The organism is Kitasatospora sp. NPDC058046 (assembly GCF_042885595.1).
Taxonomy (GTDB): Bacteria; Actinomycetota; Actinomycetes; order Streptomycetales; family Streptomycetaceae; genus Kitasatospora.
Map to the genome: position 1 here is coordinate 638,987 of NZ_JBHVRS010000002.1, position 56,342 is coordinate 695,328.

Sequence of the window (56,342 nt, forward strand, 5' to 3'; positions counted from 1 at the left end):
GCGGTTCCGGCCGCGCGCCCCGCGGGCGGTGCAGTCCTTCGTCCCCCCGCGCTACCGCCGGCAGCAGAGCGGTCCGATGGCTGAACTGTCGGCCAAGGACAAGGAACTCCTGGGTGAAGCCGGGCGGGAGTCCGGTGTGGGCTCCACCGCGGTCGGCTCCCACCCCAAGGCCACCGGCCGCCACTGACAAGGGAGTTGATGCCACGACAGGTGGCCGTCACCCGAACGGCGGAATCGTTGCGCCGTTGGTGTGACAGGTGCCACACATTCATGGTAAAGCTCTCATCAAATAGTTTGTGATACCGTTCACGAGTATCGAGAACACGCCGAAAGACCTGACAGGTGGATGACTTCCGTCCCTGTCGGTCTCCCTCACCGGGCCCGTCGCTCACATGGCGGCCCGCGGCGATGCCTCGGTCCGGTGTCACCCGCCACCGCAGTGCCCGTCCCCCGCCACATCGACATGCCGCCGGAGCTGCCGACATGCCGTCCACCGACGCCCGGATCCTCCGAGGCGCCGCGATTCCCACTGCGGTCGCCGGAATCATCGCCATGGTGATCTCCTTTGCCGTTGCCGGTGGGAAGGGGCTGCTCGGCGCCCTCTTCGGCGCGCTCCTCGTGATGGCCTTCTTCAGCTTCGGCCAGGTCGCGCTCGACCGGCTGACCAGGTCGAACCCGCAGATCATGATGGCCGCGGCGCTGCTGGTGTACACCACGCAGATCCTGCTGGTCGGCATCGTGCTCGCGGTCTTCAAGGACACCGAGCTGTTCAACCGGCAGGCCTTCGCGTTCACCCTGCTCGGCTGCGCCCTGATCTGGACGGGCTTCCAGGTGCGCGGTGCGCTCAAGGCCAAAACCTTCTACGTCGACCCCGACGCCTCCGAAAAGAAGGGCGACAAGCCCTCCGACAAGGGGCGTCAACAGTGACGAGGCCCAACTGTCCCCCCAACGAGGGGGGCGGTGTTTATGCCGCACTGACGGGCTGCTATCGTCCGTCGCAACAACGGAGTACGGGAAGAGGCCTGGTCTGTCCGGAGAGCGGACGGATCGCCCCCCTGATCCGCGCAGTCTTCGATGATCCCGCTGTGGTGCCGTGCACCGGCGCGCGGGGTCGGCGAGAAACCCATCAAGTTCCAGTGCCGCTCCGTGGTCGCAGGCCACGCCGACACACCGAGGTTGCCGTAACCATGCGTCACGACGAAGGAGTCCGCGGTGAGTGCTGAACTCACGTCCCTCGCCTCAGGCAGTTGCCACTTCGGGGACGCTGGCTGTGGCTTCCCGGCCCCGGGTCTGAACGAGTTCCAGTTCAAGCCGATCTTCTCGATCGGCAGCATCGAGTTCAACAAGCCGATGCTGCTGTCGATCATCGTCGCGCTCCTGGTCGTCGTGTTCTTCTGGGCCGCCTTCGCCAAGCCGCGCCTCGTCCCCGGCAAGCTGCAGCTGGTCGGTGAGATCGGCTACGACTTCGTCAAGCGCTCCATCGTGCTGGAGACGATCGGCAAGAAGGGCGAGAAGTACGTCCCGATGCTGGTCTCGATGTTCTTCTTCATCTGGTTGATGAACATCATGTCGATCATCCCGTTCGCACAGTTCCCGGTGTCGGCGGCGATCGCGTTCCCGGCCGGCCTCGCTGCGGTCGTGTGGATCACCTACATGACGCTGACCTTCAAGAAGCACGGCTTCGTCGGCGGTCTCAAGAACCTCTGCTGGCCGTCGGGCATCCCCGGCTGGGTCATGTTCATCCTGGTGCCGATCGAGTTCTTCTCGAACATCTTCGTGCGCCCCTTCACGCTCGCGGTCCGAGCCTTCGCGAACATGTTCGCCGGCCACCTGCTGATCGTGATGTTCTCCATCGCCTCCTGGTACCTGCTCAGCCCGTCCCTGGGCGCGCTGTACGGCTCGGCCTCGTTCATCGTGGCCGTCGGCCTGACCGCCTTCGAGCTGCTGGTCCAGTTCCTGCAGGCCTACATCTTCGTGATGCTGGCCAGCAGCTACATCGCCGGTGCCCTGGAAGAGGCGCACTGAGCCCCGGGGCCCCGGCCCCGCCGAGAACCACTTCCCGTCCCGGATCGCCCGGTGGCCAATCACCACCGGTTCACCACCCTGCAAAGGACAACGTCAATGAGCATCCTCGCTGAGGGCACTGTCTACGGTTCCGTCGCCTCCCTGGGCTACGGCCTCGCCGCCATCGGCCCCGGCATCGGCGTCGGTCTGATCTTCGGTAACGGTGTCCAGGCCATGGCCCGCCAGCCCGAGGCTGCCGGTCTCATCCGTTCCAACATGTTCATCGGCTTCGCGCTGACCGAGGCGCTCGCCCTCATCGGCATCGTCATGCCGTTCGTCTTCGGCAACAAGTAATCCCGCCGTAGACCCTTTCTGAGGAAGGTCCAGATATGAGCATGGCGATCGTCCAGCTCGCGGCCGAGGAGAAGATGAACCCTCTCCTCCCCGCGTGGCCCGAGATCATCATCGGCCTGCTCTGCTTCTTCATCGTCTTCGGTCTGCTCGGCAAGAAGCTCCTCCCCAGCATCGAGAAGGTGCTGTCGGAGCGCCGGGACGCGATCGAGGGCGGGATGGAGCGCGCCGAGGCCGCCCAGGTGGAGGCCCAGGCCCTGCTTGAGCAGTACCGCGCCGAGCTCGCCGAGGCGCGCCACGAGGCTGCCCGCATCGTCGAGCAGGCTCGCGAGCAGGGTGCCGCCCAGCTCGCCGAGATGCGCGAGGAGGGCCAGCGCCAGCGCGAGGCCATCGTCGCCGCCGGTCACGCCCAGATCGAGGCGGACAAGAAGCAGGCCACTGCCGCCCTGCGTCAGGACGTGGGCTCGCTGGCCACCCAGCTGGCGTCCCGCATCGTGGGTGAGTCCCTCGAGGACCACACCCGGCAGAGCGGCGTCATCGACCGCTTCCTGGACGAGCTGGAGGCCAAGGCCGCCGTTGCTCAGGGTGCGGCCAAGTGATCGGCGCCAGCCGTGAGGCCCTCGTCGCCGGCCGGCAGAACCTGGAGAGCCTGACCGACTCCACCTCGGTGGACGCGGCCAAGCTCGCCGAGGAGCTCACCGCCGTCACGGCCGTGCTGGACCGCGAGGTGTCGCTGCGCCGCGTCCTGACCGACCCCTCGCGGTCGGGCCAGGACAAGGCCCAGCTGGTCACCTCGCTGCTGACCGGCCAGGTCTCCGGCGAGGCCGTCGACCTGGTCTCCGGCCTGGTCCGCTCCCGCTGGTCGGGCTCGCGCGACCTGGTGGACGCGACCGAGGAGCTCGCCGCCTACGCGGAGATCATCGCCGCGGACAAGGCCGGCGCCCTGGACGACGTCGAGGACGAGCTCTTCCGCTTCGGCCGGGTGGTGAGCGGCTCGCACGAGCTGCGCGCCGCGCTGACCGAGCCGAAGGCCGGTGCCGTCGCGAAGGCCGGGCTGATCGGCAAGCTGCTCGGCGGCCGCGCCAACGCCGGTACCGTCCGGCTGGTCACCGCCCTCGTCAACGTGCCGCGTGGCCGTAGCCTGGAGCAGGGCCTGGAGTCCTACTCGAAGCTCGCCGCCGCGCGCCGCGGCCGCGTGGTGGCCCTGGTCACCACCGCGGTGCCGCTGTCGGACACCCAGAAGGAGCGCCTGTCCGGTGCTCTGGCCCGGATGTACGGCCGCCAGGTCCACCTGAACATCGACGTCGACCCCGAGGTCGTCGGCGGCGTCCGGGTGCAGATCGGCGACGAGATCATCAACGGCACCGTGTCGAGCCGCCTCGAGGGCGCTCGCCAGTCGCTCGAAGGCTGAGCACCCAAGCAGCACATCCGACCCTCGGTCGGGAAACCGGCTCCCCAAGGAGCCGGCACATCGTACGGCCGGTTCGGAAGACCCGGCCGAGAGTCGAATACTTGCGGCCCTCAATGGCGGGCCGAGGATCGCAAACTAGGAGAGCAGGGAAGCCTGATGGCGGAGCTTACGATCCGTCCGGAGGAGATCCGGGACGCGCTGGCCGACTTTGTCCAGTCGTACCAGCCGGACGCCGCTTCTGTGGAAGAGGTCGGCAAGGTCACTGACGCGGCGGACGGCATCGCGCATGTCGAGGGCCTGCCCTCGGTCATGGCGAACGAGCTGCTGAAGTTCGAGGACGGCACGCTCGGCCTCGCGCTGAACCTCGACACCCGCGAGATCGGTGTCGTCGTCCTCGGTGAGTTCGGCGGCATCGAAGAGGGCCAGACCGTGCGCCGCACCGGCGAGGTCCTCTCGGTTCCGGTCGGCGACGGCTACCTCGGCCGCGTCGTGGACCCGCTGGGCAACCCGATCGACGGCCTGGGCGACATCGCCGCCACCGGTCGCCGTGCCCTGGAGCTGCAGGCCCCCGGCGTCATGGCCCGCAAGTCGGTCAAGCAGCCGCTGCAGACCGGTATCAAGGCCATCGACGCGATGACCCCGATCGGCCGCGGCCAGCGCCAGCTGATCATCGGCGACCGCCAGACCGGCAAGACCGCGGTGGCCGTCGACACGATCATCAACCAGCGTGACAACTGGCGCTCGGGCGACCCGGAGAAGCAGGTCCGCTGCATCTACGTCGCCGTGGGCCAGAAGGGCTCCACCATCGCGTCCGTCCGCGGCGCCCTGGAGGAGGCCGGCGCGCTGGAGTACACCACCATCGTGGCCGCTCCCGCCTCCGACCCGGCCGGCTTCAAGTACCTCGCCCCGTACACCGGTTCGGCCATCGGCCAGGAGTGGATGTACGACGGCAAGCACGTCCTGATCATCTTCGACGACCTGTCGAAGCAGGCCGAGGCCTACCGTTCCGTCTCCCTGCTGCTGCGCCGCCCGCCGGGCCGCGAGGCCTACCCGGGTGACGTCTTCTACCTGCACTCCCGCCTGCTGGAGCGCTGCGCGAAGCTGAACGACGCCCTGGGCGGCGGCTCGATGACCGGTCTGCCGATCATCGAGACCAAGGCCAACGACGTCTCGGCGTACATCCCGACCAACGTCATCTCCATCACCGACGGCCAGTGCTTCCTGGAGTCCGACCTGTTCAACGCCGGCATCCGCCCGGCCGTGAACGTCGGTATCTCGGTCTCCCGCGTCGGTGGCTCCGCCCAGATCAAGGCCATGCGCTCGGTCGCCGGCCGCCTGCGTCTGGACCTCGCCCAGTACCGTGAGCTGGAGGCCTTCGCCGCCTTCGGTTCCGACCTGGACGCGGCCTCCAAGGCCCAGCTGGAGCGCGGTGCGCGCATGGTCGAGCTGCTGAAGCAGGGCCAGTACCAGCCGTTCCCGGTCGAGGAGCAGGTCGTCTCCATCTGGGCCGGCACCACCGGCAAGCTGGACGACGTCCCGGTCGCCGAGATCCGCCGCTTCGAGCGCGAGTTCCTGGACCACGTCCGCCTCCAGCACAAGGACCTGCTGGCCGGCATCGTGGAGACCGGCCTGCTGGCCGACGGCACCGTCGACGCGCTGACCAGCGCCGTCGAGGCCTTCAAGCAGGGGTACCAGACCGCTGACGGCAAGCTGCTCTCCGAGCAGGCCTGAGTCCGGTAGCGAGGGAAAGGACGTAACGACCCATGGGAGCACAGCTTCGGGTCTACAAGCGCCGGATCCGCTCTGTCACCGCGACGAAGAAGATCACCAAGGCGATGGAGATGATCTCCGCGTCGCGCATCGTCAAGGCGCAGCGCGCGGTGGCCGCCTCCACTCCGTACGCCGATGAGCTCACCCGGGCGGTGACGGCGGTGGCCACCCGGTCCAACGCCAAGCACCCGCTCACCACCGAGAACCCGGCCGCCAAGCGCGCCGCGGTCCTGCTGATCACGGCGGACCGCGGCCTGGCGGGCGGCTACTCGACCAACGCCATCAAGGCCGCCCAGGTGCTCAGCGAGCGCCTGCGGTCCGAGGGCAAGGACGTGGTGACGTACATCATCGGCCGCAAGGGCGTCTCGTACTACACGTTCCGCGGCCTGACGGTCGCGGACTCGTGGACGGGGTTCTCGGACAAGCCGACCTACGGTGACGCGAAGACCGTGGCGGCCGACCTGATCGAGGCCTTCACGGCCGAGACCGGCGGCGTGGACGAGCTGCACCTGGTCTCCACCGAGTTCGTGTCGATGCTGACGCAGAACGCGGTCGAGGCGCGGCTGCTGCCGCTGAAGCTGGACGAGGTCCAGCTCAGCGACCAGTCGCCGGCCAAGTCGGAGATCTTCCCGCTGTACGACTTCGAGCCGTCGGCGGAGGGCGTCCTGGACGCGCTCCTGCCGCGGTACGTCGAGAGCCGGATCTACAACGCGCTGCTGCAGTCGGCCGCTTCCGAGCACGCCGCCCGCCGCCGCGCGATGAAGAGCGCGACGGACAACGCCGGCGAGCTCATCAAGTCGCTCACGCGGCTTGCCAACTCGGCCCGTCAGGCCGAGATCACCCAGGAAATCAGCGAGATCGTCGGCGGCGCCAACGCCCTCGCCGACGCTAGCCGCGGGAGCGAATGAGTATGACCACCACTGTTGAGCCGACCACGGCGACGGGCCGCGTCGCGCGGGTCATCGGCCCGGTCGTCGACGTGGAGTTCCCCGTCGACGCGATTCCGGACATGTACAACGCCCTGCACGTCGAGGTGGACAACCCCGACGGCACGGGCAAGAAGATCCTGACCCTCGAGGTCGCCCAGCACCTCGGCGACGGCATGGTCCGCGGCATCTCGATGCAGCCGACCGACGGCCTGGTCCGCGGTTCGCAGGTCTCCGACACCGGTGCGGCGATCTCCGTCCCGGTCGGCCAGATCACCAAGGGCAAGGTGTTCAACGCCCTCGGTGACGTGCTGAACGTCGACAAGGCGGAGTTCGACAAGCAGGTCGAGGTCCGCTGGCCGATCCACCGCAAGGCTCCCGAGTTCAAGGACCTCGAGTCCAAGACCGAGATGTTCGAGACCGGTATCAAGGTCATCGACCTGCTCACCCCGTACGTCACGGGTGGCAAGATCGGTCTGTTCGGTGGTGCCGGTGTCGGCAAGACCGTTCTGATCCAGGAGATGATCTACCGCGTCGCCGAGAACTTCGGTGGTGTGTCGGTGTTCGCCGGTGTCGGCGAGCGCACCCGTGAGGGCAACGACCTCATCGACGAGATGGTCGACTCGGGCGTTCTGGACAAGACCGCGCTGGTCTTCGGCCAGATGGACGAGCCGCCGGGCACCCGTCTGCGGGTCGCGCTGTCCGCGCTGACCATGGCGGAGTACTTCCGTGACGTCGAGAAGCAGGACGTGCTCCTCTTCATCGACAACATCTTCCGGTTCACCCAGGCCGGTTCCGAGGTGTCGACCCTGCTCGGCCGCATGCCCTCCGCGGTGGGCTACCAGCCGAACCTGGCCGACGAGATGGGCCTCCTCCAGGAGCGCATCACCTCGACCCGCGGTCACTCGATCACCTCGATGCAGGCGATCTACGTCCCCGCGGACGACCTGACCGACCCGGCGCCGGCCACCACCTTCGCCCACCTGGACGCGACGACCGTTCTGTCGCGCCCGATCTCGGAGAAGGGCATCTACCCGGCCGTCGACCCGCTGGACTCCACGTCCCGCATCCTCGACCCGCGGTACATCGCGCAGACCCACTACGACACGGCCATCCGTATCAAGGGGATCCTGCAGAAGTACAAGGACCTCCAGGACATCATCGCGATCCTCGGTATCGACGAGCTGTCCGAAGAGGACAAGATCACGGTGCACCGTGCCCGTCGCATCGAGCGCTTCCTCTCGCAGAACACCTACGTGGCGAAGCAGTTCACCGGTGTCGAGGGTTCGACCGTGCCGCTGTCGGAGACCATCGAGGCCTTCAACGCGATCGCGGACGGCAAGTACGACTCCGTCCCGGAGCAGGCCTTCTTCATGTGCGGTGGCATCGAGGACCTCGAGAAGAACGCCGCCGAGCTGGCGAAGAAGTAATCGCGGCCGGTAGCAGCTGAGCGTGACCGTGAGGGGTGGGCCCCAGCCCTGGGACCCACCCCTCGCGTCGCATCGGCTGTGATTCCGGTCAAATCCGTGCCGCCGGTTTCATGCCGGAGGCGCGGGGCCGTTATTCTTACCGAAACTCCCGAGTAATCGGGCGTTGCATGAGCCTAGGAGCCCACGTTGGCTGAGCTGCACGTCGAGCTGGTCGCAGCCGACCGCAAGGTGTGGTCCGGTGCGGCCACCATCGTCGTCGCCCGTACGGCCTCCGGTGACACCGGCATCATGCCGGGCCACACCCCGGTGCTGAGCGTGCTGGAGACCGGTCCCGTCACCATCCGCACGGTGGACGGCGGCACCGTGATCGCCGCGGTGCACGGCGGCTTCATCTCCTTCGCCGACAACAAGCTGTCTCTGCTCGCGGAGATCGCCGAGCTGGCGGACGAGATCGACGTCGCGCGTGCCGAGCGCGCACTGGAGAAGGCCAAGTCGGGCCTGGACGAGCACGCCGAGCGGCGCGCCGAGGTCCGTCTGTTCGCGGCGCGCGGCCTCAAGGCCCACGCCTGAGTGCGCCGGACCCCGGTTTAGCGGGGTCGACCGACGGTCCCGGGGACGCGCGAGCGTGACCCCGGGACTGTCGTCGTAGTTGGTAGGTCAGCGCGGTCGCTTGATACGACCGTTACGGGGAACGCGGGTAGCGAGGAGGTAGGTGAGCATGGTCCTCGCGCTTGTGGTGTGTGCGGCGGTCGTGGCCCTGGGAGTGATCGGGCTGATGGCCTTCGCCGTCCGACGCCGCCTGATCCAGCGGGTCGGCGGCACCTTCGACTGCAGTTACCGGCTCAAAATGCCCGCCGACGCCTCGACGCAGCCCGACCTCGACGAGAACGGCAAACCCACCTCAGCCCCGGTCCCCCCGACCGACGGCAAGGGGTGGGTTTTTGGTATCGGCCGCTACAGCGGTGACTCGATCGAGTGGTTCCGGGTCTTCTCGTACGCCCCGCGCCCGCGCAAGATGCTTCCGCGCCGGGAGATCGAGGTGCTCGGCCGGCGCTACCCGGAGGGCCAGGAGGAGCTGGCGCTGCTGTCCGGCTCGGTGGTGCTGCGCTGTCTGCACAACGGGGCGCCGCTGGAACTGGCGATGAGCGAGGACGCGCTGACCGGCTTCCTGGCCTGGCTGGAGGCGGCCCCGCCGGGGCAGAGGGTGAATGTCGCGTAGCGGCCGCTCCAGGCGGGGTTAACGCCGCCTAACCCGGCGGCTACGCTGGCCGCATGGTCAATCTGACGCGCATCTACACCCGTACCGGCGATGACGGCACCACCGCGCTCGGCGACATGAGCCGGACCAGCAAGACCGATCCGAGACTGATCGCGTACGCGGACGCCAACGAGGCGAACGCGGCGATCGGGGTGGCCCTCGCCGTGGGGGAGCTGCCCGAGGACATGACGGCGGTGCTCGTCCGGGTCCAGAACGACCTGTTCGACGTCGGCGCCGACCTGTCCACCCCGGTGGTGGAGGACCCGAAGTACCCGCCGCTGCGGGTGCTGCAGTCCTACATCGACCGGCTGGAGGCGGACTGCGACGACTACCTGGCGCGGGTGGAGAAGCTGCGCAGCTTCATCCTGCCCGGCGGTACGGCCGGGGCGGCCCACCTGCACCTGGCCTGCACGGTGGTCCGGCGGGCCGAGCGCTCCACCTGGTCGGCGATCGCGGAGCACGGCGACAGCGTCAACCCGCTGACCGCGAAGTACCTCAACCGGCTGTCCGACCTGCTGTTCATCCTGGCCCGGGTGGCCAACAAGGAGCGCGGCGACGTGCTCTGGGTCCCGGGCGAGAACCGCTAGAACGCGACGAGGGCCCGTCCCCGGACTCCTCCCCCGTGGGGGTCCGGGGACGGGCCCTCGACGGTTCAGGGCCGGTCGGCGGGCGTGCCGCCGGGGGTGGTCCCGGCGAGGGTCTTCTCGGTGACCACCCGGCCGTCCTCGACCAGCACGCCGGCCGGCGGCTGCTTGGGCCAGAGCGAGTAGCAGCCGGCCACGATCACGTTGACCACGGCGGCGATGCCCAGCTTGAGGTACCACTGGAGGAAGGTGCCGAAGTGGGCGGAGCCCGCGGAGAGCGGGACGAGCAGGGTGATCAGGCTCAGCGTGACGGCGGCGGACACGACGGTCCGGCCGGCGATCTGCCACTCGTACCTGGTCCGCTCGGGCCCGTACTTGGGCGAGGGCAGCGGCTTGGGGCCGCCGGCGAAGCGGTGCAGGAAGTGCCGGTCGGCCCAGCGGACCAGCGAGGGGCCGTAGCCGATCGAGAAGCCCGCGTAGCTCGCGGCCAGGGCGTGCGTCCAGCTCGCGGTGGAGCCGCCGCGCAGGTCGAGGACGGTGAGGGCGTAGAGGGTGAGGTCGACCAGTGGCAGGCCGACCAGCAGCGCGGTGCTGGTGCGGCGCCACCGGAGCAGGTAGCGGGTGGCGAGGCCGAGGCCGAGCAGGATCCAGAAGGAGATCTCGGCCGCGACGATGAGGGTGACGATCACGTTCTGCTCCCGGGTGTTTCGGCGGTGCTTCCAGCCTGGTGCGCGGGCGTGCCGCTGTCGTCGTCGCGCGGTGCCGTAGCGGCCTGCACCTTTCGATGTAGCGGGCTCCTCCGTGGACCGGAGCCGGGCCGGCCGCCGGGGGTGGTGAGATGGGAACGTGCCCCTCCCGTTCCCCGCCCTCTCCCCGCGCCGGCAGGACCAGCTGATCGCCCTCTGCGGGCTGCTCGGCGGTTCGGTGCTGATCGTCTTCAAGGTGTACGACCGGGCCGACCGGGTGCCGCTGTGGGCGGTGGTGCTGCCGCTGGTGGTGCTGGCGGGGCTGGAGCTGGTGCGCCGGACCAGGCCGGTGCTCGCGGTGTCGCTGGGCGGGCTGGCCTTCGCGGGCAGCCTGTTCGCCGGCAGCCTGCTGGCGACGCTGATCATGTACACCGACCTGCTGTACGCGGCGGTGATCTACGGGACCCCGCGGATGTCCCGGGTGCTGCACCTGAGCGGCGGGGCCACCGTGCTGGCGCTCTCCACCCTCGCGGCGATCTACGGCGGGACGCCCGGGGCGCTGCTGGTGGTGGTGGTCAGTTCGCTGGTCTTCCTGGCCCCGGTGTGGACCGGGGACGTGGTGCGCAAGCACCGGGAGGAGGCGGAGACCGAGCGGCTGCGGGCGGAACAGACCGCGCTGCTCTCGGAGATGGACCGGCGCGAGGCGATCGGCGCCGAACGGGCCCGGATGGCACGGGAGTTGCACGACGTGGTGGCCAACCACCTGTCGGCGATCGCGATCCACGCCACCGGCGCCCAGTCGGTGGCCCGGCGCCGGAGCCTGCCCGAGGACGATCCGCTGGTGGAGGTGCTGGCGGTGATCCGGGAGAACAGCGTCCAGGGATTGGCCGAAATGCGACGCATGATCGGGCTGCTCCGGGACAGCGGCGGGGGAGAGGTGGACGAGTCCTACGCGGCGCCCGACCTGGCCGCGGTGGACGCCCTGCTGGCCAAGGCCCGGGCGGCCGGCCAGGACGTCGGGCTGGACTTCGAGCTGTCCGAGTCCGGCGAGCGCGGCGACCTGCCGGTGCCGGTCGGGCTGGCCGCGTACCGGATCGTCCAGGAGTCGCTGACCAACGCGCTCAAGCACGCCGGGCCCGGACTGGTGAGCCTGCGGCTGGAGTTCGCGCCCGAGGAGCTGCGGATCGCCGTGGACAGCCCGTACCGGGGCGGGCCGGGCCGCGGGCTGCCCGGCGCCCGGGCGGGGCTGGTGGGCATGGCGGAACGGGCCGGGCTGCTCGGCGGCAGCTTCGAGGCCGGGCCGCGGGACGGGTACTGGAGGGTGCGCGCGGTGCTGCCGCGCGCCCAGGGGAACGAGGGGCGGGCATGACGATCCGGGTACTGGTGGCCGAGGACCAGGCGGCGGTGCGGGCGGCGCTGGTGATGATCCTGCGCGCCGAGCCGGGGTTCGAGGTGGTCGGGCAGGCCGCCGACGGCGAGGAGGCCGTCCGGCTGGCGCTGGAGCTGCGGCCGGACGTGGTGCTGATGGACGTGCAGATGCCCCGGCTGGACGGCGTCTCGGCGACCCGCGAGGTGGTCGCCGCCGGGGCCGGGCAGGTGCTCGTGCTGACCACCTTCGACCTGGACGAGTACGTCTACGGCGCGCTGCGGGCCGGGGCGTCCGGCTTCCTGCTCAAGGACCTGGAGGCGGACACCCTGGTCGAGGGCATCCGTACGGTGGCGCGCGGGGACGGCATGCTGGCGCCCTCGGTGACCAAGCGTCTGATCGGGGCCTTCGCCCGCCCCGAGCGGGCGGTCGGACCGGAGGCCCGGGCGGCGGTGGGGGCGCTGACCGGCCGCGAGCGGGAGGTGCTGGCCTGCATCGGCTCCGGGATGTCCAACGGGGAGATCGCGGCCCGGCTGGAGATGGCGGAGGCGACCACCAAGACGCACGTCAGCCGCATCCTGGCGAAGCTGCGGCTGCGCAGCCGGGTGCAGGCGGCGATCCTGGCCCAGGACCTCGGGCTGACCATCTGATCACCCTCTTGTCGCCCTCCGGTCGCCTTCTTGGGCGACCGACCAGGTCGGTTGCAGATCACACTCCCGATTGCTATTGCACGGGGGATTTGGGCATTAGAGTCCGGCCAGAGCGATGCGGCTCCTACGGCGGGTGACCCCTGTCCTGAGCCGCCTTCAGGGCCCGCCCGCAGGGCGGCGACGGCATCGGGAGACCCAGCCATGAGCAATGCGTCCAGCAAGCAGATCGCCGTGATCGGTGCCGGCCTGATGGGCGCCGGCATCGCCCAGGTGTCCGCGCAGGCCGGCCACCCGGTGGTGCTGCGGGACGTCACCGAGGAGGCGCTCCAGCGGGGCCTGGCGGGCATCCGCGCCTCGTACGGGAAGTTCGTCGCCAAGGGCAGGCTGAGCGCCGAGGACGCCGAGGCCGCGCTAGGCCGGATCACCACCACCACCGACCTGGGCGCCGTCGCCGAGGCCGACATCGTGGTCGAGGCCGTGTTCGAGAAGCTGGAGGTCAAGGAGGGCGTCTTCCGCGAGCTCGACAAGCTCGCCAAGGACGGCGCCGTGCTGGCCTCCAACACCTCCGCCATCCCGATCACCCGGATCGCCGCCGCCACGGAGCGCCCGGAGTCGGTCGTCGGCGTCCACTTCTTCTCGCCGGTCCCGATGATGAAGCTGGTCGAGCTGGTCCGCGGCTACAAGACCAGCGACGAGACGCTGGCCACCGCCCGCGCCTACGCCGAGGGCGTCGGCAAGGAGGTCGTGGTGGTCAACCGCGACGTGGCCGGCTTCGTGACCACCCGCCTGATCACCGCGCTGGTCGTCGAGGCCGCCAGCCTGTACGAGTCGGGCGTGGCCACCGCCGAGGACATCGACACCGCCTGCCGGCTCGGTTTCGGCCACGCGATGGGCCCGCTCCAGACCGCCGACCTGACCGGCGTGGACATCCTGCTGCACGCCGCCCGCAACATCTACGACGAGACCCAGGACGAGAAGTTCGCCGCGCCGGAGATCATGGCCCGCATGGTCACCGCCGGTGACCTGGGACGCAAGAGCGGCCGCGGCTTCTACCCGTACGAGGGCAAGTGAGCCGGCGGGGCTGAACGACCGGCGGGCCGTGCGATCGGAGCATCGTACGGCCCGCTCCGCCGGGCCGGGTGAGTTTCCTCACGCAGCGTGCCGCAGACGGGTGATTTGGGCGGTAATCGAGCGTAGGTGTGGGGCCGACCTGCGTATATTCCCTCGGACGGGTGAAGTTGCTTCAGATCTGGCCGGAACCAGCAACCTGCGGAGCCGGTTCACCGTCAGATGAGGGAACCCGGCATTCCGCCCGGGGCCGGGTGAGGGGCTGCGGCCCGCCCGGACGACCCCCCCCGCCCCCCGTACCCGGCACGGCCGGGGCGGACCCGCCCCGCACCAGGCCGTCCAGGCGAAGGAGGAGAGCATGCGCATCACCGGCGACCACACGGCGCTGGCCATCGAAGGCCGCCTCGACGTGCGCACCGCCGCCGACGCGCGGGTCCGGTTGCACCAGGCCGTGGACGGCGGCCTCGGCGACCTCGTGCTCGACCTCGCCCGGCTGGAGTTCTGGGACGCCACCGGGCTCGGCGTGATCATGGGCACCCACCGGCGGGCCGGCCGGATCGGCCGCCGCCTGGTGCTGCGCTCCGTCCCGGCCCAGCTCCAGCGGCTGCTGGTGGCCACCAAGCTGCACCGCATCCTGGCCGTCGACGGCGCCGCGGGCGTCGCCGAGGCGCACGGGGTCGCGCTCTAGGGCGTGTCTTTAAACTCGCGTCTGCGGGCCGACGCCGGTGCACGCACCTCGCCGCGTTGTCGTCGGTCGCCAATGCTCCGCAGTGGCTCCCTCCTCCGCCTTGCGATGCACGCACCCCAACGCCGCCCCGCCCACCCTCCGGGCGGACGACGGGAGTTTGAAGACACGCCCTAGACACGGTTGCCCCGCGCGCCGGACCGCACGCCCGCGTACGTCCGACCCCGCCCGCGCAACGCCCCTGGTCAGCGCCGCCGACCGGTCGTCAGCCACGGACCGCTCTGCACGGTCGGGGCCGGATGTGCAAGAGTCTGCCCGTCAGAAGACGGCCGCCGGGGCTGCCTCCAGCCCGGCCGCGGCCGCGAGCGGGACGTCAGCCGGGCGGCGCGGGGCGCCGACGGCCGAGCACGATGCGGAGCAGAACGTGTCACAGCCATCCGGTGAGTTCCGGCAGGAGGCCGTCCGCACCCGTGGCGGTGAACTGGTCTCCGGCGGCCTGCTGGTGGGCGTCGGCGCACCGGACGGCTCCGAGGCCAGGACCTGTCCCGAGGAGTGGCGTCCGCGTCCGCGCCGGACCGGACGCAGCGAGCCCGCCCGCGGTCCGGTCGGCGGCGTCGGCCGCGCGGTCGGCCCGCTCGCGCTCGGCGCCGGGCCCGCCGACCTGCCGATGCTGGACCGCGAGGTCGACGTCGTCGAACTGCTCGGCCTGCTCTCCGAGGGCCGCTCGATACGCCTGGTCGGCCAGGCCGGCTCGGGCCGCAGCGCGCTGCTGTCGGCCGTCGCCGAGGCCGCCGCCGACCTCGCCCCCGGTGGAGTGGTGCAGCTCTGCGGCCACCGCCGGACCCTTCCCGACCTGCTCCAGGACCTCTTCGCGGCCACCCACCACGCCCCCGGCTACCGCCCCGACCCCGGGCAGCTGGCCGCCCACCTCGCCGAGGTCGGCGCGATCGTGGTGATCGACTCCGCCGAACCCGCGGGCGCCGAGCTGGAGCAGCTGCTCGCCGCCGCCCCCGGCTGCGCCTTCCTGATCTCCGCCGCCCCGGACGGCCCGCCGCTGCCGGCCGGCTCCCGGCTCCAGGACCACCTGGTGGCCGGGCTCTCCCGCTCCGCCTGCCTCGCCCTCACCGCCCGGCTGGCCGGGCGGCCGCTGGACGTCGACGAGAAGGCCTGGGCGGTGGACCTCTGGTTCGAGTCCGAGGGCCTGCCGCTGCGCTTCGTCCAGGCCGCCGCCCTGCTGCGCCAGCGGGACGTCGCGGTGGACGCGCTGGTCGCCGCCGAGGACGACCGGATGGACGTCTTCGGGGCCGTCGACGGGCCCGTCCACGACCCGGACCCGGCGATCCGGGAGGACGCGCTGCGCCGCACCGTCCCGCTGCCCTCGGTGGCGGAGACCGCCTCGCCCGCGGTCCGGCTCGCCGAGGGGCTGAGCGAGCCCGCGCAGGCCGTGCTGCGGCTCGCCGTCGCGCTCGGCGGCGAGTGCCCCACCGCGCCGCACCTGCCGGCGCTGATCGACGTCGGGCAGGGCGAGGCCGCGCTCGCCGAACTCGCCGACGCCGGACTGGCGGTGTCCATCGGCGGGCACCACCGGCTGACGGCCGGCGCGCAGGACCTGCTCGCCCCGCACTGGCCGGCCCGCGGCTGCGTCGACGGCGCCGCCCAGCACTTCGCCTGGTGGGTCGGGCACAGCTCGGTGACGCTGGAACAGATCGCCGCCGAGGCCGAGGTGATGATCGGGGTGCTGCTCGCCGACCGCACCGCCGGGCGGCACGACGCGGTGGTCCGGCTCGCCCGTGCGGCGGCGCCCGCGCTGGCGCTGTCGCTGCGCTGGGGCGCCTGGGAGCGGGTGCTCCAGCTCGGCCTGGAGGCGGCCCGCCAGACCGGTTCGGCGGTCGACCAGGCCTGGTTCCACCACGAGGCGGGCGTGCACGCGATCTGCCTCCAGCAGCCCTCCCGGGCCATCGCCGAACTGGAGACCGCGCTCACCCTGCGGGCCGCCGCGGGCGACCAGCGCGGGGTGGCCGCCGTCGGCCGGATGCTCGACCTGCTGCGCGCCGAGGGCCGGCAGCTGCCGGCCGCCGCGCCCGCCGTGGCGGGGCCCGGCCGCGCCCCGGTGATCCGCAAGATCGCGGCCCGGGTGCCGGCCCGCCTGAAGTCCAGCAGGCGGCGGCGGGCGGCCGTGGTCTCCACGGCGGTGCTGACCCTGGGGGTGCTCGGCACGGCGGTGGCGATGAGCTTCAGCGGGCCGGACGAGGTCAAGGGGAAGGACCCGTACAGCGGCCGGATGGACGGCGGCGGCGACACCCAGGAGGCGCCGTTCCCGCAGCCCTCCGGCAGCACCGGGGCGGGGACGGCCGGTGCCGGGCCGGGCAGCCCGGCGGGGCAGGGGAGCGGCCCGCAGCCGTCCACGAGCGGCAGCGCCTCGCACGCGTCGAGCGCCTCGCCGACCAGGCGGCCGAGCTCCTCGCCGGGGGCGGGCGAGTCGCAGGCCCCGCAGCAGTCGCAGCCGCCCGCACCGGGCCAGTCGCAGCCGCCGGTCCAGCCGCCGGGTCAGTCGCCGCCGCCCCAGCAGACGGGGCAGCCCTCGCAGCCGCCGACGACGGGCCACAGCGCGTCGGCCCCGGCGTCCACCACGAGCTCGCCGTCGGCCACGTCCGGGTCGCCGACGACCCCGAGCGGGACGGCGAGCGCGAGCCCGCCGTGAGCGGTCAGAACAGCTTGAGCTTGTCGTCGTCGATGCCGCGCAGCTCGTCGTAGTCCAGCACCACGCAGCCGATGCCGCGGTCGGTGGCCAGCACGCGGGCCTGCGGCTTGATCTCCTGCGCGGCGAAGACGCCCTTGACCGGGGCCAGCAGCGGGTCCCGGTTGAGGAGTTCGAGGTAGCGGGTGAGCTGTTCGACGCCGTCGATCTCGCCGCGGCGCTTGATCTCGACGGCCACCGTGGAGCCGTCGGCGTCGCGGCAGAGGATGTCGACCGGGCCGATCGCCGTGGGGTACTCGCGGCGGATCAGCGACCAGCCGGCACCGAGCACCTCCATCCGGTCCGCGAGCAGCTCCTGGAGGTGTGCCTCCACGCCGTCCTTGATCAGGCCCGGGTCGACCCCGAGCTCGTGGGACGAGTCGTGCAGCACCTCCTCCAGCGTGATGATGAGCTTCTCGCCGGCCTTGTTCTCCACCGTCCAGACCCCGTCGGCCTCCTTGAGGACGCACGGCGGGGACATCCAGTTGAGCGGCTTGTAGGCGCGGTCGTCGGCGTGGATGCTGACGCTGCCGTCGGCCTTGACCAGGATCAGCCTGGTGGCGGAGGGCAGATGGGCGGAGAGCCGACCGGCATAGTCGACTGAGCAGCGGGCAATTACGAGACGCACGGTCGACCACGCTAGCCCACCGGGGCCAGTTGATGCGATTCCGCGACGGCTGGGTGAAGAAAGCGCGAACCCGGCCAACATTGAGGTCCTGCGGTCCGGCTACCGCCCGTCGAGGCCTGGCGCCCCCACCCTCGGGTCGCTACGGTGTGTGACGACACGCTCGCGGGATCGCTGTCAACGGGGATGGAGACTTCAGATGAACGATCCGACGGGATCCGGCCAATCTGGTGCACCGCACTGTGTTTCCGAAGCAATCCACAGGAATGACGGGCCCGCCGCTCCGTTGACTGCCACGCTGTTGTGAGCGCGTTCGGTGTCCGGGACGTCACGTCCCGTGGCGCCGCCGCCGTCGCGAAGGCGCCGGAAACCCCTGTCCCTCGGTGTTCCGGACGCCCCATGCGAAACCACCACCCTCACTGTGAGCTTGACCTACGCACGACCACCCGGGCGCCGCGCGGGTGGACCGCGAGAGGAGAATCCATGTCGCTCGACGTCTCACCGGCCCTGCTGGAGAAGGCCGAGCGGGGCGAGGTCGACGAGCGGGAATTCGTCGACTGCGTCCGCGTCTCGCTGCCGTACGCCTGGGACCTGATCAGCTCGCTGGTCGCCCAGGCGAAGGTCGACGGCACCGACTTCGCCGACAACCAGGTGCCACCGCCCAGCGAGCAGGCCCGTGGCCAGCTGCTGCGCGCCCTTGCCAGCGACGCCATCCGGGGCGCCCTGCAGCGCCACTTCGGGGTCCGGCTGGCGTTCCAGAACTGTCACCGGGTCGCGGTGTTCCTGCCGTCGGAGGCCAACGCGGCGCGGTACGACCGCTTCACCTCGGTCCGGGAGCAGCTGCTCAACCAGTCCGAGGAGCTGCGGGACTGCTGATCGCCTTCCCGCGGTGCCGCAGCGCCGGCCGCCCCGTTCCCCGGTGCGGGGGGAGGGGCGGCGGCCCGGGCCCGTGACCCGTACGGGGCTCAGCCCAGTTGCGGCAGCACCTCGGAGCCGAGCCGGGCGATGTTGTGCAGGGTCGCCTCCTCGTCGCCGCTGCCCTCGGCGAGCAGGGCGAAGCGCCGGATGCCGGTGCGTTCGGCGGTGGCCAGCAGCCGGTCGGCGCACTGCCGCGGGGTGCCCACCGCGTGCAGGTCGCAGAGCAGCTCGGTGTACTGGCGCGGGTCGCGCATCCTGCGCTCGCGGCCGTCCACGGTGCGGTGGGCGCCGAGCCCGTACTCGAACCAGCCGGGCATCGCGTTCAGCAGCGTGGACCGGGCCGCCGCGGCGCGGTCGTCGACCTGGGCCACCCCGGCCGCGACGTGCCGGCGGCCGATCCGGCGCAGCTGCTCCTCGGACCGCCCGGCGGCCAGCCAGGCGGACCGGTACAGCTCCAGCATCCGCAGCTTGTCGTCGTCCCCGGAGTGCATGCCGAGCAGCATCGGCAGGCCGCGCTCGGCGGCCATCCGCACCCCGCCCGGCGAGGTGCAGGCGACCACCACGGGCGGTCCTGACACCGGCCGCCCGGAGGCGGTGAGCTCCTCGCCGAGGCCCCCGTCGTCCCGGCGCTGGCGCGGGAAGCGCACCGGGCCGGACCGCTGGCCCAGGCCGAGCCAGCTGCTCAGGCCGGGCCGCCGCACCGGCTCGGTGGCCCGCGGCACCACCGCGACCTCGGGGAAGGCGAACTGCGGGCCGTCCGCGCCCACCCGGGAGCCGCGCAGCCATCGCAGCAGCAGGTCCAGCCGCTCCGGGAAGCCGTTCTCGAAGGCGTCCACGCCGCCGCCGAACACGTCCAGGTCGATCCACGGGCCGCCGCGGCCCACCCCGAGCGTGAACCGTCCGCCGGAGGTGAGGTGCAGCAGCGCGGCCTGCTCGCCGAGCCCCACCGGGTGGCGGGTGGAGAGCACGCTGACCGCCGTGCCGACGCCGATCCGGCGGGTGCGGCCGAGCAGCAGCCCGGCCAGCGTGGCGGCGTCCGGGCACACCCCGTACGGCACGAAGTGGTGCTCGGCCAGCCAGACGCTGTCCAGGCCCGCGCGTTCGGCCTCGACGGCGGAGTGGACGGTGCGCTCCAGCGCCTCGCCGTGGCTCTGCCCGGGGAACTGCGCGGACAGCAGGAACAGGCCGACCCGCACCGGACCGGTGGCCGGCGGCAGCGCGCCGGCCCACTGGGTGGCCGGCAGCGGCTCGCCCGCGACGGCCGTCACCGGGGGGACGGAGGTCAGCGTCGGGCCGGGGGCGGGTGACCGGACCCCGACGGGCCGGCCGCTCTCGGCTCGGGCGCTGGTCTTGCTCATCGTGGGGCCTCCTCGGGTGCGCGCAGGGTCTGCGGGCCCCGCCTTCTCCCCCTGTGGGTATCGGATGTCATGTGCCAATGGCACGCCGAACCCCGAATTTCCCCGATGATCGGGTGGATCTCGGCAAAAACGCCGAAGTGCCGGACGGAGCCGTGGTAGTGGCCGTACGGGGCCCCGGGCGGCCGTAGGCTGGAACGACCCAGAGGCCAGCAGGAGAGGGAGTCCGCCGTGTCGCCGCGCCGCAACCGGATCAAGAGCGCCGCCCCCCACGAGAGCGCAGAACCGGCCGCCCCGCTCGGCGGTTCGCTGCGCCGCACCGAGAGCTACCAGGGCGACGACTGGGTGGTCCAGACGGTCGCCGGGACGGCCGGACGGTTCTACCGCTGCCCGGGCTGCGACCAGGAGATCCCGCCGGGGACGGGCCACGTGGTGGCCTGGCCGATGCACGGCGCGGGCGTGGACGACCGGCGGCACTGGCACCGCGCCTGCTGGGGAGCGCGGGAGCGCCGGGCCTCCAACCTGCTGCGGGGCCGCGGCGCTCCGCGGTACTGACGGCCGGGCCGCCGGGACGGCTACGCGTCGCGCTTCTTGAGCACCAGCGCGCCGCCGACCAGCGCGGCCGCCGTCCAGGCCAGGCAGATCAGGAAGCCGGTCCACGGCCCGTACGGCTGGCCGTGCTGCTCGTAGACCAGCAGCATCCGGGAGCCCGCGTAGTCGGGGAAGTAGTGGGCCAGGGTCTTGACCTTCGGCACCGCCGAGAGGATCGGCGAGAGCAGGAAGAAGAACGGCACCAGCACGCCGAGCGCGAGCGTCTGGTTGTGCAGCATCGTGGTGACGCCCGCCGAGAACAGGCAGAGCAGCGTCAGGTACAGCGCCGCCCCGAACACCGCCCGCAGCACGTTCGGTTCGCCGATCGTGGTGGAGTGCGCGCCGAGCAGCGCCTGGCCGGCGAAGAAGGTGGCGAAGGCCGTCACCAGCGAGACCGCGAGGGCCAGCGCGCCGAGCACCACCGCCTTGCCGGTGAGCAGGGTGCCGCGCTGCGGGACGGCGGCCAGGGTGACCCGGACCATGCCGCTGCTGTACTCGTTGCCGATCGCCAGCACCCCGAAGACGATGATCGCCAGCTCGCCGAGCATGATGCCGGAGAAGGACGTCCCGGTGGCGTCGAACGGGGACTGGTCGCCGCGGCGGAACTCGGTGAAGTTGTTGTTGGTGAGCAGGGACAGCAGCGCGCCGATGCCGACCGTGACGACGAAGGTCAGCGCGAGCGTCCAGACCGTCGAGCGGACGCTGCGGATCTTCGTCCACTCGGAGCGCAGGACCGCCGGGAAGGACGCCATCTCAGTTCTCCTCCTGCCGTGCCGTGGTGTTCTGCGGGGTGCCGTCCGCCTTCCAGCCGGCGCCCCACTCGGTGGGCGCGCCGGCCGCGTCCAGGCCCGGTCCGTCGCCCGCGTGGTACTCCACCGAGTCGGCCGTCATCTGCATGAAGGCCTCCTCCAGCGAGGCCTGCTGCGGGCTGAGCTCGTGCAGCACCACGCCCTGGCCGGCGAACAGCTCGCCGAGCCGGGCGATGTCCCCGTCGACCACCTCGTAGGAGCCGTCCGGACCGGGTTCGTGCCGCAGGCCGGCCCGGGCCAGCACGTCGAGCAGCCGCTCGGGCTCCGGGCCGCGCAGCCGTACGGCGGAGCGGGAGTTGCGCCGGATGAACTCCGGCATCGGCAGGTCGGCGAGCAGCCGGCCCCGGCCGATGACCACCAGGTGGTCGGCGGTGACGGCCATCTCGCTCATCAGGTGGGAGGAGACGAAGACCGTCCGGCCCTCGCCGGCGAGGCGCTTCATCAGGTTGCGGATCCAGAGGATGCCCTCCGGGTCCAGGCCGTTGACCGGCTCGTCGAACATGACGATCTCCGGGTCGCCGAGCAGCGCGGAGGCGATGCCCAGGCGCTGGCCCATGCCGAGCGAGAAGCCGCGGGCCCGCTTGCGGGCCACCGGGGTGAGGCCGACCAGGGCGAGCACCTCGTCCACCCGGCGCTCGGGGATGCGGTTGCTCTGGGCGAGCCAGAGCAGGTGGTCGCGGGCGGTGCGGCCGGGGTGGACGGCCTTGGCCTCCAGCAGTGCGCCGATGTACTTGAGCGGCTCGCTGAGCTGGCCGTAGCGCTTGCCGTCGATGGTGACCCGGCCGGAGGTCGGGCGGTCGAGGTCGAGGATCATGCGCATGGTGGTGGACTTGCCGGCGCCGTTGGGGCCGAGGAAGCCGGTCACCACGCCCTGGGGGACCTGGAAGCTGAGGCGGTCCACCGCGAGGGTCTTGCCGTAACGTTTTGTCAGGTCGTGCAACTCGATCATTCGCGCTCCCTCAGGTCTTTGCCAGGCTAGGACAAAGGGGGTATCGCGGCCCGCTGAGTGGGCCCGCCGGGCGTGCCGGAATAGGTTGGACGCATGACCCAGCTCCCCTCCGCAGTGTCGGTCCGCGAGAGCGGTACCGGAACACCACTCCTGCTGCTGCACGCCTTTCCTCTGAACGCCTCGATGTGGTCGTCCCAGCTGGACGCGCTGCCCGGCCTGACCGGGGACGAAGCGCGGGTGCTCGCCCCCGACCAGCGGGGGTTCGGCGGCACCGGGCTGGGCGACGACGAGCCCTCGCTGGACCTGGTCGCGGACGACCTCGCGCTGCTGCTGGACGCCGCCGGAATCGAACGCGCGGTGGTCGCCGGGCTCTCCATGGGCGGCTACGCGGCGCTGGCCCTGGCCCGCCGCCACCCCGACCGGCTGGCCGGCCTGCTGCTCGCCAACACCCGGGCCACCGCCGACACCGACGCGGTCCGGGCCAACCGGGAGCGGATGGCCGCCGCCGTCACCGCGCGGGACAGCGTGCGGCTGCTGCTGGACGAGCGGGTCGCGGCCGGGCAGCTCGGGCCGGACTCGCAGCACCTGGTGGAGCGGGTGGAGGCGATGGTCGCCGCCGCGTCGCCGGCCTCCGTCGCCTGGGCCCAGCGGGCCATGGCGGCCCGCCCGGACTCCCTGGACGTGCTGGCCGGCCTGCCGGTGCCGGTCGCGGTCGTGGCGGGCGCCGAGGACGCCCTGGTGGCGCCGGAGGAGGCCGAGGCGATGCTGCGGGCCCGGCCGGACGCCGAGCTGACCGTCCTGCCCCGGGTGGGCCACCTGAGCGCCCTGGAGGCGCCGGAGGCCTTCGACGCCGTCGTGCGCGCCCTGCTCGCCCGGGTGGCCGCCGGATGAGCCAGGAGAGCCAGGACGCGGCGGCCTGGGACTTCTCGGCGCTGGAGGTGAGCGGCCGGATGCCGGTGACCAACCGGGGCGAGGGGCTGGTCGAGCTGACCCTGGAACCGCTCGGCGAGGACTACTGGATGCGCCCGGGGGAGACCTTCATCGTCACCTCGTACGGCGACTACGGGCCCGGGCACCCCTTCGAGGTGCAGTACTGGCCGGACTCGGTGTCGGTCTGGTGCACCTCCTGGTTCGGCACCGTCTCGGACGACGAGGGCAACCAGCTCAGCAGCGGGTACCAGCGGCCGGACGGCGCCTACCCCCGCTAGGGACCCTTCGTCAAGCCGCGCCGGAGGCGATGGCGGCGCGACAAGCCGACAGGCCCTCACCCGGGCGGGTGAGGGCCTGCGGTGCGGCTCGGCCGGTGTGCGTCAGCGCGACTGCTGGGCGGGCACGCCCAGGGTGTCGTCGGTCGGCAGCGAGGCGGCGGCCACGGCCGCGCCGGTCAGCGTCGCCAGCATCTCGCGGACGTTGGTCAGCTGGGCGTTGATGCTGTCGCGGCGGTTGGTGAGCGCCGCCAGCTCGCGCTCGGATTCGCTGCGGATGCGGTCGGCCTTGGCGTTGGCGTCGGCCACGATGTCCTCGGACTGGCGCTGGGCCGTCTCGACGGTCTGGCGGGCGCGGCGCTCGGCGTCGGTGCGCAGCTTCTCGGCCTCCAGGCGCAGCTGCTCGGCCCGGTGCTCGATCTCGGCCAGGCGCTTCTCGGCCTTGGCCTGACGGGCGGCCAGGTCGCGCTCGGACTGCTCGCGGCGCTTGGCCAGGTTGGTCTCGAACTCCAGCGCGGCCTGGGCGGCCTTGGTGCGGGTGTCCTCGAAGAGGGCGTCCGCCTCCTCGCGCTTGTTCTGGGCGTCCTTGTTGGCCTCGGCGCGCAGCTGGGCGGCGTCGCTCTTGGACTTGTCGACGATCCGCAGCCCCTCGTCCTCCGCCTTGGCCTTGCGGTCCTTGGCGTAGTTCTCGGCCTCGGTGCGGACCTGCTGGGCGGCGGCCTCGGCGAGCTCGCGGTGCTGCTCGGCGGCGCGGTGCGCCTCGTCGCGCAGGTCCTTGGCCTCCTCCTCGGCGAGTCGCAGGATCTTCTCGACCCGGGCGCCGAGACCGGCGTAGGAGGGCTCCGCCTCGGTGACCGCCGCCTGGGCGGACTGGGTCTCGAGGTGAAGCTCCTCGATGCGCTTCTCCAGCGCGCTGATCCGGGTCAGGGCACTGTCACGGTCGGCCACCAGCTTGGTGATCCGCTCGTCGACCTGGGCGCGCTCGTACCCACGGCGCACCAGGTCGAAGCCGTGAGGGGAGTGACTGTCGCTCATGGGGTTCTGGGCTTCCTGTCGTCAAACCGCTGAGGTGGTTGAGGGAATCCTGACACGGTACCGGAGTGTCGACGGCGTTATGCCGTTCTCTCACGGACAATGACCGCCAATGTCCGCTCAATCGGGTGGTGAGCTCTTGGAGCGATTGCCACCCGACCGGGGGGAGCCAACTCCGGCACCGGCCTTGGCGCCCCCGTCCTTCTTGGTGCTGCTTCCCCCGTTGGCCTGGGCGACCGGTGACGGCGCCTCGAACGCCTCCAGGGCGGACAGCACGTCCTGGACCCTGGAGATCTCGGTGTTGATGTCCTTGCGGCGGCGCACCAGTTCGTCCAGCTCGCGCCGGCCCTCGTCGGTGACCCGCTTCGCCTCGGCCTTCGCCTCGGCGAGCAGCCGCTCGGCCTCCGCCTTCGCCAGCTCGACCTGCTCGTCCGCGGACTCGTCGGCGTCCCGCAGCCGCTTCTCCGCCTCGGTGGAGGCCCGGTCCAGCCGCTCCTCGGCCTCCGCCTCGGACGACCGGAGCTTGGCCTCGGCCTTCTCGATGAGCGCCTCGGCGCGGTCGGTGGAGTTGGCGAGCTTGGTCTCCGCCTCCTTGAGTAGGCCCTCGGCCTTGCGGACGGCGGACAGCCGGACCTTGCTGGCCTCCGCGGAGGCCTCCGAGGTCAGCTCGGCCGCGCGGTCCTCGGCCGCCGCGACCAGGGCCGCCGCGCGGTCCTCGGCCTCGGCGACGGTGGCCACCGCCTGCTCCTCGGCCTCGGTCAACTGCTCCTGGGCGGCCGTCACCAGCGCGTCCACCCGCTCGCCGGCCGACTTCATGGCCGCCGCGTTCTCCTTGCGGGCGCGCTCGTGCAGGGCCTCGACCTCGGCGTCGGTGCGCTCGCGCAGCTCCTCGGCGCGCTCGCGGATCGCGGTCGCGTCCCGGCGGGCCTCGGCGAGCAGGGTGTCCGCGTCGGAGCGGCCCTTCTCGACCTCGGCCTGACCGGCCGCCTCGCCGGCGGCGACCAGCCGGTCGGCCTCCTTGCGGGCGGCCGCGACCATGGCGTCCGCCTGCTCCTCGGCGGCGGCGGTGGTCGCCAGCGCGGTGGTCTGGGCGTCCTCGCCGAGCGCCTCGGCGTCCGCGAAGGCCTTCTCCAGGACGGACTTGGCGTGCTCGCGGGTGGCCTTGTCGAACTGCTCGGCGGCCTCCCGGGTCTCCGCGTCGTAGGCGTCGGCGCGGGAGTGGGTGGCGGAGTCGTAGTCGTCGGCCAGGGTGCGGGTGGCGAGGGCGTACTCGTCGGCCTCGGCGCGCAGGGCCGCGGACAGCTCCTCGGCGTCGGCGATGCTCCGGGCGCCCTGGGCCTCGGCCTCGGCCACCGTACGGGCGGCCTGCGCCTCCGCGTCGGCGCGCAGCTGCTCGGCGGCCTCCTGGGCGGCCCGCAGCTCGGCCTCGGCCTCCGCGCGCAGCTGCCCGTCGTAGGCCCGGGCCTCGGCGCGCTGCCGGCCGAGCTCGTCCTCGACGGCCTCCCGCTCGGCGGCCAGCTCCAGCTCGGTCTGCTCGCGCAGGGCGGTGGTCTCGGCCTCGGTGCGGGCCCGCAGGTCGGCGGTCTCGCGGTCGACGAGCTCGCGCTGCTCGGCGCTCTCCCGCTCGACCAGGCCGCGCAGCTCGGCGGCGTACGCGTCGGCGGACTCGCGCTGCTTGGTACTCTCCCGCTCGGCCAGCTCCCGCTGCTCGGTGGTCTCGTACTCGGCGAGGGTGCGCAGCTCGGTGGCGTCCTGCTCGGCGGCCTCGCGGAGTTCGGTGACCTCCTGCTCGGCGGCGGCCTTGAGCGCGGCGATCTGCTCGGCGGCGGCCTCGTGCATGCCGGCCACCGACTGGCGGACCTCGGCGGCCTCGTCCTCGGCGGCGGCCACCAGCTCGGCGCCCTCGGCCTTGGCGGCGGCGATCAGCTCGGCGCGGTCGGCCCTGGCCTGCTCCAGCTCGGCGCCGGCCTCGGCGCGGATGCCGTCGGCGGTGGCGCGGGCCTCGGACAGCTCGCGGCCGGCCTCGGCCCGGACGGTCGAGGCCTGCTCGTTGGCCAGGGCCAGTTCGGCGGCGGCCTTCTCGCGGGTGGCCTTGGCGTCCTTGGCGGCCTCGGCGCGGCGCTGCTCGGCGGTGGCCTCGGCGCGCTCCAGGGCCTCGTCGGCGGCGGCGCGCTGCTCGGCGGTGTGGGCGTCGGCCTGCTCGCGGACCTCGGCGGCGTAGGCGTCGGCGGCGGTCTGCTGCTCGCCGGCGTACGTGTCGGCGGCCTCGCGGACCTCGACGCTGTGCTTCTCGGCGGCTTCGCGGACCTCGACGCCGTACCGGTCGGCGGTCTCGCGGACCTCGGCGCCGTACCGGTCGGCCGCCTCGCGGACCTCGGCGGTCTCCGCCGCGGTGCGCTTGGTGAGGTCGGTGGCGTGCTGTTCGGCCTCGGTGCGGACCCGGTCGGCGTGGGCCTCGGCGGCCTCGCGCTGCTGGGTGGTCTCCTGCTGGGCCAGGGCCCGCAGCTCCCCGGCGGCCTGTTCGGCCTCGGCCCTGGTCTCCGCGGCGTAGGCGTCGGCCGCGGTGTGCTGCTCCGTGGCGTACGTGTCGGCGGCGGTGTGCTGCTCGGTGGCGTACGTGTCGGCCGCGGTGCGCTGCTCGTCGGCGTAGGCGTCGGCGGCTTCGCGGACCTCGACGCTGTGCCGGTCGGCCGCTTCGCGGACCTCGGCGCCGTACTGGTCGGCGGTCTCGCGGACCTCGGTCGTCTCCGCCGCGGTGCGTTCGGTGAGGTCGCCGGCGTGCTGTTCGGCCTCGGTGCGGACCCGGTCGGCGTAGGCCTCGGCGGCCTCGCGCTGCTGGCTGGTCTCGCGCTGGGCGAGCGCCCGCAGCTCTCCGGCGGCCTGTTCGGCCTCGGCCCTGGTCTCCGCGGCGGCCTGTTCGGCCTGCTCGCGGGCGGCCTCGGCCGCGTCCAGGTGCTCGGAGGTCTCCTCGCGCTCGCGCCGCAGGCCGTCGGCGGCCTCCTCGCGTTCGCGCCGGCTCTCCTCGCGCAGCGCGTTCGCGGCCGCCTCGGCCTCGGCCCGGGCCCGGGCGGCCTCGGTGTCGGCCTCGGTGCGCACCCGCTCGGCGTCGGCCACCGCGGCGTCCCGGACGGCCTTCGCCTCGGCCTGTGCCTCGGTGGTCGTAGCCTCTGCCGCGGCGGTCGCCTCGGCGCGCACCCGCTGGTCGAACTCGGTTGCGTCGCGCCGGAGTTCGGCGGTCTCGCGCTCGGCGGCGGACCGGTTCTCGGCGGCCGCGGCCTTGGCGGCGGCGAGCGCGTCCTGGCCCTGCTGCTCGGCGGCCTCGGTGATCTTCCCGGCCTCGGCCCGGGCCCGGGTCAGGGTCTGCTCGGCCCGGCCCTGGGTCTCGGCGGCCTGCTCCTGGGCCTGCTCGCGCAGCCGCTCGATCTCCCCGGCGGCACCCGCGCGCAGCTCGTCCGCGTCGGCCTTGGCCTTGGTGAGCAGCTCCTCGGCGTTCTTCGCCGACTCCTCGATCTGGACCACGGCCTGGCGGCGGGCCTCGCCGCGCACCCGGTCGGCCTCGGCGGCGGCCTGGGCGCGCAGCTCCTCGGCCTCGGCCCGCAGCCGGGCCGCCTCGTCCTGCATCTGCTCGATCCGCTCGCGGATCGCGGCGGCGTCGTCCAGGGCGGCGTTCTGGGCCTGCTCGACGGCGGCCTGGGCCTGCTCGCGCAGGCGCTGCGCCTCGGCGGCGGCCTCGGCGCGGATCCGCTCGGCCTCGGCGGCGGCCTCGCCGCGCACCGTCTCGGCGTCCTGGTCGGCCCGGCCGAGGACCTCCTCGGCGGTCTTGGCGGCCTTGGCGAGGTGGACGGTGGCGTCCTTGGCGCCGGCCGCCCGGCCCGCCTCCTCGGCCTCGCCGCGCAGTCGCTGGGCGTCGGCCTCGGCGTGCGCGCGCAGCTCGGCGACGTCCCGCTCGGCCAGGGCGCGGAGTTCGGCGATCGCCGCCTCGGCCTCGGCCTTCAGTTCGGAGGCCACCGACTCGGCGGTGGCCCGCAGCCGCTCGCTCTCCTCGGCGGCGGCGGCCCGGGCGGCGTCGGCCTCGGCCTGCTTGGTGGCGGCCTCGGTGCGGACGCCCTCGGCCTCGGCGCGGATCGCCGAGGCCTCCTTGGTGGCCTGGGCGACCATCCGGGCCACCTCGGCCCGGGCGGTCTGCGAGCGCTGCTCGTTGGCGGCCTCGCCGTCGGCGACCCGGCGCTCGGCGGCGGCCTCGGCGTCGGCCTGGAGCTGCTCGGCGGCCTGCTCGGCCTGGGCGCGCAGTTCGGTGGCCTCGTGGCGGGTGCGCTCCGCCTCGGCGATCGCCTCGGCGCGCAGCCGCTCTATCTCGGCCTTGGCGGCGGCGAGCTGCTGCTCGGCCCGGGCCTGCTCGTTGGCGGCCTGCGCCTTGAGCCGGCCGATCTCGGCCTGGGCGGCGACCAGCTGGCCCTCGGCGGCGGCGTGCGCGGCGGCCAGCTGCTGCTGGGCCTCGCCGCGGGCGGCGTCCACGTCGGCGGCGGCCTGGGCGCCGGCCTGCTGGGCCTGCTCGGAGGCGGCGCGCAGCAGGCGCTCGGCGTCGTTCTGGGCCCGCTGCAGAGCGGCCTCGGCGGCGGCCTGGGCCTCGCCGCGGGCGGCGTCCACGTCGGCGGCGGTCTGGGCGCGGGCGTGGTCGGAGAGGGCGACGGCCTCCGCACGGGCGGCGGCGACCATCCGCTCGGCCTCGGCGCGGGCGTCCTGGAGCAGCCGCTGGGCCTCCTGCTCGGAGCCGGCCCGGGTCTGCTCGGCCCAGCCGTTGACGTGCTGCTCGGCGGAGCGGCGCAGCTCGGCGAGCTCGTCCTCCAGCTGGCGGCGGCGGGCGGCGAGGTCGGCTTCCAGCCGGGCGGTGCGCTCGGCGGCCTCGGCCATGATCCGCTGGGTGGCGGCCTGGGAGTCGCGCAGCTGGCGCTCGGCGTCGGCGCGCAGCTGCTGGGCCTGCATCTCGGCGGTGCGGAGCATCTGCTCGGCCTGGCCGGAGACGGCGTCGAAGGCGCGCGGCTGGGCCAGCATCCGGCGGGACTCGTGCAGTTTCGCCCGCAGGACCTCCACCTGGTAGGCGAGGTCTTCGGCATGCTCGACTGCCTTGTCGCGCTCCTTCCGAGTCCGACCCATCTCGGCCTCGAACTGGGAGAGGTGATCGTCAGCCTCGTAGCGGTCGTTGCCCCGCACTCCGCGGTCCCATCCATCTCCTGGTCGCGTCCTCGACCCGGCCGGTTCCGGGCTCCGGTATCCCGGGCGCCGGTCCGACTGGTCCTTGCATCCGCAGCCGGTGGACGGTCCCCCGCCATGCCGGGGCCGCCCGCCGCGGTCGTCGGAATCCGGGGCGCGGGAGCGCGGGGGTGCCGCGTTCCCCCGTCCGAGTGGACTCCTGGGCGAACTCTTGCCTTGTGGAGAATGGTGACAGATCCGTCTTGCGACTGTTCAGCCGTGCCCGCGTAATGGACTCCCCTTGCGACGGGCCGACCGCCGGAGGGCGGACAGGCCTGTCTTCGGCCGTGCCCGTCGCCTCCGTCCCCCGGAGCCTTCGCGCACCTGGGCATTGTAGTGGGAGCGCACTGCGGGGGAATGGCCGCAGGGGTGTTTTCCGGCTCTTCCCGCCAGGTTACTGACGGGTCATGACCGACGGACCGTCGGCTGCCCCCGGGACGCCGCGCGCCCGGGGGCGGGCCGGGAGGGGGTCAGTGCCCGTCGTGGCCCTGCTGCGCGGAGGTGACCAGCTCGGTCAGCACGCCGCCGCAGTCCTTGGGGTGCAGGAAGGTGATCCGCGAACCCATCGAGCCGATCCGCGGCTGGTCGTAGAGGACCCGGACGCCCTTGTCCCGGATGGCCTCGGAGTCGCCGTCCACGTCGGCGGTGCCGAAGGCGATGTGGTGCACGCCCTCGCCGTTCTTCTCCAGCCACTTGGCCACGGTGGAGTCGGGCCGGGTGGGCTCCAGCAGCTGGAGGTACGAGGCGCCGCCGTCGTCGGTGCCGTTGATCCGGAGCATGGCCTCGCGGACGCCCTGCTCCTCGTTGACCTCGGAGTGGAAGACCTCGAAACCGTAGGTGGCGCGGTAGAACTCGACCGTCTTGTCGAGGTCTCGGCAGGCGATGCCGATGTGGTCGATGCGGGTCAGCACGACGGCCTCCGGGAGGTGGGGAGAAGGTGGTGGGGCTAAAGGTGCACCCAGTGCAGCGCATGGCCCGCGACGGGCGCCAGTGCCGGGCGTGCGAGCCTGCTCACACGGCGGGCCGCCCGCCGGACGGCCCGCGGGCGGTTCACCCGGAGCGGGTCGGCACGGTGTTGACTGGATGGTGCCAGTGCGCTCGATCACACCGTCGCTCCGGTGACGGGCGGGTAACGGGTCAGTACATTGAGCGCATCCTCACCTGGCCACGACGTGCGAAGGGGCCCGTCCCATGACCAACACCACCTCTGTGATCGTTGCCGGTGCGCGGACCCCGATGGGTCGCCTGCTGGGTTCCCTCAAGGGCTTCTCCGGCGCCGACCTCGGCGCCGTCGCGATCAAGGCGGCCCTGGAGCGGGCCGGGATCACCGGCGAGCAGGTCCAGTACGTGATCATGGGCCAGGTGCTCCAGGCCGGCGCCGGCCAGATCCCGGCCCGCCAGGCCGCCGTCAAGGCCGGCATCCCGATGAACGTCCCGGCGCTGACCGTCAACAAGGTCTGCCTCTCCGGCCTCGACGCCATCGCGCTCGCCGACCAGCTGATCCGGGCCGGCGAGTTCGACATCGTGGTGGCCGGCGGCCAGGAGTCGATGACCAACGCCCCGCACCTGCTGCCGAAGTCCCGCGAGGGCTTCAAGTACGGCGCGATCGCGATGCTCGACGCGATGGCCCACGACGGCCTCACCGACGCCTACGAGAACATCCCGATGGGCGAGTCCACCGAGAAGCACAACACCCGCCTGGGCATCCCGCGCGAGGCGCAGGACGAGATCGCCGCCGCCTCCCACCAGCGGGCCGCCAAGGCGCAGGCCGACGGGGTCTTCGACGCCGAGATCGTCCCGGTCGCCATCCCGCAGCGCAAGGGCGAGCCGGTGCTGTTCAGCCAGGACGAGGGCATCCGCGCGGACACCACCGTGGAGGGCCTGGCCAAGCTGCGCCCGGCCTTCACCAAGGACGGCACGATCACCGCCGGCACCTCCTCGCAGATCTCCGACGGCGCCGCCGCCGTGGTCGTGATGAGCAAGGCCAAGGCCGAGGAGCTGGGCCTGACCTGGATCGCCGAGATCGGCGCGCACGGCAACGTGGCCGGCCCGGACAACTCGCTCCAGTCGCAGCCGTCCAACGCGATCAGGCACGCGCTGGCCAAGGAGGGCCTGGAGGTCGCCGACCTCGACCTGATCGAGATCAACGAGGCCTTCGCGGCCGTCGCCCACCAGTCGATGAAGGATCTGGGCGTCACCTCCGACATCGTCAACGTCAACGGCGGCGCCATCGCGCTCGGCCACCCGATCGGGATGTCCGGCGCCCGCGTGGTGCTGACCCTGGCGCTGGAGCTGCAGCGCCGCGGCGGCGGGGTGGGCGCGGCCGCGCTGTGCGGTGGCGGCGGCCAGGGCGACGCGCTGATCGTGCGCGTCCCGAAGGCCTGACCGGCTCCGACCCGACTTCGGGGCTGCGGACCGCCGGTGGCGGTCCGCAGCCCCTTCGGCATCCGCGCAAGGAGCTCCTGATGATCGATGTCGCCACGCTGGTCGAGCAGGCCCGGGCGGGCCGGCCGCGGGCGGTCGCCCGGCTGATCACGCTGGTCGAGAACGCCGCGCCGCAGCTGCGGGAGGCGATGGCCGCGCTCGCGCCGTACACCGGGCGGGCGTACACGGTGGGCCTGACCGGCTCGCCCGGGGTCGGCAAGTCGACCTCCACCTCGGCGCTGGTCTCCGCCTACCGGCGGCTCGGCAAGCGGGTCGGGGTGCTGGCCGTCGACCCGTCCTCGCCGTTCTCCGGCGGCGCGCTGCTGGGCGACCGGGTCCGGATGCAGGACCACGCGACCGACCCCGAGGTGTTCATCCGCTCGATGGCCACCCGCGGCCACCTCGGCGGGCTCTCCTGGGCGGCGCCGCAGGCGCTGCGGGTGCTGGACGCGGCCGGCTGCGAGGTGATCCTGGTGGAGACCGTCGGGGTGGGCCAGTCCGAGGTCGAGGTCGCCGCCCAGGCCGACACCACCGTGGTGCTGCTGGCCCCCGGGATGGGCGACGGCATCCAGGCCGCCAAGGCCGGGATCCTGGAGATCGGCGACGTCTTCGTGGTCAACAAGGCCGACCGGGACGGCGCCGACGCCACCGCGCGGGAGCTCAACCACATGCTGGGCCTCGGCGAGGCGCGGGAGGCGGGGGACTGGCGTCCGCCGATCGTCAAGACCGTCGCGGCCCGCGGCGAGGGCGTGGACGAGGTGGTCGAGGCGCTGGAGAAGCACCGCGCCTGGCTGGAGGAGCACGGCGAGCTCGCCGCGCGGCGCCGCCGCCGGGCCGCCGAGGAGATCGAGGCGATCGCGCTGGCCGAGCTGCGCGCCCGGATCGGCGACCTGCGCGGGGACCGGCACCTGGCCGTCCTCGCCGAACGCGTCGCCGAGGGCGCCCTGGACCCGTACGGCGCCGCCGACGAGCTCGTCGCCGGCCTGACCCGCGGCTGACCCGGGCCGGGCGCGCGGGCCCGCGAACCGTTTCCGCCCCGCCGCGATCGGATCGCGGCGGGGCGGAGTGGTGCGTGCGGTGCTACGGCTTGCCGCGCAGGCCGCGGAGGTGTTCGGCGACGGGGGCGAGGGCCTGGTACATGTCGTCGAGCTGCTCCGGGGTGAAGCGGTCGATGAAGTGGGCCCGGACGCTGCGCACGTGGTCGGGGGCGACCCGCTGCATGGTCTCCCAGCCGTGTTCGGTGAGGTGGGCGTAGAGGCCGCGGCGGTCGCCGGGGCACTCCTGGCGCAGCACCAGGCCGGCGTTCTCCATCCGGGTGATCTGGTGGGAGAGGCGGCTCTTCGACTGGAGGGTGGCGGTCGCGAGGTCGGTCATCCGCATCCGGCGGTCCGGGGCCTCGGAGAGCACGACCAGGATCTCGTAGTCGTTGATCGCGAGGTTGTGCGGCTGGAGTTCGCGGCTGAGCTGGTAGTCCAGCAGCTTGGCGACCTCCAGATGGGCGCGCCACATCCGCTGCTCCCTGGCGGTCAGCCAGGGAGTCTCCTCCTCGGGCTGCGACGGAGGGGTGTCCGCGGTCTCGATCGTGTGCGTATCCATGCCCTCTAGCATAGCCGATTTAGTTCAATCTTGTACAAGTTTACAGACCGAAACGTCGTCCGAGGTCGCCCAGGTTACCGAGCCCGGGGATGTTGGGGTTGCCGCCGCCGTGCCCGGCCGTGCCCGGCTGGGACGGCACGCCGCCCACCGGGACGCCCGCCTCGGCGTCGACCGCTCCGACCGACCGCTCCGCCATCAGCTTCTCGCTCGACTGCAGCAGCACCTGGCCGGCGCCGATGAACTCGAACTGGTGCTCCTCGCCGGAGGCCCCGCCGATGCCGGTCAGCCGGCGCAGGCCGCCGATCAGCCCGTGCATGTAGTCGTGGTCGTAGTGGTGGCACGGCGCCGGGCAGTCCGCCCAGCCGACCAGCGCCTGCGGGTCCACCCGGATCGGCGGCTCGACGAAGTGCACCGGGCCGTTGGAGGCGGCGACGAAGCGGCCGGTGCCGATCAGGGTCAGGAAGCCCGGGATGATCGACTGCTTGAGCCGCAGCGTCGGGTCGAAGGCCAGCAGGTTGCCGGAGCGGACGGTCAGGTTGCCCTCGTCCAGGTCGTACGAGTTGAGGTCGAACGCCCGGTCGGCCAGCAGCAGTTTGCCGCGGCCCTCGGCGACCACCCAGTCCGCCGCGTGCATCGGCGAGTTGAAGTGCTGGCCGAGCACCCGGTCGACCGCCCCGGCGCCGACGCCCTTGAAGGTGATGTCGCCGTAGTAGGCGACCATCTTGCCCTTCTGGAGGAAGTAGGAGCCGTTCAGGTCGACCGAGAAGGCGTACGGGTTGACGTTGTCGCCGGCCGGCAGGCTGTGGGCGTCCCACACCACCGGCCCGGTGCCGCCGTGGCCGGTCGGCAGCGGGGCCAGTGGGCCGCCGAACTGCTCCTGGGCGTACGGCTGTTGCTGGCCGTACGGCTGCTGGGGCGGCTGCTGGTACTGCTGCTGGGGCTGGTGGCCGGGCGGGGGCGGCGGGTAGCCCTGCGGCGGGGGCGGCGGGTACCCGCCGGGCTGCGGGTAGCCCGGCTGCGGGCCGTACCCCGGCGGGGGCGGCGGGGCCGCGAAGCCGGGCTGGGTCGGCTGGTTGTGCGGCGAACCGTACGGGGGCTGCGGCGGGTAGGACATCAGAGCTTCTCCTCGCTCGCCTGGACGTACACCGCGCCCTGCCCGGACAGTTCCAGCTGGAACGCCTCGCCCGAGCCGCGGCCGATCATGTCGCGCCAACCCAGCGCCGTGGAGAGCTTGTTGCGCACGTCGCCGCGGTGCGCCACGTACGCCTGCGGGTCGACGTGCACCGACTGGCCGGGGGTGATCGGCAGCTCGAAGACGCCGCCGTGGGCCATCACCGCGACCGAGCCCTGGCCCTCCAGCTTGGTGGTGAACAGGCCCTGCCCGGTGACCTGGCCGCGGACCATGCCCATCACCCCGCCCTGCGAGCCCATGAACATGGTGGACTGCCGCAGCGTGCCCTCGAAGGCGAGCAGCCGGTCCGCCTCGACGTACAGGGTGTCGCCGAACAGGTCGATCACGTGGACGTGGTGGCCGCCGTGGCCGAACATCACCCGGCCCTGGCCCTCGACGGTCATCAGCGGGGTGTCCTCGTTGGCCACCCGGCGGCCGATCATCGACATCACGCCGCCCTGCCCGCCGGTGATGTTCGGCGTGAAGCGGACGTCGCCGCTGTACGCGAGCATCGCGCCGCGCTGGCTGAACAGCCGCTGCCCGGGCACCACCTGGGCTTCGACCATCTTCCCGTTGATCTTCGTGAAGCCCATCAGACGTCGCCCCCGATGGTGGCCTTCTCGGAGGGCTGGACGTACACCAGGCCCTCGCCGGTGAACTCGATCTGGACGGCCTCGCCGCCGCCCTCGCCGATGATCGTGGTCCAGCCCGCGCCCGACTTCAGGCTGCGCTGCAGGGTGCCGGTGTGCGCCACGTACGCGCCCGGGTCCACCCGCAGCGGCATGCTCTTGTCGACCCGCAGGATGACGGCCGGACCGTTGGAGGTGACGGCCGCCCAGCCGTGGCCCTCCACCTTGGTGGTGAACAGGCCGTTGCCCGAGGACATGCCGTTCAGCCCGGTGAAGCTGGTGCCGGTGTGCAGGGCGGACTCGGTGCAGAGCAGGTTGTCCGACTCGACGTACAGCGTCTCGCCGTTCAGCCGCACCAGGCTGATCTCGGTGGCCTTGTCGGCGAAGTAGCAGGTGCCCTGCCCCTTCACTTCCATGACCGTCATCTTCTCGCCGGTCAGCCGGCGGGTGACCATGCCGCGCAGGCCGTCCCCGCCGCCGGTCAACTTCTTGAAGGCCATCTGCCCGGTGTAGGCGACCATCGAGCCGTGTCGCGCCTTGACGGCGTCGCCGCCCAAGTCGACGGCGAGCACGCGCGATCCCTGGAGTCTGAACTGTGCCACGGCCGCAATCTAGCCGCTGCGGCCGTGGCGCGGGGAGGGTGCGTGGGCCGACTGGTACCGGTCTGGGACAAACGCGCCGGTCACGCCCGGCGCACGCGCCCCGGTCAGGCCCGGGCGTGCGCCCCCTGTCCGGGGCTCGGAACGGTGCCGGCCGCCTGCTCGACCTCCAGCAGCGAGGCCGAGTGGCGCTCCGCCTCGAAGGCCACCACGCCGCCGCGCAGCCCGAACAGGCGCTTGGAGAGCATGATCCAGAGCACCGCCGCGATGTTCAGCACCAGGGTGCAGATCTTCAGCGCGCTGACGTGGTGGCTCAGCTCGTAGCCCTCCAGCGGCAGGAAGGCCGCGGTGGCGACCACCGTCAGGTACTCGGCCCAGCGCTTGTTCAGCCAGAGGCCGACCGCCTCGACGATCTCGATCACCGCGTAGGCGATCAGCGCGCCCGCGACGATCAGCAGGGTGCTCTTCTTGAAGTCGAAGGTCTTGCGGATGGTCTCGACGATCGGGGCGTGTTCGAGGTCCCAGTGGAAATGGTCGGTGACCGGCCGGAACACCGTGAGGTTCTCGTCGAAGACCCGGTGCACCGCGTCCTGGCTGTTGGAGAACTTCCACACGGCCCACGCGACCACGATGATCAGCAGTCCGCGCAGCACCCGCTCGACGGCCAGGAAGCGCAGGATGAACAGGTCCCGCAGCGCCTTGCCGCGCGGCACCAGCGGCGCTTCGTCGGCCGGGCCGGAGCCGTGCGGGGCGCCCAGCGCGAAGTCGCCGCAGCGCAGGCAGCGCCAGGCGTCGCCGAGGGCGGTCGACGCGTGCAGCCGGGAGGCCAGCTCCGGCTCCGTCGGCGCGTAGGTGGTGTGGCCGCGCTTGGCGCAGGTCCTGCGGTCCCAGTCGCGCTTGAACATGTGGTGAGTACCCCCCGTGTGCGATGCCTCGGCGCCCGGATCGGTGGGCGCGCGGGCAGCAGGATAGGGGTTCCCGGTGACGGGCGGTCGCGCTCGGTGGCGTTCCGGCACAGAGCTGTGACAGGGCGGGCGGGCGCCGGACGGGCTCCGGGCAGGCGCCGGGCCGGCCGCTGTGAGATGGGGCACGGTGGCCACCCCCGGCCGGGGTCCCGTCCGTGGGCTCGGCGATAATGGGCCGGAATGCTTGTGAGTCGCTTCACAAGCGAGCCCGCGCCGCCGACCCCCCATATCGAGGTATCCATCGTGAACAGCAGCGCCGTCCACCGCCTGCGCCTGGTCTCCGGCCCCGAAGGGGTCTCCTTCATCCTGCTGCTGATCTGCTCGGTGCTGAAGCGGACGACCTCGTTCGACGCCGTCCCGGTGATGGGCATGGTGCACGGCGTCCTGTTCATCCTGTACGTGGTCTTCTGGATCCAGGCCTGGCAGGCGCAGAAGTGGGGCGCCAAGCGCGGCGTCCTGATGTTCGTGCTCGCGGTGCTGCCCACCGGCGGCTTCTTCGCCGAGCGGATGCTGGCCAAGGAGGAGCGGGGCGAGCTGAAGCCCGCCACCGCCTGAGCCGGCCGCCCGGGCCCCCGCTCGGGCTCCGGCCTCCTCGTGGACGGTCGACAGGCTGCCACGGCCTCCTCTCCCAAAGGGCCGCGGCAGCCTGTCGCCGTTTCTTACCGGGGGTGGCTCGATTTCCTACCGGTTGCTACCGGAGGTGGTGCGGGTCAGCTGACGTTGACGCCGCTCCAGGCCGCCGCGACCGCGTTGTACTCGGTGCTGGAGGCGCCGTACAGGTCGGTGGCGGCCTTCAGGGTCGCGGTGCGGGCGGCCTTGTAGTTGGTGGTGGAGGTCATGTAGACGGTCAGCGCGCGGTACCAGATCGCCGCCGCCTTGGTCCGGCCGATGCCGGTCACCGTCGAGCCGTTGGAGGTCGGGCTGTTGTAGCTGACCCCGTTGATGACCTTCGCCCCGCTGCCCTCGGCGAGCAGGTAGAAGAAGTGGTTGGCGACGCCCGAGGAGTAGTGGACGTCCTTGTTGCCGACCGTGGAGGACCAGTAGTCGGCCGAGGCGCCGTCCTTGGAGGGCTTGTCCATGTAGCGCAGCGGCGTGCCGTTGCCGTTGATGTTGAGCTTCTCGCCGATCAGGTAGTCGCCCGGGTCGACCGCGAGGTTGGCGGACCACTCGACCATGGTGCCGAAGATGTCCGAGGTGGCCTCGTTGAGGCCGCCGGACTCACCGGAGTAGTTGAGGTTCGCGGTGGCGGAGGTGACGCCGTGGCTCATCTCGTGGCCGGACACGTCGATCGCGGTCAGCGGGTGGGTGTTGCCGGAGCCGTCGCCGTACGTCATGCAGAAGCAGGAGTCGTCCCAGAACGCGTTGACGTAGTTGGTGCTGTAGTGGACCCGGCTCGCCGCGCCGACGCCGTTGTTCTTGATGCCGTTGCGGCCGAAGGTGTTCTTGTAGTAGTCCCAGGTGGCCGCCGCGCCGAACTGGGCGTCCACGGCGGCGGATTCGCGGTTGGAGGCCAGGCCGTTGCCGAAGCTGTTGGTGGTGTTGGCGACGAGCGTGCCGCTGCCCGAGGTGCCGCCCTTGAGGTCGGTGGTGGACTGGTTGCCCCGGGAGGCGTCCTTCAGCTGGTAGGAGCTGCCGCTCTGGGTGGTGGTGAGCGAGACGCTGCCGACGTTGACGCCCTTGCCGGTGCCGGTGGCGGTCTTCACCTGCTCGTCGGTGGAGAGCACCTGGCCGGTGGCGGCGTCGGTGACGACCACCTGGCGGCTCGGGGTGCCGTCCGCGCGCTGGCCCTCGACCGTGGTGCGGTGGGCCAGTCGCGGGGTGCCGTCGGCGGCCCAGACGACCAGCTCGGGCGCGCCGGCGCCGTCGACCCGGCTGAGCGCGGCCTCCTCCTGGTCGGCGGCGCCGACCGTGGCCCGCACGGCGGCGGTGGCCTTCTCGGCGGCCTGGGGCGCGGCGAGGCCCGGGGTCAGGCTGGGCACGGACAGCTGTCCGGCGAAGGCCCGGTCGACGGACCTCACCGAGCCGTCGGCCTTCTGGTGGACGACCAGGTCGCCGCCGAGCACCGGCAGGCCCGCGTAGGTCCGGTCGTACCGCAGGTGGCGGGTGCCGTCCTTGTCCACCACCACGTCCTTGGGCACCAGCTTCTCCTGGCCGCCGAGGGCGAGGGCCTGGGCGACCGGGGCGCTCTGCCCGGAGGCCAGCGCGAGCAGCGCGGACTGCTGCTGGGCCGGCGAGGGGGCGGCGGCCTGGGCGGGGACGGCGGCGATCTGGATGACGCCGGCCAGCAGTGCGGTGGCGGAGAGTACGGCTCCGACAGTCAGCTTTCGCTTCACGTGCGGGGGTTCCTTCCACGAGACCCGCGGGTGCGTGCGGGTGCGCCGCGTACCGGGGCGCCGGGGTTGGCACCTTGGGGGCGGTAGGGCGCGGACGTGCCGGTCCCGTGCGGTACCTGACGATCCGCCGGAAACGGGTGGGGCGGCGGATGGTCGGACGGGACTTGGTCAGAAGCATGACAATCGTTGGCAGGGATGGACAGGGCGCCTACCGGGATTGGCCAAGAACCGCCAGTGCCGGTACGGATGGTTCGGTTGCCGCCCGTTGCCCGGTTTCGGCGGTTCGTCCCCCTGGCGGGACTTCGCCAGCCGGACGGCCTTGACAGCCCCGGGCGGCTCGGGTGGCCCCGGACGGTCTCGACGGTCCGGGACGGCCCGGGCTACCGCCCTGAAAGGCGGACGCCCGGGCCCTCCTGCCGGAGGATCCGGGCGTCCGACGCGCCTGTGCGGTACGTCAGTTGACGTTGACGGCGGCCCAGGTCGCGGCGACGGCGCTGTACTCGGCGCTGGAGGCGCCGTACAGGTCGGCGGCGGCCTTCAGGGTGCCGGTGCGGGCGCCCGCGTAGTTGGTGGTGGAGGTGAAGTAGGTGGTCAGCGCGCGGTACCAGATCTGCGCGGCCTTGTCCCGGCCGATGCCCGCGAGCGTGGAGCCGTTGGAGGTCGGGCTGTTGTAGCTGACGCCGTTGATGGTCTTCGCGCCGCTGCCCTCGGCGAGCAGGTAGAAGAAGTGGTTGGCGACGCCCGAGGAGTAGTGGACGTCCTTGTTGCCGACGGTGGAGGACCAGTAGTCGGCCGAGGCGCCGTCCTTGGACGGCTTGTCCATGTAGCGCAGCGGGGTGCCGTCCCCGTTGATGTTGATCAACTCACCGATCAGGTAGTCCGGCTTGTCGGAGGGCAGGTTGGCGTAGAACTCGACCATCGTGCCGAAGATGTCCGAGGTGGCCTCGTTCAGGCCGCCGGACTCGCCCGAGTAGTTGAGGTTGGCGGTGGCGGAGGTGACGCCGTGGCTCATCTCGTGGCCGGCCACGTCGAGTTCGGTGAGCGGGTGGGTGTTGCCGCTGCCGTCGCCGTACGTCATGCAGAAGCAGGAGTCGTCCCAGAACGCGTTCACGTAGTTGGAACCGTAGTGGACCCGGCTGGTGGCGCCGACGCCGTTGTTCTTGATGCCGTTGCGGCCGAAGGTGTTCTTGTAGAAGTCCCAGGTGACCGCCGCACCGTACTGGGCGTCCACGGCGGCGGACTCGCTGTTGGAGGACAGGCCGTTGCCGAAGCTGTTGGTCGTGTTGGCGACCAGGGTGCCCGAGCCGGAGGTCTTGCCCTTCAGGGTGTACGTGGCCTGGCCGCCGCGGGTCGCGTCCTTGAGCTGGTAGCTCGAACCGCTCTGGGTGGTGGTCAGCGGGACGGAGCCGACGAAGACGCCCTTGCCGGTGCCGGCGGCGGTCCGCACCTGCTCGTGGCTGGAGAGCACCTCGCCGCTCGCCGCGTCGGTGACCAGCAGCTGGCGGCTCGGGGTGCCGTCGGCGCGCTCGCCCTCGACCGTGGTGCGGTACGCCAGGCGCGGGCTGCCGTCGGTGGCCCACACGACCAGCTCGGCCTTGCCGGTCTGGTGTACGGCGGTCAGCGGGGACTCGTCCTTGTCGGCGGCGATGCCCACGGTGGACTGCACGGCGCCGGTCGCCTGGTCGGCGGCCTTGTCGGCGGGGATCTGCGGGGTGAGGCTCGGCAGGGCGATGGTGGCGCCGGTGGCCTTGTCCACCGAGGTGGTCGAGCCGTCGGCCTTCTGGTGCACCACCAGGTCGCCGCCCAGGACGGGGAGGCCGGCGAAGGTGCGCTCGTAGCGCAGGTGGCGGGTGCCGTCGGCGTCCACCACGGCGTCCTTGGCCACCAGTTGCTCCTGGCCGCCCAGGGCCAGGGCGTGCGCGACCTTGCCGGCCTGGCCGTTGGCCAGGGCGATCAGGTCGGCGCGCTGCTTCGCGCCCTGGGACTGCGGGGCGGGGTCCGCGACGGCTGCGGTGCTCACCTGGACGACACCGGTGAGCAGGGCGGTGGCGGAGAGTACGGCGACTGCGGCGAGCTTTCGCTTCACGAACGAGTCCTTCCGGAAAACCGCGAGCGGGCGCGGTCGCGCGGCGTTCCGGGGGCCGGGGACGGCACCTGAGGGGCGGAACGGGCGCTGACGTGCGGGCCCCGTGCGGACTGAGCGGCTTCGCCACCGGTGGGTGGGGGTGGTGGCTGCCGAACGGGGTTGATCGAAAGCATGACAATCGAGCAAATCAAATGACAGGTCTTGCTCATGAATTGGCCAAGTCCCGCCACGGTGGAGGAATGTGAACGGATGGACAAAGGGGGCAAATCGTCCTGGTTTGCAGCGGGTTACCGTCCGAACCGAAGCCTGGTGGCGCGGCGCCGGGCCGCTCCGGGGTCAACCCCGGTGCGCCGGTGGCCCGTTGCCGCGCGTTCACACCGGCGCAATGTCCTGGTATGGACCTGGCCGTCCGATTGGCGGGTTCCCGCCACGTGTTGCGCTTGTCCACCATCAGGACGCCTGGTAGCACACGTCCCGTCCGCCGGTACGGTAAGGAGGTGGCCAAGCCCCTCGCTCTCGACTTCGACCCGATCGCCCGCGCCGACGAGCTGTGGACCCGCCGTTGGGGCGGGGTCCCCTCGATGGCGGCGATCACCTCGGTCATGCGCGCCCACCAGATCCTGCTCTCCCGGGTGGACGCGGTGCTCAAGCCGTACGGGCTGACCTTCGCCCGCTACGAGGCCCTGGTGCTGCTGACCTTCAGCCGGACCGGCGAGCTCTCGCTCTCCAAGATCGGCGAGCGGCTCATGGTCCACCCGACCAGCGTCACCAACACCGTCGACCGCCTGGAGCGGGCCGGCCTGGTCGCCCGCCGCCCCAACCCGCTGGACGGCCGCGGCGTGCTGGCCGCGATCACCGGGCGCGGCCGCGAGGTGGTCGAGGAGGCGACCCGGGAGCTGATGGCGATGGAGTTCGGGCTGGAGGAGTACGACGCCGAGCAGTGCCACCAGGTGTTCGAACTGCTCAGGCCGCTGCGGATCGCGGCCGGCGACTTCGCCGAGCCGTCCGAGGGGGCTGCGAAGGGCCGGGCGTGAAGGCGGCTACCCTCGTGTGAGCGGTGCGCGGATCCGGGCGTACCGGCGGACCGTGCCGAGCGAGGCGAGGAAGATCATGAAGGCGACCCCCCTGCTGGGCTGGTACCGGGCCCTGGCCATTGCGACCGGTACGGCGCTGCTGGTGTTCTGCGGCTTCATGGTCGCGAAGTACGGCTTCGACGCGGCCAAGGACGTGACCACGTACGTCGCGATGCTGCACGGCTACCTCTACATCGGGTACTTCGTGGTGACCTTCATGCTCGGGCAGAAGCTGAAGTGGCCGATGGGCCGGCTGGTGCTCACCCTGGCGGCGGGCTGCATCCCGTTCCTCTCCTTCGTCTTCGAGCGCAAGGTGGCCCGCGAGGCGGCCGAGCAGCTCCCGGCGGGCGGCGGTGCCCGCCAGCCGGCCGGCGTCTGAGCAGCGGGCTCCGACTCCCGGGCTCCGACTCCCAGGTTTCGCGAGAGCGCCCCTTCCCCGACCGGGGGAGGGGCGCTCCGGCGTTCCCGGGCCCCGTTCGGGCGGCTCCCGGGGCCCCGGGCCGGATCCCGGGTCCCTTTCGGGGGATCGCGGGCCGTGCGGGCGGGTTGTCCATCGACAAGTACTAGGACGTCCGAGTAAATTGTTAGGACGTCCTACTAGCTGTGCCGCCCCGTCGCCGCGGCGGCCGTACGGAGCGGAGTTCGGGATCATGGACGCCGAGGAGATCGAGCGGGGCCGGCAGCGCTGGCAGCAGCGGTACGACAAGGCCCGCAAGCGCGACGCGGACTTCACCACCCTCTCCGGCGACGAGGTCGAGCCGGTCTACGGCCCGCCCGCCGGGCAGGCCTACGAGGGCTTCGAGCGGATCGGCTGGCCGGGCGAGTACCCGTACACCCGCGGTCTGCACCCGACCGGCTACCGGGGCCGCACCTGGACCATCCGCCAGTTCGCCGGCTTCGGCAACGCCCAGCAGACCAACGAGCGCTACCGGATGATCCTGGACGCGGGCGGCGGCGGCCTCTCGGTCGCCTTCGACATGCCGACCCTGATGGGCTACGACTCGGACGACCCGAAGTCGCTCGGCGAGGTCGGCCACTGCGGTGTGGCCATCGACTCGGCCGCCGACATGGAGGTGCTGTTCGACGGCATCCCGCTCGGCGGGGTCACCACCTCGATGACGATCAGCGGCCCGGCCGTGCCGGTCTTCTGCATGTACCTGGTGGCCGCCGAGCGCCAGGGCGTGGACCCGGCGGTGCTCAACGGCACCCTCCAGACGGACATCTTCAAGGAGTACATCGCGCAGAAGGAGTGGCTCTTCGCCCCCGAGCCGCACCTGCGCCTGATCGGCGACCTGATGGCCTACTGCGCCGAGGGCATCCCCGCGTACAAGCCGCTGTCGGTCTCCGGGTACCACATCCGCGAGGCCGGGGCCACGGCCGCGCAGGAGCTGGCGTACACCCTCGCGGACGGCTTCGGCTACGTCGAGCTGGGCCTCTCCCGCGGCCTGGACGTGGACGTCTTCGCGCCCGGCCTGTCCTTCTTCTTCGACGCGCACCTGGACTTCTTCGAGGAGATCGCCAAGTTCCGCGCCGCGCGCCGGATCTGGGCCCGCTGGATGCGCGAGCGCTTCGGCGCCAAGACCGACAAGGCGCAGTGGCTGCGCTTCCACACCCAGACCGCCGGCGTCTCGCTGACCGCGCAGCAGCCGTACAACAACGTGGTCCGCACCGCCGTCGAGGCGCTGGCCGCGGTGCTCGGCGGCACCAACTCGCTGCACACCAACGCCCTGGACGAGACCCTGGCGCTGCCCTCCGAGCAGGCCGCCGAGATCGCCCTGCGCACCCAGCAGGTGCTGATGGAGGAGACCGGCGTCGCCAACGTCGCCGACCCGCTGGGCGGTTCCTGGTACGTCGAGGCGCTGACCGACCGGATCGAGCAGCAGGCCGAGGCGATCTTCCAGCGGATCCTGGACAAGGGCCGCGAGGACCACGAGATCGGCCCGATCACCTCCGGCATCCTGCGCGGCATCGAGGAGGGCTGGTTCACCGGGGAGATCGCCGAGGCGGCCTTCCAGTACCAGCAGTCGGTGGAGAAGGGCGACAAGCGCGTGGTCGGCGTCAACTGCCACCCGCGCAGCGTCACCCCGGAGCTGGAGATCCTGCGGGTCAGCCACGAGGTCGAACGCGAGCAGGTCCGGGTGCTGCGGGAGCGCAAGGCGGCCCGGGACGACGCGGCCGTCCGGGCCGGGCTGGACGCCATGCTGGCGGCGGCGCGCTCGGGCGAGTCGATGATCCCGCCGATGCTGGACGCGGTGCGCGCCGAGGCGACGCTGGGCGAGATCTGCAACGCGCTGCGCGAGGAGTGGGGCACGTACCAGGAGAACGCGATGTTCTGAGGCCGCGGCCGACGCGGAGCCGCCGTACGGGATCCCGTACGGCGGCTTTGCCGTGTCTTCGGCCGGGGTGCTCTCAGCCCGCGAGCATCGGTCCGAGCAGCAGGTCGGTGAAGCGGCGGGTCCACTCCGGGGTGATCGGCTCGCCGCTGACCAGGACGCGGTGCTCGACGGTGCCCGCGATGGTGTCGAAGATGATGTCGACCTCCTCGCGGGCCGAGGTGTCGTCGGTGTCCGCCTCCAGCTCGCCGCGGGCCTGGGCGGCCGCCCGGCCCTGGCGGACCAGCCGCTTCTGCGGGTCCACGATGGCCTCGCGGATCCGCCGCCGCAGCTGCCGGTCGCGGGTGCCCTCGGCGAACAGCGCGAGCAGCGCGGCCTGGGTCTCCGGGCGGGCCAGCAGGTCGGCGAACTGGGCCACCACGGCCTCGATGTCGGCCCGCAGGCTGCCGAGGTCGGGCATCACCAGCTCGTCGAAGAGGGTGGCGACGGCGTCCACCACGAGCTCGTTCTTGGACGGCCAGCGGCGGTAGAGGGTGGTCTTGGCGACCCCGGCCCGGCTCGCCACGTGGCCCATGGTCAGTCCGCCCCAGCCGAGTTCGGCCAGGGTCTCGCGGGTGGCGTCGAGGATGGCGCGGTCGGCGGCGGCGCTGCGCGGGCGGCCCTTGGCCCGGGCGGTGCCCGCGGGCGCCGGGCAGTCCTGGTGCGTGCCCTGCGGGCTCGCTGGGGGCTGGGCGGCCGGCACCGGGCCTCCTTGCGCTCTACTGGTAAGTAACTTGGGTGGGGCTGGTAACGGTAGCGACTGTTCGTCCGTTCGGGCAGCGGGGCACCCCGGGAAAGTGGGGCAGGTCACGTCCCCGAACCACCGGAGGGGCTTGCGGCCGGGCCACCGGCTCCAGTTACGCTACGACTCGTAGCGAAAGCAGTGACAACCAGGCGCCGCGTCCCGTGGGACGGGAGCGGCGCGGGCGCGGGTGGGGATCCGCGCCGAACGGTCCAGGCTACCGGGGGAGGGGCACGGCGCCCGGGAACCCGCACCGCGCGGCCCGCGCGGGGCGACTTTCCGGAGGTTGGTGCCCGCGAGCAGCGCGGACGGGGGAGGATGGTGCCATGCAGCCACGGAATTCGCGTCTCAACAGCTCCGCCCTGCGCGGTGCGGTCGACCTCGCCGCAGTGAAGGCGGCCGGCGAAGCCGCCCAGAAGGCCGAGCAGGCCCGGGCCGAGCGGGCTCGTCAGGCGTCCGCCGCCGATGCGGACGGAGCCGCCCCCGCCCAGTCCGCCCACCAGCTCGTCATCGACGTCACCGAGGACACCTTCGAGACCGAGGTCGTCCAGCGCTCCACCGAGGTGCCGGTCGTCATCGACTTCTGGGCCGAGTGGTGCGGGCCCTGCAAGCAGCTGAGCCCGGTCCTGGAGGGCCTGGCCGAGGAGTACGCCGGCCGCTTCGTGCTCGCCAAGATCGACGTCGACGCCAACCCGCTGCTCTCCCAGCAGTTCGGCATCCAGGGCATCCCGGCCGTGATGGCCGTGGTGGCCGGCCAGCTGGTGCCGCTGTTCCAGGGCGCGGAGAGCGCGGCCAACATCCGTCAGATCCTGGACCAGCTGATCCTGGTCGCCGAGCAGCGCTTCGGCGTGGCCGGCCTGGCCGGTGGCGCGGCCGCCCCGGGCGAGGCCCCGGCCGCCGCCCCGCAGCGCCCCGAGGACCCGGCGCTGTCCGCCGCGCACGACGCGCTGGACGCCGGCGACCTGGGCGGTGCCATCCAGGCCTACCGGAACGTGCTGGCCGAGCAGCCGGGCAACACCGAGGCCAAGCTGGGCCTGGCCCAGGCCGAGCTGCTGAAGCGGATCGAGGGTCTGGACCTCCAGGCCGTCCGGTCGGCGGCCGCCGCCGACCCGAAGGACGTCGGGATCCAGCTCAAGGCGGCCGACCTGGACCTGGTCGGCGGTCACGTCGAGGACGCCTTCGGGCGCCTGGTGGCCACCGTCGGGCGGACGGCCGGCGAGGACCGGGACACCGCCCGGCTGCGCCTGCTGGAGCTGTTCGAGGTGATCGGCCCGGAGGACCCGCGGGTCGTCGCGGCCCGGACGGCGCTGGCGCGCGTGCTGTTCTGAGCCCGCTCCGGGCCGGTTCCCGGTCCGTCCCGAGCCGGTTCTGAGCCCGGATCAGGTCCGCTGCCTGGCACGGCGGATGACCTGCGGTGTCGCTGGTGATTTGGCGACAATCCGGTCAACTGAACAGAGGTTTACCAAATCTTGATTTCACCCGTGGGTGGTCACCTTGTGTGACCGCCCATGGGTGTTTCGCTTGCGTTTCCGGCAGATTTCGCCGTCACGTTTCCTTCAAGACGTCACGCAGGGTGCGGCCCGGGTCGATTCCATGATCAACGCCACCTGATGTTGCATTACCCGTCAGTAAGGAACCTCTTGTGCTTCGCCCGGGATTCAAGCACGATCGGCCACGCCCGGTCCCGGGCTCCACACCCCGACCCCGGTCGGCCACGCGGAGCGCGGGATCCCCACCGGGCGGCCCGTCGGCCCCGGCCGGCGGGAGGGAGGGCAGGGGGGTATCCGCGGTCCCACGGCGGTTCCTGTCCTTCGACCGGCCGCGCGGCCCTGCGCGGTCGCTGGTTGTCGCTCGGGGGTGATCGCCGATGTCGTCGGTCCTGCCCGCCGCCCCGCAAGGACGGCCGGTGCTTGGACGGGAGGTCCGCTGCACGCGGGCCGCTCCCGCGTCCGACGACGCCCAAGGCGCTCTCCGCTACCGAGGACGTAGCTCTCTCCCATCCCAGGTCCCCACCGGTGCGGGACGCGCCGCCGGGGAGCCGGAGATGTACGTCCTAGAAGGAGGACTCGCATGTCCCAGACCTACGGCAAGACCCGCTGGAAGCGCTTCGCCCTGGTGATGGTGCCGAGCATCGCGGCCACCGCCGCGGTGGGCGTCTCGATCGCCAACAACGCGCTGGCGGCTTCGTTCAGCGTCTCCGGCCAGAGCTTCAAGGTCACCACGCCGGAGCTGCACGGCAGGAACTTCGCCCAGTTCGGCTCGATCGACGCGGAGTCGAACGGCACGCCGCACCCGGTCGCCGTCTCGGCCTTCGACGAGGCCACCATCAAGGGCCTCTGCCAGTCGGTGGTGACCGACCCCAACGTCATCCCCGGCCTGCCGTGGAAGCTGCCCAAGATCATCCTGCGTCTGGAGGCCGGCAACAGCGAGGACGTCAAGAAGCAGGTCTACGCCAAGAACCTGCTGATCGACCTCGACCAGCTGAACGCCGACGCCGAGTTCTCCAACATCAACATCGGCCAGGAGGCGTCGACCCTCAAGGGCGAGGCCACCCAGGGCTGGAAGTCCAAGCTCGGCGGCCTGCCGTCCGGGCAGACCGGCTTCGCCCAGGCCGCCGAGAAGGCCGACCTGTACAACGTGCAGCAGACCGCCTGGGCCACCTCGGCCGGCACCTTCAAGCTCCCGGGCCTGAAGCTCGCGCTGCACACCGACGGTTCCGGCGAGTGCTACTAGGCCGTTGACGGCGGCGGGCCGGGCCCGGCCCGCCCGCCCCGACGGCACCCGCGGGACCGGGGACGGTGCGTGCGCCGTCCCCGGATCCCGTGTCTCCTCCATCCCTCGTTCACACCATCGAGGAGCTGCACCGTGTCCAGCGCCCTTGCCTCCTACCGGCCCGCCGAGCACGAGAACCCCGCCCAGTGGCTGCGCCGGGTGTTCCGTACGTTCCGTCGGACGCGGCCGTACTACGGCGGTCTGCTGGCCATGATCGCCGGCGTCCCGATCATGTACTTCCCGTACGCCAAGCTCTCGTTGGGCGGCATGACGGTGGCCATGGCCACCACGGCGGGTGCCGGGTCACTGATCATCGGCGTGCTGCTGATCGTGCTCGGGCTGACCGCCTGGTTCCAGCCGGCCGTACGGGTCTTCGCCGGCATCGCCACCACGCTGCTGACGCTGGTCTCCCTCCCGGTCTCCAACCTGGGGGGCTTCGGACTGGCCCTGCTGCCGGGCCTGATCGGCGGTGGGCTGATGGTCTCCTGGGCGCCGCTGCCGGAGCCCAAGGCCGCGAAGGCGGCCGGGCACGGACGCTGGGGCCGGGCCAAGGGCGGCGCCGGGGACGCGGCGGCCGGGAACGCCGTGGCGCGGAGCGTCGCCACCGAGCCGGCCACCGACGGCGCCGTCGAGGCGCCCACCGCCGAACTGCCCGCCCAGGGCGGGCCGCAGGCCGCCGAACCCGCGGCCGCCGTCCCGAAGCAGGCCGACACCGCGGACCGGAAGCGGGCCGGCGCCGTGGACCAGGAGGAGGCGCGGTGACCGGGCCGGCCGAGCAAGCCGACGGTACGACCGTTCCCGCGCAGCGCTCCGGCCGGCACGCGGCCCCGCGCACGCCCGTACGGGTCCGGCTGAGGGGCCGGGCACTGGCGCTGGCCGCGGTGCCGACCGCGCTGCTGATGGCCGCCGCCTACACGCCCAACCCGGCGGTCGCCGAGTCGGCGGCGGGCAAGCCCTGCGGCACCGCGCCGGCCGCCGTGCCGGACGTCGCGCCGGTCGAGACGCCGGTGCCCAAGAGCGAGCTGCCCGAGCCGCCGCCGGGCCCGTCCACGGCGCCGAGCACCGCGCCGAGTACCGCGCCGGGCACCGCGCCCACCGCCGGCCCCTCGACGGACCCGGGCTCGGTGCCGACCCCCGCACCGACCACCGGCCCGGCCCAGCAGCCGACCTCGCCGGTCAAGCCGTCGGCCGTCGCGACGCCCACCACCACCGGCCCGGCGGCCCGGGCGGGGCTGATCGACGGCCTCGTCGACGGCGTCAACCGGCTGCTCACCCCGAACGGCTCGCCGAGCCCGACCCCGGGCGGCGCCCCGACCACCACCCCCGCGGCGCCCGCCGGCCCGGCCGCTCCGGCCGCCCCCGCCCCGCACACCGAGGCCCCGCATACGGACGCCCCGGTGCAGGCCCCGGCCGCCGCCCCGCAGGCCGCGCCGCCCGCGACCCAGCCCGCCGCCGACGAGCCCTCGCCCACCGCCACGCCGAGCGGCAGGGCGAGCGGCAAGCCGAAGCCCTCCGCGACCCCGTCCGCGGACGCCTCGGCGACGCCCTCCGCGGGCGCCTCCGGCAGCCCGTCCGGCACGCCGACCGAGAACCCCGACTGCGATGTGGACGCCCGGGGCCTGACCGCCGGCGCGCCCGCCCCCGGGCACGTCGTCCCGGAGCAGAACTGGACCCTGAAGACCAGTCGGCTCGCCCTGCACGGCGCGGCCTTCCACGGCGTCTACGACGTGAAGACCGTGACCGGCAGCAAGCGCGTCCTGAAGTTCGTGGTCGACAGCGTGGACATCGACAACCTCGACATGTCGACCCTGGAGGGCAACGGCGTCACCTTCCACGTCCAGGGCGCCCCGGGTTCCACCTCGACGATGCGCAAGGGCCCGGTCACCATGTACGTGGAGCGGCTGTCCGGCCACCTCTCCAAGGTGCTCGGCCTGCCGATCCCGATCGACCTGGGCGAGATCACCCTCACCCCGGACACCCTGCCGCGCTGGCTGTACGACCTGATCGGCTCCATCCCGATCCCGCTGGACCTGGAGCTGACCGGCGTCACCGCCAAGCAGGCCGGCCAGTTCGGCGGCACCCTGCGCATCCCCGGGATGCGCCTGTTCAACGACGACGCCCCCTACAGCGACAAGTAGCGGACGCCACAAGGACCGTGGGGCGGCCCTCCGGAAGGAGGACCGCCCCACGGGCGTTCAGGCCTGACGGGTGCTCACTCGCCCCGGGTGCCCAGGTGGTGCACCTGCACCATGTTGGTGGTGCCGGGGACGCCGACCGGGACACCGGCGGTGACGATGACGGTGTCGCCCTCGCCGAGCCGGCCGAGCTTCAGCAGCTCCCGGTCGACCTGCGCGACCATCGCGTCGGTGGTGGCCACCTGCTCCGTGACGTACGCCTCGACGCCCCAGCTCAGCGAGAGCTGGTTGCGGGTGGCGCTGTCCGGGGTGAAGGCGATCACCGGGATCGGCGAGCGGTAGCGGGACAGCCGGCGGGCGGTGTCGCCGGACTTGGTGAAGGCGACCAGCGCCTTGCCGTCCAGGAAGTCGCCCAGCTCGCACGCGGCGCGGGCGACGGAGCCGCCCTGGGTGCGCGGCTTGCGGCCCGGGTTGAGCGGCTGGAGGCCCTGGGCGAGCAGCTCGCCCTCGGCCGTCTCGCAGATCCGGGCCATGGTGCGGACGGTCTCGACGGGGTACTTGCCGACGCTCGACTCGGCGGACAGCATGACCGCGTCGGCGCCGTCCAGGATGGCGTTGGCGACGTCGGAGACCTCGGCGCGGGTCGGGCGCGAGGCGTGGATCATCGACTCCATCATCTGGGTGGCGACGATGACCGGCTTGGCGTTGCGGCGGGCCAGGGTGATCAGCTGCTTCTGGACCAGCGGCACCCGCTCCAGCGGGTACTCCACGGCCAGGTCGCCGCGGGCGACCATGATGGCGTCGAAGGCGAGGACGATCTCCTCCATGGCCTCGACGGCCTGCGGCTTCTCGATCTTGGCGATGACCGGCACGCGGATGCCGACCTCGTCCATGACCTCGTGGACGTCCTTGATGTCGTCCGCGTTGCGGACGAAGGACAGGGCGATCATGTCGACGCCCAGGCGCAGCGCGAAGCGCAGGTCGTCCTTGTCCTTCTCGGACAGGGCGGGCACGTTCACGGCCGCGCCGGGCAGGTTGATGCCCTTGTTGTTCGAGAGCACGCCGCCCTCGATCACCACGGTCTTCACCCGCGGGCCGTCGACGCTGACGACCTCCAGGGCGATGACGCCGTCGTTGATCAGGATCGGGTCGCCGGCCTTCACGTCGCCGGGCAGGCCCTTGTAGGTGGTGCCGCAGATGTGCTGGTCACCGGGGACGTCCTCGGTGGTGATGGTGAACTCGTCGCCGTTGTCGACGGTCACCGGGCCGTTGGCGAAGGTCGCCAGACGGATCTTCGGACCCTGGAGGTCGGCCAGGACGCCGATGGCCTTGCCGGTGTCCTCCGAGACCTGGCGGACCTTGCGGTACCGCTCCTCGTGGTCCGCGTGGTTGCCGTGGCTCATGTTCAGTCGGGCGACGTTCATGCCCGCCTCGACGATGGCCTTCAGCTGTTCGTAGGAGTCCGTCGCCGGACCCAGGGTGCAGACAATTTTCGCTCGGCGCATATGGATCAGTCTATCCGTTCGTGTTATAGGTGCATTCGGCACGCACCGGGAGGAATCGCCGACGAAAGCTTCCGAGGAGTGAGACGGATCCGTGTCAGTCCTCGGACTCCCGGCGTTCCCGGTGCACCAGCGCGAAGGTCTGTCGGGCGATCTCCAGCTCCTCGTCGGTGGGCACCACGGCGACCGCCACCCGGGCGTACTCGGGCGAGACGATCCGGGCCTCGCCGGACCGCACCGAGTTCAGTTCCGGGTCGACGGCGATGCCCAGTTCCTCCAGTCCCGCGGTGGCCGCCGCGCGCACCGGCGCTGCGTTCTCCCCGACCCCGGCGGTGAACGCGATCGCGTCCACCCGGCCGAGCACCGCGTAGTAGCCGCCGATGTACTTGCGCAGCCGGTGGACGTACGAGTCGAACGCGAGCTTCGCGTCCGCGTCCCCCTCGTCGGCCCGGCGCATGATCTCGCGCATGTCGTTCTCGCCGCACAGCCCGCGCAGGCCGCTGCGGCGGTTGAGCAGGTCGTCGATCTCGTCCACGGACAGCCCGCCGACCCGGTGCAGGTGGAACACCACGCCGGCGTCGATGTCGCCCGATCGGGTGCCCATGACCAGGCCCTCCAGCGGGGTCAGGCCCATCGAGGTGTCCACGCAGCGGCCGCCGGCGACCGCCGAGGCGGAGGCGCCGTTGCCCAGGTGCAGCACGATCACGTTGACCTCGGCCGGGTCCTTGCCGAGCAGCCGGGCGGTGGCCCGCGAGACGTACTGGTGCGAGGTGCCGTGGAAGCCGTAGCGGCGCACCCGGTGCCGGTCGGCGACGTCCTTGTCGATCGCGTACCGGGCCGAGTACTCGGGCATCGAGGCGTGGAAGGCGGTGTCGAAGACGGCCACCTGGGGGAGGTCGGGGCGCAGGGCCCGGGCGACCTCGATGCCGGTGATGTTGGCCGGGTTGTGCAGCGGGGCGACCGGGATCAGCCGGCGGATCTCCTTGAGCACGTCGTCGGTGATCACGGTCGGCTCGGTGAACCGCAGGCCGCCGTGCACCACCCGGTGGCCGATCGCGGCCAGCTCGGGGGAGTCCAGCCCGACGCCGTCGGCGGACAGCTCCTCGGCGACGGCCTTGAGGGCGGCGGCGTGGTCCGGGAAGGCCTGGACGGTCTCGCGCGGCCCGCCGGTGCGCGGGGTGTGCACCAGCCGCCCGCCGGCCTCGCCGATCCGCTCGACCAGCCCGGCGGCCAGCCTGGCCCCGTCCAGCATGTCGATCAGCTGGTACTTCACCGACGAGGAGCCGGCGTTCAGGACGAGGACGCGGGTGCCCTTGCTCATGCGGGGAGCTCCTTGCTGTCCGACGCGAGGTCCTGGGAGGTGCGGTCCTGGGAGGCGTGGTCCTGGGAGGCGTCGTCCTGGGACTGGATGGCGGTGATCGCGACGGTGTTGACGATGTCCTGCACCAGCGCCCCGCGGGAGAGGTCGTTGACGGGCTTGCGCAGCCCCTGGAGCACCGGGCCGACGGCGACGGCCCCGGCCGAGCGCTGGACCGCCTTGTAGGTGTTGTTGCCGGTGTTGAGGTCCGGGAAGATCAGCACGGTGGCCCGCCCGGCCACCGGGGAGCCCGGCAGCTTGGTGGCCGCGACCCGGGCGTCCACCGCCGCGTCGTACTGGATCGGGCCCTCGACCAGGATGTCCGGCCGCAGCTCGCGGACCAGCTCGGTGGCCTTGCGGACCTTGTCGACGTCCGCGCCGGAGCCGGAGGTGCCGGTCGAGTACGAGAGCATCGCGACCCGCGGCTCCACCCCGAACTGGGCGGCGGTGGCGGCCGACTGGATGGCGATGTCGGCCAGCTGCTGGGCGTCCGGGTCGGGGTTGACCGCGCAGTCGCCGTACACCAGCACCCGGTCGGCCAGGCACATGAAGAAGACCGAGGAGACGATCGAGGCGCCCGGCGAGGTCTTGATCACCTCGAAGGCGGGCCGGATGGTGGCGGCGGTGGAGTGCGCCGCGCCGGAGACCATGCCGTCCGCGATGCCCTCCTGGACCATCAGGGTGCCGAAGTACGAGACGTCGGTGACCACGTCCAGGGCCAGTTCGACGGTCATCCCCTTGTGGGCGCGCAGCTTCGCGTACAGCTCGGCGAACTGGCGGCGCAGCGGGCTGGTGGCCGGGTCGACGATCCGCACCTGGGCGCGGTCGGCGGCCGGGTCCTCGGCGGGGAGGTCGATGCTCAGGCTCGACGCCTTGCGGCGGACGGCGTCCGCCTCGCCGAGCAGGGTGAGGTCGCAGATGTTGCGGCGCAGCAGGATCTCGGCGGCGCGCAGCACCCGCTCCTCGGTGCCCTCCGGCAGGACGACGTGCCGGCGGGTGCCCCGGGCGCGCTCCAGCAGCTCGTGCTCGAACATCATCGGGGTGACCCGCTCGGACCGGCCGACCTCGATCAGGTTGGTCAACTCGGCGGTGTCGACGTGCAGTTCGAACAGGCCGAGGGCGATCTCGGCCTTCCGGGGGCTGGCCGAGGTGAGCTTGCCCTCCAGGTGGGTCAGGTGGGCGGCGGTGGGCCAGCTGCCCTCGGGGACGACCGCGACCGGGGTGCCGGGGGCGAGCCGGGCGGCCAGCGCCATCACGTTGGGGCCGGGGTGCTGGCCGAGCGTCAGCAGCACGCCGGCGATCGGCGGGGCGCCGGCGGCGTGCGCGGCCAGCGAGCCGATCACCAGGTCGGCGCGGTCCCCGGGGGTGACCACCAGGGCGCCCTCGGTCAGCGCGTCCAGGAAGGTGGGCAGCATGGCGCCGCCGAAGACGTAGCCGCGCACGTCCCGGGCGAGGCCGGCGGCGTCCCCGAGCAGCACCTCGGCGCCGGTCGCCTCGACCAGCTGGGCGACGGTGGGCGCGGCCAGGGCCGGCTCCTCCGGGATGACGTAGGCGGGGACGGGCAGCTTCTCGGTGAGGGTGCGCTGGATGCGCTGCTTGGCGCCGGGGGCGACCCGGTTGGCGATCATCGCCAGGGTCTGGCAGCCGAGGTCGGTGTAGGCGCGGTGGGCGCCCAGCAGCTCGGCGACCACCGTCTCGGGGTCCTCGCCGTGCCCGCCGACCACCGGCAGCACGGCGGCGCCGAACTCGTTGGCCAGGCGGGCGTTGAAGGCGAGTTCGTCCGGGATGCTGGTGTCGGCGAAGTCGGTGCCGAGCACCAGGACGGCCTGGCAGCGCCGCTCCAGCGCGTGGAAGCGGTCGACCAGGGCGGAGACCAGTTCGTCCTGCCCGTGGGCGGCCTGGAGGGCGGCGGCCTCCTCGTAGCCGAGGCCGTACAGCTCGCTGCTGGGCAGGTCGAGCCGGTAGCGGCCGCGCAGCAGCTCGACCACGTGGTCGGAGCCCGGCTGCCCGGGGGCGGCGTGCACCAGCGGGCGGAACACCCCGACCCGGTCCACCTGGCGGGTGAGCAGTTCCATGACCCCGAGTTCGACCGCCTGGCGGCCGTCCCCCCGGTCGATGCCGGTCACGTACACGCTGCGCGCCACGTGGTTGTCTCCGTCCCGTCGTCTCGGAAAGTGGTCATATCGACCATACCTTCGCACCCCGAACGGGTGTCCGCGAGCAGAGCGACGGGGTTCGGGCAAGGGGCGGAGGTCCCGCCCAGGGCGCCCGCCGACGGGGCGGGCACCCGGGGCGTCCGGGGCAGCGGAGGCGCCCGGCGCTCAGCGCGCGGGGCGGAGCCAGACGGTGGAGAGCGGGGGGAGGACCAGTTCGGCGGACCGGGGCTGGCCGTCCCACTCCACCGGCTCGGCCTTGACCGGGTGGGAGTTGCCGACGCCGCTGCCGCCGTACTCCCCGGCGTCGGTGTTCAGCGCCTCCTCCCACAGCTGGTCGCGGCCCGCCAGCCGGGGCAGCCCGACCCGGTGGCCGTGCCGGACGACCGGCGAGAAGTTGCAGACCGCGACCAGCGGCGAGCCGTCGGCCGCGTACCGGACGAAGGAGAGCAGGTTGTCCTCGGCGGCGCCGCCGTCGAGCCAGCGGAAGCCCTCGGGGACGGTGTCCAGCTCCCACAGCGCCGGGGTGTCGAGGTAGCGCCGGTTGAGGTCGCGGACCAGCCGGCGCACCCCGAGGTGCTCCTCGTGGGCCGGCCACCGCTCGTCGAGCACCCACCACTGCGGGCCCTGCTCGTGGTCCCACTCCGCGCCCTGGGCGAACTCCTGCCCCATGAACAGCAGCTGCTTGCCCGGGTGGGACCACATGAAGCCGAGGTAGGCGCGGTGGTTGGCGCGCTGCTGCCACCAGTCGCCGGGCATCTTGGAGACCAGCG

51 protein-coding genes (2 of these 51 running past the window's edge) are annotated in these 56,342 nt (G+C 72.5%); 31 read left to right on the plus strand and 20 right to left on the minus strand.

What is annotated here, in order from left to right; translation table 11 throughout:
• The 12 genes from ACFVU7_RS07190 to ACFVU7_RS07245 form a co-directional block, all read left to right on the plus strand.
• On the plus strand, positions 1–187 hold the end of the coding sequence (locus ACFVU7_RS07190) for an MraY family glycosyltransferase (protein WP_049651812.1). Its footprint begins 1,103 nt before the window's first position; 187 of the gene's 1,290 nt are visible here — the last part of the coding sequence; its start codon lies off the left edge, out of view; its stop codon occupies positions 185–187.
• 296 nt (positions 188–483) lie between these two features.
• Positions 484–927: a hypothetical protein gene (locus ACFVU7_RS07195; RefSeq protein ID WP_049651807.1), complete on the plus strand. Its 444-nt coding sequence runs from the start codon at positions 484–486 to the stop codon at positions 925–927.
• Positions 928–1,212: 285 nt separating this feature from the next.
• On the plus strand, positions 1,213–2,025 hold the full coding sequence (atpB, locus tag ACFVU7_RS07200; RefSeq protein ID WP_049651806.1) for a F0F1 ATP synthase subunit A: 813 nt from the start codon (positions 1,213–1,215) through the stop codon (positions 2,023–2,025).
• Between the two features lie 96 nt (positions 2,026–2,121).
• A complete protein-coding gene (gene atpE / locus ACFVU7_RS07205) occupies positions 2,122–2,358 on the plus strand; it encodes an ATP synthase F0 subunit C (RefSeq protein ID WP_031074289.1) in 237 nt (78 codons plus the stop codon).
• A 35-nt stretch (positions 2,359–2,393) separates the two neighbouring features.
• A complete protein-coding gene (locus ACFVU7_RS07210; protein ID WP_107086439.1) occupies positions 2,394–2,954 on the plus strand; it encodes a F0F1 ATP synthase subunit B in 561 nt (186 codons plus the stop codon).
• On the plus strand, positions 2,951–3,766 hold the full coding sequence (locus tag ACFVU7_RS07215) for a F0F1 ATP synthase subunit delta (RefSeq protein WP_049651805.1): 816 nt from the start codon (positions 2,951–2,953) through the stop codon (positions 3,764–3,766). The genes ACFVU7_RS07210 and ACFVU7_RS07215 overlap by 4 nt, the downstream gene beginning before the upstream one ends.
• A gap of 156 nt (positions 3,767–3,922) precedes the next feature.
• Positions 3,923–5,497, plus strand: coding sequence for a F0F1 ATP synthase subunit alpha (gene atpA / locus ACFVU7_RS07220; RefSeq protein ID WP_049651804.1), 1,575 nt, complete (start codon positions 3,923–3,925; stop codon positions 5,495–5,497).
• Between the two features lie 32 nt (positions 5,498–5,529).
• Positions 5,530–6,444 (plus strand): F0F1 ATP synthase subunit gamma, encoded by a 915-nt coding sequence (locus ACFVU7_RS07225; protein WP_049651803.1) that lies wholly within the window; start codon positions 5,530–5,532, stop codon positions 6,442–6,444.
• 2 nt (positions 6,445–6,446) lie between these two features.
• A complete protein-coding gene (atpD, locus tag ACFVU7_RS07230) occupies positions 6,447–7,892 on the plus strand; it encodes a F0F1 ATP synthase subunit beta (RefSeq protein WP_049651802.1) in 1,446 nt (481 codons plus the stop codon).
• A 186-nt stretch (positions 7,893–8,078) separates the two neighbouring features.
• A complete protein-coding gene (locus ACFVU7_RS07235; protein ID WP_030235805.1) occupies positions 8,079–8,462 on the plus strand; it encodes a F0F1 ATP synthase subunit epsilon in 384 nt (127 codons plus the stop codon).
• A 148-nt stretch (positions 8,463–8,610) separates the two neighbouring features.
• A complete protein-coding gene (locus ACFVU7_RS07240; protein ID WP_049651801.1) occupies positions 8,611–9,111 on the plus strand; it encodes a DUF2550 domain-containing protein in 501 nt (166 codons plus the stop codon).
• Positions 9,112–9,164: 53 nt separating this feature from the next.
• A complete protein-coding gene (locus ACFVU7_RS07245; RefSeq protein ID WP_049651800.1) occupies positions 9,165–9,737 on the plus strand; it encodes a cob(I)yrinic acid a,c-diamide adenosyltransferase in 573 nt (190 codons plus the stop codon).
• A gap of 65 nt (positions 9,738–9,802) precedes the next feature.
• On the opposite strand, the gene ACFVU7_RS07250 is transcribed toward ACFVU7_RS07245, so the two are convergent.
• Positions 9,803–10,423 (minus strand): hypothetical protein, encoded by a 621-nt coding sequence (locus tag ACFVU7_RS07250; RefSeq protein ID WP_388044594.1) that lies wholly within the window; start codon positions 10,421–10,423, stop codon positions 9,803–9,805.
• Between the two features lie 157 nt (positions 10,424–10,580).
• Here ACFVU7_RS07250 and ACFVU7_RS07255 point away from each other — a divergent pair, with 157 nt between their 5' ends.
• The 5 genes from ACFVU7_RS07255 (at position 10,581) to ACFVU7_RS07275 (ending at position 16,890) form a co-directional block, all read left to right on the plus strand.
• On the plus strand, positions 10,581–11,789 hold the full coding sequence (locus ACFVU7_RS07255) for a sensor histidine kinase (protein ID WP_388044595.1): 1,209 nt from the start codon (positions 10,581–10,583) through the stop codon (positions 11,787–11,789).
• Complete coding sequence (locus tag ACFVU7_RS07260) at positions 11,786–12,436, plus strand: response regulator transcription factor (RefSeq protein ID WP_049651798.1); 651 nt, start codon at positions 11,786–11,788, stop codon at positions 12,434–12,436. Before ACFVU7_RS07255 ends, ACFVU7_RS07260 begins: the two co-directional genes overlap by 4 nt.
• Positions 12,437–12,637: 201 nt before the next feature.
• On the plus strand, positions 12,638–13,507 hold the full coding sequence (locus ACFVU7_RS07265) for a 3-hydroxyacyl-CoA dehydrogenase family protein (RefSeq protein ID WP_049651797.1): 870 nt from the start codon (positions 12,638–12,640) through the stop codon (positions 13,505–13,507).
• A gap of 355 nt (positions 13,508–13,862) precedes the next feature.
• Complete coding sequence (locus tag ACFVU7_RS07270; protein WP_049651796.1) at positions 13,863–14,192, plus strand: STAS domain-containing protein; 330 nt, start codon at positions 13,863–13,865, stop codon at positions 14,190–14,192.
• Positions 14,193–14,613: 421 nt separating this feature from the next.
• Positions 14,614–16,890 carry an ATP-binding protein gene (locus ACFVU7_RS07275; protein ID WP_388044596.1) on the plus strand — a complete coding sequence of 759 codons (2,277 nt, stop codon included), beginning with the start codon at positions 14,614–14,616 and terminating at the stop codon, positions 16,888–16,890.
• Between the two features lie 4 nt (positions 16,891–16,894).
• On the opposite strand, the gene nucS is transcribed toward ACFVU7_RS07275, so the two are convergent.
• The gene (gene nucS, locus ACFVU7_RS07280) at positions 16,895–17,554 is read right to left on the minus strand and encodes an endonuclease NucS (protein WP_049655746.1); all 660 of its coding nucleotides are present in this window, start codon (positions 17,552–17,554) and stop codon (positions 16,895–16,897) included.
• Between the two features lie 480 nt (positions 17,555–18,034).
• Between nucS and ACFVU7_RS07285 the strand changes: the two genes are divergently transcribed.
• Positions 18,035–18,427 carry an SCO5389 family protein gene (locus ACFVU7_RS07285; protein WP_030282024.1) on the plus strand — a complete coding sequence of 131 codons (393 nt, stop codon included), beginning with the start codon at positions 18,035–18,037 and terminating at the stop codon, positions 18,425–18,427.
• An 89-nt stretch (positions 18,428–18,516) separates the two neighbouring features.
• On the opposite strand, the gene ACFVU7_RS07290 is transcribed toward ACFVU7_RS07285, so the two are convergent.
• Positions 18,517–19,665, minus strand: a complete 1,149-nt coding sequence (locus tag ACFVU7_RS07290) for an LLM class flavin-dependent oxidoreductase (RefSeq protein WP_388044637.1) — start codon at positions 19,663–19,665, stop codon at positions 18,517–18,519.
• A 390-nt stretch (positions 19,666–20,055) separates the two neighbouring features.
• Between ACFVU7_RS07290 and ACFVU7_RS07295 the strand changes: the two genes are divergently transcribed.
• Entirely contained in the window at positions 20,056–20,379 is a 324-nt protein-coding gene (locus tag ACFVU7_RS07295) for a hypothetical protein (protein WP_049655743.1), read from the plus strand.
• Between the two features lie 20 nt (positions 20,380–20,399).
• Here ACFVU7_RS07295 and ACFVU7_RS07300 read toward each other — a convergent pair whose 3' ends face one another.
• Together ACFVU7_RS07300 and ACFVU7_RS07305 are read right to left on the minus strand one after the other, a co-directional pair.
• On the minus strand, positions 20,400–21,167 hold the full coding sequence (locus ACFVU7_RS07300; RefSeq protein WP_049655741.1) for an ABC transporter permease subunit: 768 nt from the start codon (positions 21,165–21,167) through the stop codon (positions 20,400–20,402).
• Between the two features lies 1 nt (position 21,168).
• The gene (locus ACFVU7_RS07305; protein ID WP_387822042.1) at positions 21,169–22,173 is read right to left on the minus strand and encodes an ABC transporter ATP-binding protein; all 1,005 of its coding nucleotides are present in this window, start codon (positions 22,171–22,173) and stop codon (positions 21,169–21,171) included.
• Between the two features lie 93 nt (positions 22,174–22,266).
• On the opposite strand from ACFVU7_RS07305, the gene ACFVU7_RS07310 reads away from it, so the two are divergent.
• On the plus strand, positions 22,267–23,064 hold the full coding sequence (locus ACFVU7_RS07310; RefSeq protein ID WP_117489550.1) for an alpha/beta fold hydrolase: 798 nt from the start codon (positions 22,267–22,269) through the stop codon (positions 23,062–23,064).
• Positions 23,061–23,381, plus strand: coding sequence for a hypothetical protein (locus ACFVU7_RS07315; protein ID WP_049655736.1), 321 nt, complete (start codon positions 23,061–23,063; stop codon positions 23,379–23,381). The genes ACFVU7_RS07310 and ACFVU7_RS07315 overlap by 4 nt, the downstream gene beginning before the upstream one ends.
• Before the next feature lie 102 nt (positions 23,382–23,483).
• On the opposite strand, the gene ACFVU7_RS07320 is transcribed toward ACFVU7_RS07315, so the two are convergent.
• The 3 genes from ACFVU7_RS07320 to mce all read right to left on the minus strand — a co-directional run bounded on the left by ACFVU7_RS07320 (position 23,484) and on the right by mce (position 30,571).
• Positions 23,484–24,413 carry a cellulose-binding protein gene (locus tag ACFVU7_RS07320; protein WP_049655735.1) on the minus strand — a complete coding sequence of 310 codons (930 nt, stop codon included), beginning with the start codon at positions 24,411–24,413 and terminating at the stop codon, positions 23,484–23,486.
• A gap of 117 nt (positions 24,414–24,530) precedes the next feature.
• Positions 24,531–29,621 carry a hypothetical protein gene (locus ACFVU7_RS07325; protein WP_388044597.1) on the minus strand — a complete coding sequence of 1,697 codons (5,091 nt, stop codon included), beginning with the start codon at positions 29,619–29,621 and terminating at the stop codon, positions 24,531–24,533.
• Between the two features lie 509 nt (positions 29,622–30,130).
• Positions 30,131–30,571, minus strand: coding sequence for a methylmalonyl-CoA epimerase (gene mce, locus ACFVU7_RS07330; protein ID WP_049651447.1), 441 nt, complete (start codon positions 30,569–30,571; stop codon positions 30,131–30,133).
• Positions 30,572–30,851: 280 nt separating this feature from the next.
• On the opposite strand from mce, the gene ACFVU7_RS07335 reads away from it, so the two are divergent.
• Both ACFVU7_RS07335 and meaB read left to right on the plus strand, forming a co-directional pair.
• The gene (locus tag ACFVU7_RS07335) at positions 30,852–32,045 is read left to right on the plus strand and encodes an acetyl-CoA C-acetyltransferase (RefSeq protein ID WP_074001457.1); all 1,194 of its coding nucleotides are present in this window, start codon (positions 30,852–30,854) and stop codon (positions 32,043–32,045) included.
• A gap of 80 nt (positions 32,046–32,125) precedes the next feature.
• Positions 32,126–33,082: a methylmalonyl Co-A mutase-associated GTPase MeaB gene (gene meaB / locus ACFVU7_RS07340; protein ID WP_380745328.1), complete on the plus strand. Its 957-nt coding sequence runs from the start codon at positions 32,126–32,128 to the stop codon at positions 33,080–33,082.
• 82 nt (positions 33,083–33,164) lie between these two features.
• On the opposite strand, the gene ACFVU7_RS07345 is transcribed toward meaB, so the two are convergent.
• The 5 genes from ACFVU7_RS07345 to ACFVU7_RS07365 all read right to left on the minus strand — a co-directional run bounded on the left by ACFVU7_RS07345 (position 33,165) and on the right by ACFVU7_RS07365 (position 36,984).
• The gene (locus ACFVU7_RS07345; RefSeq protein WP_049651450.1) at positions 33,165–33,680 is read right to left on the minus strand and encodes a MarR family winged helix-turn-helix transcriptional regulator; all 516 of its coding nucleotides are present in this window, start codon (positions 33,678–33,680) and stop codon (positions 33,165–33,167) included.
• 40 nt (positions 33,681–33,720) lie between these two features.
• A complete protein-coding gene (locus tag ACFVU7_RS07350) occupies positions 33,721–34,530 on the minus strand; it encodes an AIM24 family protein (RefSeq protein ID WP_049651462.1) in 810 nt (269 codons plus the stop codon).
• A gap of 263 nt (positions 34,531–34,793) precedes the next feature.
• Positions 34,794–35,444 (minus strand): AIM24 family protein, encoded by a 651-nt coding sequence (locus ACFVU7_RS07355; RefSeq protein WP_049651451.1) that lies wholly within the window; start codon positions 35,442–35,444, stop codon positions 34,794–34,796.
• On the minus strand, positions 35,444–36,082 hold the full coding sequence (locus ACFVU7_RS07360) for an AIM24 family protein (RefSeq protein WP_074001459.1): 639 nt from the start codon (positions 36,080–36,082) through the stop codon (positions 35,444–35,446). The genes ACFVU7_RS07355 and ACFVU7_RS07360 overlap by 1 nt, the downstream gene beginning before the upstream one ends.
• Positions 36,083–36,186: 104 nt before the next feature.
• Positions 36,187–36,984: a DUF2127 domain-containing protein gene (locus ACFVU7_RS07365; protein ID WP_049651453.1), complete on the minus strand. Its 798-nt coding sequence runs from the start codon at positions 36,982–36,984 to the stop codon at positions 36,187–36,189.
• Positions 36,985–37,224: 240 nt separating this feature from the next.
• Between ACFVU7_RS07365 and ACFVU7_RS07370 the strand changes: the two genes are divergently transcribed.
• On the plus strand, positions 37,225–37,599 hold the full coding sequence (locus ACFVU7_RS07370) for a DUF3817 domain-containing protein (protein ID WP_388044598.1): 375 nt from the start codon (positions 37,225–37,227) through the stop codon (positions 37,597–37,599).
• A 155-nt stretch (positions 37,600–37,754) separates the two neighbouring features.
• On the opposite strand, the gene ACFVU7_RS07375 is transcribed toward ACFVU7_RS07370, so the two are convergent.
• Both ACFVU7_RS07375 and ACFVU7_RS07380 read right to left on the minus strand, forming a co-directional pair.
• Complete coding sequence (locus ACFVU7_RS07375; protein WP_388044599.1) at positions 37,755–39,377, minus strand: M4 family metallopeptidase; 1,623 nt, start codon at positions 39,375–39,377, stop codon at positions 37,755–37,757.
• Between the two features lie 454 nt (positions 39,378–39,831).
• Positions 39,832–41,463 (minus strand): M4 family metallopeptidase, encoded by a 1,632-nt coding sequence (locus ACFVU7_RS07380; RefSeq protein ID WP_049651456.1) that lies wholly within the window; start codon positions 41,461–41,463, stop codon positions 39,832–39,834.
• A 497-nt stretch (positions 41,464–41,960) separates the two neighbouring features.
• Here ACFVU7_RS07380 and ACFVU7_RS07385 point away from each other — a divergent pair, with 497 nt between their 5' ends.
• The 3 genes from ACFVU7_RS07385 (at position 41,961) to ACFVU7_RS07395 (ending at position 44,872) form a co-directional block, all read left to right on the plus strand.
• The gene (locus ACFVU7_RS07385) at positions 41,961–42,497 is read left to right on the plus strand and encodes a MarR family winged helix-turn-helix transcriptional regulator (RefSeq protein WP_049651457.1); all 537 of its coding nucleotides are present in this window, start codon (positions 41,961–41,963) and stop codon (positions 42,495–42,497) included.
• Positions 42,498–42,573: 76 nt separating this feature from the next.
• Entirely contained in the window at positions 42,574–42,915 is a 342-nt protein-coding gene (locus ACFVU7_RS07390; RefSeq protein ID WP_049651458.1) for a DUF3817 domain-containing protein, read from the plus strand.
• Between the two features lie 271 nt (positions 42,916–43,186).
• Positions 43,187–44,872, plus strand: a complete 1,686-nt coding sequence (locus ACFVU7_RS07395; protein WP_049651459.1) for a methylmalonyl-CoA mutase — start codon at positions 43,187–43,189, stop codon at positions 44,870–44,872.
• A gap of 73 nt (positions 44,873–44,945) precedes the next feature.
• Here the strand turns inward: ACFVU7_RS07395 and ACFVU7_RS07400 are convergent, their stop codons facing one another.
• Positions 44,946–45,611 carry a TetR/AcrR family transcriptional regulator gene (locus tag ACFVU7_RS07400; RefSeq protein WP_079271888.1) on the minus strand — a complete coding sequence of 222 codons (666 nt, stop codon included), beginning with the start codon at positions 45,609–45,611 and terminating at the stop codon, positions 44,946–44,948.
• Between the two features lie 365 nt (positions 45,612–45,976).
• Between ACFVU7_RS07400 and ACFVU7_RS07405 the strand changes: the two genes are divergently transcribed.
• From ACFVU7_RS07405 to ACFVU7_RS07420, 4 genes are all read left to right on the plus strand, one after another.
• Complete coding sequence (locus tag ACFVU7_RS07405) at positions 45,977–46,978, plus strand: tetratricopeptide repeat protein (RefSeq protein ID WP_117489568.1); 1,002 nt, start codon at positions 45,977–45,979, stop codon at positions 46,976–46,978.
• Between the two features lie 742 nt (positions 46,979–47,720).
• The gene (locus tag ACFVU7_RS07410) at positions 47,721–48,383 is read left to right on the plus strand and encodes a DUF6230 family protein (protein WP_049651461.1); all 663 of its coding nucleotides are present in this window, start codon (positions 47,721–47,723) and stop codon (positions 48,381–48,383) included.
• A 132-nt stretch (positions 48,384–48,515) separates the two neighbouring features.
• Entirely contained in the window at positions 48,516–49,184 is a 669-nt protein-coding gene (locus ACFVU7_RS07415; RefSeq protein WP_388044600.1) for a DUF6114 domain-containing protein, read from the plus strand.
• A complete protein-coding gene (locus ACFVU7_RS07420) occupies positions 49,181–50,560 on the plus strand; it encodes a hypothetical protein (RefSeq protein WP_388044601.1) in 1,380 nt (459 codons plus the stop codon). Before ACFVU7_RS07415 ends, ACFVU7_RS07420 begins: the two co-directional genes overlap by 4 nt.
• Positions 50,561–50,634: 74 nt before the next feature.
• On the opposite strand, the gene pyk is transcribed toward ACFVU7_RS07420, so the two are convergent.
• From pyk to glgB, 4 genes are all read right to left on the minus strand, one after another.
• Positions 50,635–52,062, minus strand: a complete 1,428-nt coding sequence (gene pyk, locus ACFVU7_RS07425; RefSeq protein ID WP_049656903.1) for a pyruvate kinase — start codon at positions 52,060–52,062, stop codon at positions 50,635–50,637.
• A 94-nt stretch (positions 52,063–52,156) separates the two neighbouring features.
• Positions 52,157–53,380 carry an acetate kinase gene (locus ACFVU7_RS07430; RefSeq protein ID WP_074001464.1) on the minus strand — a complete coding sequence of 408 codons (1,224 nt, stop codon included), beginning with the start codon at positions 53,378–53,380 and terminating at the stop codon, positions 52,157–52,159.
• Positions 53,377–55,560, minus strand: coding sequence for a phosphate acetyltransferase (gene pta / locus ACFVU7_RS07435; RefSeq protein ID WP_388044602.1), 2,184 nt, complete (start codon positions 55,558–55,560; stop codon positions 53,377–53,379). Before pta ends, ACFVU7_RS07430 begins: the two co-directional genes overlap by 4 nt.
• A 177-nt stretch (positions 55,561–55,737) precedes the next feature.
• Positions 55,738–56,342 carry the 3' portion of a 1,4-alpha-glucan branching protein GlgB gene (gene glgB / locus ACFVU7_RS07440; RefSeq protein WP_388044603.1) on the minus strand. Its footprint extends 1,825 nt past the window's final position, so 605 of the gene's 2,430 nt are visible here — the last part of the coding sequence; its start codon lies beyond the right edge, outside the window; it ends in the stop codon at positions 55,738–55,740.

Bases quoted from the DNA above. Each gene is read 5' to 3' on its own strand.
- ACFVU7_RS07195 (WP_049651807.1), top strand. From the start codon at position 484: ATGCCGTCCACCGACGCCCGGATCCTCCGAGGCGCCGCGATTCCCACT.
- atpE (WP_031074289.1), top strand. From the start codon at position 2,122: ATGAGCATCCTCGCTGAGGGCACTGTCTACGGTTCCGTCGCCTCCCTG.
- ACFVU7_RS07210 (WP_107086439.1), top strand. From the start codon at position 2,394: ATGAGCATGGCGATCGTCCAGCTCGCGGCCGAGGAGAAGATGAACCCT.
- atpA (WP_049651804.1), top strand. From the start codon at position 3,923: ATGGCGGAGCTTACGATCCGTCCGGAGGAGATCCGGGACGCGCTGGCC.
- ACFVU7_RS07225 (WP_049651803.1), top strand. From the start codon at position 5,530: ATGGGAGCACAGCTTCGGGTCTACAAGCGCCGGATCCGCTCTGTCACC.
- atpD (WP_049651802.1), top strand. From the start codon at position 6,447: ATGACCACCACTGTTGAGCCGACCACGGCGACGGGCCGCGTCGCGCGG.
- ACFVU7_RS07240 (WP_049651801.1), top strand. From the start codon at position 8,611: ATGGTCCTCGCGCTTGTGGTGTGTGCGGCGGTCGTGGCCCTGGGAGTG.
- ACFVU7_RS07245 (WP_049651800.1), top strand. From the start codon at position 9,165: ATGGTCAATCTGACGCGCATCTACACCCGTACCGGCGATGACGGCACC.
- ACFVU7_RS07260 (WP_049651798.1), top strand. From the start codon at position 11,786: ATGACGATCCGGGTACTGGTGGCCGAGGACCAGGCGGCGGTGCGGGCG.
- ACFVU7_RS07265 (WP_049651797.1), top strand. From the start codon at position 12,638: ATGAGCAATGCGTCCAGCAAGCAGATCGCCGTGATCGGTGCCGGCCTG.
- ACFVU7_RS07270 (WP_049651796.1), top strand. From the start codon at position 13,863: ATGCGCATCACCGGCGACCACACGGCGCTGGCCATCGAAGGCCGCCTC.
- ACFVU7_RS07285 (WP_030282024.1), top strand. From the start codon at position 18,035: ATGTCGCTCGACGTCTCACCGGCCCTGCTGGAGAAGGCCGAGCGGGGC.
- ACFVU7_RS07300 (WP_049655741.1), bottom strand. From the start codon at position 21,167: ATGGCGTCCTTCCCGGCGGTCCTGCGCTCCGAGTGGACGAAGATCCGC.
- ACFVU7_RS07305 (WP_387822042.1), bottom strand. From the start codon at position 22,173: ATGATCGAGTTGCACGACCTGACAAAACGTTACGGCAAGACCCTCGCG.
- ACFVU7_RS07310 (WP_117489550.1), top strand. From the start codon at position 22,267: ATGACCCAGCTCCCCTCCGCAGTGTCGGTCCGCGAGAGCGGTACCGGA.
- ACFVU7_RS07315 (WP_049655736.1), top strand. From the start codon at position 23,061: ATGAGCCAGGAGAGCCAGGACGCGGCGGCCTGGGACTTCTCGGCGCTG.
- ACFVU7_RS07320 (WP_049655735.1), bottom strand. From the start codon at position 24,413: ATGAGCGACAGTCACTCCCCTCACGGCTTCGACCTGGTGCGCCGTGGG.
- ACFVU7_RS07335 (WP_074001457.1), top strand. From the start codon at position 30,852: ATGACCAACACCACCTCTGTGATCGTTGCCGGTGCGCGGACCCCGATG.
- meaB (WP_380745328.1), top strand. From the start codon at position 32,126: ATGATCGATGTCGCCACGCTGGTCGAGCAGGCCCGGGCGGGCCGGCCG.
- ACFVU7_RS07345 (WP_049651450.1), bottom strand. From the start codon at position 33,680: ATGGATACGCACACGATCGAGACCGCGGACACCCCTCCGTCGCAGCCC.
- ACFVU7_RS07355 (WP_049651451.1), bottom strand. From the start codon at position 35,444: ATGGGCTTCACGAAGATCAACGGGAAGATGGTCGAAGCCCAGGTGGTG.
- ACFVU7_RS07365 (WP_049651453.1), bottom strand. From the start codon at position 36,984: ATGTTCAAGCGCGACTGGGACCGCAGGACCTGCGCCAAGCGCGGCCAC.
- ACFVU7_RS07370 (WP_388044598.1), top strand. From the start codon at position 37,225: ATGCTTGTGAGTCGCTTCACAAGCGAGCCCGCGCCGCCGACCCCCCAT.
- ACFVU7_RS07390 (WP_049651458.1), top strand. From the start codon at position 42,574: ATGAAGGCGACCCCCCTGCTGGGCTGGTACCGGGCCCTGGCCATTGCG.
- ACFVU7_RS07395 (WP_049651459.1), top strand. From the start codon at position 43,187: ATGGACGCCGAGGAGATCGAGCGGGGCCGGCAGCGCTGGCAGCAGCGG.
- ACFVU7_RS07405 (WP_117489568.1), top strand. From the start codon at position 45,977: ATGCAGCCACGGAATTCGCGTCTCAACAGCTCCGCCCTGCGCGGTGCG.
- ACFVU7_RS07410 (WP_049651461.1), top strand. From the start codon at position 47,721: ATGTCCCAGACCTACGGCAAGACCCGCTGGAAGCGCTTCGCCCTGGTG.
- pyk (WP_049656903.1), bottom strand. From the start codon at position 52,062: ATGCGCCGAGCGAAAATTGTCTGCACCCTGGGTCCGGCGACGGACTCC.
- ACFVU7_RS07430 (WP_074001464.1), bottom strand. From the start codon at position 53,380: ATGAGCAAGGGCACCCGCGTCCTCGTCCTGAACGCCGGCTCCTCGTCG.